This is a genomic window from Mesorhizobium sp. M1348 (genome assembly GCF_040317925.1).
Taxonomy (GTDB): domain Bacteria; phylum Pseudomonadota; class Alphaproteobacteria; order Rhizobiales; family Rhizobiaceae; genus Mesorhizobium.
The window spans coordinates 1-42,950 of record NZ_JAMYLH010000042.1; the positions used below are offsets into that span (position 1 = coordinate 1).

Annotated in this window: 39 protein-coding genes, 7 pseudogenes and 1 riboswitch; of the genes and pseudogenes, 18 read left to right on the plus strand and 28 right to left on the minus strand. The window is 61.5% G+C overall.

What is annotated here, in order from left to right:
- Positions 1–838 (plus strand): annotated as a pseudogene (locus tag NKH13_RS32875) (hypothetical protein); the annotation flags it as partial.
- A gap of 160 nt (positions 839–998) precedes the next feature.
- On the opposite strand, the gene NKH13_RS32880 reads toward NKH13_RS32875, so the two are convergent.
- Positions 999–1,982, minus strand: a complete 984-nt coding sequence (locus NKH13_RS32880; protein WP_352916984.1) for an aldo/keto reductase — start codon at positions 1,980–1,982, stop codon at positions 999–1,001.
- A gap of 10 nt (positions 1,983–1,992) precedes the next feature.
- On the minus strand, positions 1,993–2,148 hold the full coding sequence (locus NKH13_RS32885) for a YjiS-like domain-containing protein (RefSeq protein WP_352467081.1): 156 nt from the start codon (positions 2,146–2,148) through the stop codon (positions 1,993–1,995).
- 225 nt (positions 2,149–2,373) lie between these two features.
- On the opposite strand from NKH13_RS32885, the gene NKH13_RS32890 reads away from it, so the two are divergent.
- Positions 2,374–3,243 (plus strand): LysR family transcriptional regulator, encoded by an 870-nt coding sequence (locus NKH13_RS32890; RefSeq protein ID WP_352916986.1) that lies wholly within the window; start codon positions 2,374–2,376, stop codon positions 3,241–3,243.
- A gap of 358 nt (positions 3,244–3,601) precedes the next feature.
- On the opposite strand, the gene NKH13_RS32895 is transcribed toward NKH13_RS32890, so the two are convergent.
- The 7 genes from NKH13_RS32895 to NKH13_RS32925 all read right to left on the minus strand — a co-directional run bounded on the left by NKH13_RS32895 (position 3,602) and on the right by NKH13_RS32925 (position 9,127).
- The gene (locus NKH13_RS32895; protein ID WP_352916987.1) at positions 3,602–4,417 is read right to left on the minus strand and encodes an MBL fold metallo-hydrolase; all 816 of its coding nucleotides are present in this window, start codon (positions 4,415–4,417) and stop codon (positions 3,602–3,604) included.
- 160 nt (positions 4,418–4,577) lie between these two features.
- Positions 4,578–4,817, minus strand: a complete 240-nt coding sequence (locus tag NKH13_RS32900) for a YdeI/OmpD-associated family protein (RefSeq protein ID WP_352467078.1) — start codon at positions 4,815–4,817, stop codon at positions 4,578–4,580.
- Between the two features lie 46 nt (positions 4,818–4,863).
- Positions 4,864–5,658 carry a helix-turn-helix domain-containing protein gene (locus NKH13_RS32905; RefSeq protein ID WP_352916989.1) on the minus strand — a complete coding sequence of 265 codons (795 nt, stop codon included), beginning with the start codon at positions 5,656–5,658 and terminating at the stop codon, positions 4,864–4,866.
- A 75-nt stretch (positions 5,659–5,733) separates the two neighbouring features.
- Positions 5,734–6,078 (minus strand): hypothetical protein, encoded by a 345-nt coding sequence (locus tag NKH13_RS32910; protein WP_352721406.1) that lies wholly within the window; start codon positions 6,076–6,078, stop codon positions 5,734–5,736.
- A gap of 144 nt (positions 6,079–6,222) precedes the next feature.
- Positions 6,223–6,993 carry a type 1 glutamine amidotransferase domain-containing protein gene (locus NKH13_RS32915; protein WP_352916991.1) on the minus strand — a complete coding sequence of 257 codons (771 nt, stop codon included), beginning with the start codon at positions 6,991–6,993 and terminating at the stop codon, positions 6,223–6,225.
- Positions 6,990–8,489 carry an aldehyde dehydrogenase family protein gene (locus NKH13_RS32920; protein ID WP_352916993.1) on the minus strand — a complete coding sequence of 500 codons (1,500 nt, stop codon included), beginning with the start codon at positions 8,487–8,489 and terminating at the stop codon, positions 6,990–6,992. The genes NKH13_RS32915 and NKH13_RS32920 overlap by 4 nt, the downstream gene beginning before the upstream one ends.
- Positions 8,486–9,127, minus strand: coding sequence for an NADPH-dependent F420 reductase (locus tag NKH13_RS32925; protein ID WP_352916995.1), 642 nt, complete (start codon positions 9,125–9,127; stop codon positions 8,486–8,488). The genes NKH13_RS32920 and NKH13_RS32925 overlap by 4 nt, the downstream gene beginning before the upstream one ends.
- Positions 9,128–9,502: 375 nt before the next feature.
- A riboswitch (guanidine-I (ykkC/yxkD leader) is annotated at positions 9,503–9,618 on the plus strand.
- 102 nt (positions 9,619–9,720) lie between these two features.
- On the opposite strand from NKH13_RS32925, the gene NKH13_RS32930 reads away from it, so the two are divergent.
- The 7 genes and pseudogenes from NKH13_RS32930 to NKH13_RS35820 form a co-directional block, all read left to right on the plus strand.
- On the plus strand, positions 9,721–10,785 hold the full coding sequence (locus NKH13_RS32930; protein WP_352916996.1) for a putative urea ABC transporter substrate-binding protein: 1,065 nt from the start codon (positions 9,721–9,723) through the stop codon (positions 10,783–10,785).
- A gap of 38 nt (positions 10,786–10,823) precedes the next feature.
- A complete protein-coding gene (locus tag NKH13_RS32935) occupies positions 10,824–11,702 on the plus strand; it encodes an ABC transporter permease (protein WP_352917043.1) in 879 nt (292 codons plus the stop codon).
- Entirely contained in the window at positions 11,699–12,508 is an 810-nt protein-coding gene (locus NKH13_RS32940; protein ID WP_352916998.1) for an ATP-binding cassette domain-containing protein, read from the plus strand. The genes NKH13_RS32935 and NKH13_RS32940 overlap by 4 nt, the downstream gene beginning before the upstream one ends.
- A gap of 11 nt (positions 12,509–12,519) precedes the next feature.
- The gene (locus NKH13_RS32945; RefSeq protein ID WP_352916999.1) at positions 12,520–13,728 is read left to right on the plus strand and encodes an agmatinase family protein; all 1,209 of its coding nucleotides are present in this window, start codon (positions 12,520–12,522) and stop codon (positions 13,726–13,728) included.
- A 2-nt stretch (positions 13,729–13,730) separates the two neighbouring features.
- Positions 13,731–14,270: a hypothetical protein gene (locus NKH13_RS32950; protein WP_352917001.1), complete on the plus strand. Its 540-nt coding sequence runs from the start codon at positions 13,731–13,733 to the stop codon at positions 14,268–14,270.
- Between the two features lie 47 nt (positions 14,271–14,317).
- Entirely contained in the window at positions 14,318–14,911 is a 594-nt protein-coding gene (locus NKH13_RS32955) for a HupE/UreJ family protein (RefSeq protein WP_352917003.1), read from the plus strand.
- Between the two features lie 274 nt (positions 14,912–15,185).
- A pseudogene (locus NKH13_RS35820) lies at positions 15,186–15,431 on the plus strand (IS91 family transposase); the annotation flags it as partial.
- A gap of 132 nt (positions 15,432–15,563) precedes the next feature.
- On the opposite strand, the gene NKH13_RS32960 reads toward NKH13_RS35820, so the two are convergent.
- Genes NKH13_RS32960 through NKH13_RS32975 form a run of 4 tightly spaced genes read right to left on the minus strand, consistent with a single transcriptional unit; the run spans position 15,564 to position 19,293 of the window.
- A complete protein-coding gene (locus tag NKH13_RS32960) occupies positions 15,564–16,337 on the minus strand; it encodes an ABC transporter permease (RefSeq protein WP_352917045.1) in 774 nt (257 codons plus the stop codon).
- Complete coding sequence (locus tag NKH13_RS32965; protein ID WP_352917005.1) at positions 16,321–17,151, minus strand: ABC transporter ATP-binding protein; 831 nt, start codon at positions 17,149–17,151, stop codon at positions 16,321–16,323. The genes NKH13_RS32960 and NKH13_RS32965 overlap by 17 nt, the downstream gene beginning before the upstream one ends.
- A 12-nt stretch (positions 17,152–17,163) precedes the next feature.
- The gene (locus NKH13_RS32970) at positions 17,164–18,165 is read right to left on the minus strand and encodes an ABC transporter substrate-binding protein (protein ID WP_352917006.1); all 1,002 of its coding nucleotides are present in this window, start codon (positions 18,163–18,165) and stop codon (positions 17,164–17,166) included.
- A gap of 45 nt (positions 18,166–18,210) precedes the next feature.
- The gene (locus NKH13_RS32975) at positions 18,211–19,293 is read right to left on the minus strand and encodes a 4-oxalomesaconate tautomerase (RefSeq protein WP_352917008.1); all 1,083 of its coding nucleotides are present in this window, start codon (positions 19,291–19,293) and stop codon (positions 18,211–18,213) included.
- Positions 19,294–19,408: 115 nt separating this feature from the next.
- Between NKH13_RS32975 and NKH13_RS32980 the strand changes: the two genes are divergently transcribed.
- A complete protein-coding gene (locus NKH13_RS32980) occupies positions 19,409–20,308 on the plus strand; it encodes a LysR family transcriptional regulator (RefSeq protein ID WP_292661417.1) in 900 nt (299 codons plus the stop codon).
- A 260-nt stretch (positions 20,309–20,568) separates the two neighbouring features.
- A complete protein-coding gene (locus NKH13_RS32985) occupies positions 20,569–21,201 on the plus strand; it encodes a plasmid partitioning protein RepB C-terminal domain-containing protein (RefSeq protein WP_352917010.1) in 633 nt (210 codons plus the stop codon).
- On the opposite strand, the gene NKH13_RS32990 is transcribed toward NKH13_RS32985, so the two are convergent.
- The 4 genes and pseudogenes from NKH13_RS32990 to NKH13_RS33005 form a co-directional block, all read right to left on the minus strand.
- Positions 21,131–21,424: a phage integrase N-terminal SAM-like domain-containing protein gene (locus NKH13_RS32990; protein ID WP_352917047.1), complete on the minus strand. Its 294-nt coding sequence runs from the start codon at positions 21,422–21,424 to the stop codon at positions 21,131–21,133. The two genes, NKH13_RS32985 and NKH13_RS32990, sit on opposite strands and share 71 nt — an antisense overlap.
- A gap of 449 nt (positions 21,425–21,873) precedes the next feature.
- Positions 21,874–22,176 (minus strand): annotated as a pseudogene (locus tag NKH13_RS32995) (YybH family protein); the annotation flags it as partial.
- A gap of 301 nt (positions 22,177–22,477) precedes the next feature.
- Positions 22,478–23,545 (minus strand): cyclic nucleotide-gated potassium channel, encoded by a 1,068-nt coding sequence (locus NKH13_RS33000; protein WP_352917012.1) that lies wholly within the window; start codon positions 23,543–23,545, stop codon positions 22,478–22,480.
- Between the two features lie 562 nt (positions 23,546–24,107).
- Positions 24,108–24,989, minus strand: coding sequence for a metal-dependent phosphohydrolase (locus NKH13_RS33005; protein ID WP_352917014.1), 882 nt, complete (start codon positions 24,987–24,989; stop codon positions 24,108–24,110).
- Positions 24,990–25,136: 147 nt separating this feature from the next.
- Between NKH13_RS33005 and NKH13_RS33010 the strand changes: the two genes are divergently transcribed.
- Positions 25,137–25,376, plus strand: coding sequence for a tyrosine-type recombinase/integrase (locus tag NKH13_RS33010; protein ID WP_352917016.1), 240 nt, complete (start codon positions 25,137–25,139; stop codon positions 25,374–25,376).
- Positions 25,377–25,702: 326 nt separating this feature from the next.
- On the opposite strand, the gene NKH13_RS33015 is transcribed toward NKH13_RS33010, so the two are convergent.
- Positions 25,703–26,878: a Fic family protein gene (locus tag NKH13_RS33015; RefSeq protein ID WP_352917018.1), complete on the minus strand. Its 1,176-nt coding sequence runs from the start codon at positions 26,876–26,878 to the stop codon at positions 25,703–25,705.
- A gap of 841 nt (positions 26,879–27,719) precedes the next feature.
- A complete protein-coding gene (locus NKH13_RS33020) occupies positions 27,720–29,789 on the minus strand; it encodes an oxidoreductase (RefSeq protein ID WP_352917022.1) in 2,070 nt (689 codons plus the stop codon).
- 279 nt (positions 29,790–30,068) lie between these two features.
- Here NKH13_RS33020 and argE point away from each other — a divergent pair, with 279 nt between their 5' ends.
- The gene (argE, locus tag NKH13_RS33025; RefSeq protein WP_352917024.1) at positions 30,069–31,235 is read left to right on the plus strand and encodes an acetylornithine deacetylase; all 1,167 of its coding nucleotides are present in this window, start codon (positions 30,069–30,071) and stop codon (positions 31,233–31,235) included.
- 12 nt (positions 31,236–31,247) lie between these two features.
- On the opposite strand, the gene NKH13_RS33030 is transcribed toward argE, so the two are convergent.
- Both NKH13_RS33030 and NKH13_RS33035 read right to left on the minus strand, forming a co-directional pair.
- On the minus strand, positions 31,248–32,183 hold the full coding sequence (locus NKH13_RS33030) for a LysR family transcriptional regulator (protein WP_352917025.1): 936 nt from the start codon (positions 32,181–32,183) through the stop codon (positions 31,248–31,250).
- A gap of 50 nt (positions 32,184–32,233) precedes the next feature.
- Positions 32,234–32,566: pseudogene (locus NKH13_RS33035) on the minus strand (aldehyde dehydrogenase family protein); the annotation flags it as partial.
- Positions 32,567–32,639: 73 nt separating this feature from the next.
- On the opposite strand from NKH13_RS33035, the gene NKH13_RS33040 reads away from it, so the two are divergent.
- Positions 32,640–34,238: an FAD-binding oxidoreductase gene (locus tag NKH13_RS33040; RefSeq protein ID WP_352917027.1), complete on the plus strand. Its 1,599-nt coding sequence runs from the start codon at positions 32,640–32,642 to the stop codon at positions 34,236–34,238.
- Between the two features lie 158 nt (positions 34,239–34,396).
- Here NKH13_RS33040 and NKH13_RS33045 read toward each other — a convergent pair whose 3' ends face one another.
- From NKH13_RS33045 to NKH13_RS33060, 4 genes and pseudogenes are all read right to left on the minus strand, one after another.
- Entirely contained in the window at positions 34,397–34,807 is a 411-nt protein-coding gene (locus NKH13_RS33045; RefSeq protein WP_352917029.1) for a CocE/NonD family hydrolase C-terminal non-catalytic domain-containing protein, read from the minus strand.
- A 233-nt stretch (positions 34,808–35,040) separates the two neighbouring features.
- Positions 35,041–35,262: a hypothetical protein gene (locus NKH13_RS33050; RefSeq protein ID WP_352917031.1), complete on the minus strand. Its 222-nt coding sequence runs from the start codon at positions 35,260–35,262 to the stop codon at positions 35,041–35,043.
- A 55-nt stretch (positions 35,263–35,317) separates the two neighbouring features.
- Positions 35,318–36,514 (minus strand): extracellular catalytic domain type 1 short-chain-length polyhydroxyalkanoate depolymerase, encoded by a 1,197-nt coding sequence (locus NKH13_RS33055; RefSeq protein WP_502914164.1) that lies wholly within the window; start codon positions 36,512–36,514, stop codon positions 35,318–35,320.
- 124 nt (positions 36,515–36,638) lie between these two features.
- Positions 36,639–37,393: pseudogene (locus NKH13_RS33060) on the minus strand (IS5 family transposase).
- A gap of 145 nt (positions 37,394–37,538) precedes the next feature.
- Between NKH13_RS33060 and NKH13_RS33065 the strand changes: the two are divergent.
- From NKH13_RS33065 to NKH13_RS33080, 4 genes are all read left to right on the plus strand, one after another.
- A complete protein-coding gene (locus tag NKH13_RS33065; protein WP_352917033.1) occupies positions 37,539–38,198 on the plus strand; it encodes a methyltransferase family protein in 660 nt (219 codons plus the stop codon).
- 342 nt (positions 38,199–38,540) lie between these two features.
- Positions 38,541–39,254 carry an FAD-binding oxidoreductase gene (locus NKH13_RS33070; protein ID WP_352917035.1) on the plus strand — a complete coding sequence of 238 codons (714 nt, stop codon included), beginning with the start codon at positions 38,541–38,543 and terminating at the stop codon, positions 39,252–39,254.
- The gene (locus NKH13_RS33075) at positions 39,208–39,501 is read left to right on the plus strand and encodes a BBE domain-containing protein (protein ID WP_352917037.1); all 294 of its coding nucleotides are present in this window, start codon (positions 39,208–39,210) and stop codon (positions 39,499–39,501) included. Before NKH13_RS33070 ends, NKH13_RS33075 begins: the two co-directional genes overlap by 47 nt.
- 22 nt (positions 39,502–39,523) lie before the next feature.
- Positions 39,524–40,699: an MFS transporter gene (locus NKH13_RS33080; RefSeq protein WP_352917039.1), complete on the plus strand. Its 1,176-nt coding sequence runs from the start codon at positions 39,524–39,526 to the stop codon at positions 40,697–40,699.
- Between the two features lie 81 nt (positions 40,700–40,780).
- Here the strand turns inward: NKH13_RS33080 and NKH13_RS33085 are convergent.
- The 3 genes and pseudogenes from NKH13_RS33085 to NKH13_RS33095 all read right to left on the minus strand — a co-directional run.
- Positions 40,781–41,002 (minus strand): annotated as a pseudogene (locus tag NKH13_RS33085) (transcriptional regulator); the annotation flags it as partial.
- Positions 41,003–41,240: 238 nt separating this feature from the next.
- Positions 41,241–42,191 carry a sulfotransferase gene (locus NKH13_RS33090; RefSeq protein ID WP_352917041.1) on the minus strand — a complete coding sequence of 317 codons (951 nt, stop codon included), beginning with the start codon at positions 42,189–42,191 and terminating at the stop codon, positions 41,241–41,243.
- A gap of 274 nt (positions 42,192–42,465) precedes the next feature.
- Positions 42,466–42,774 (minus strand): annotated as a pseudogene (locus tag NKH13_RS33095) (VOC family protein); the annotation flags it as partial.
- Between the last annotated feature and the right edge of the window lie 176 nt (positions 42,775–42,950).

A 42,950-nucleotide genomic window follows, 5' to 3' on the forward strand; every position in this document is an offset into this window, starting at 1 on the left:
TTCCGACACCGCCACCAGCGATAGCACTTCGACTGTGACTGCCCCTTCCCACGCCACCAGCGACGCTAGTGCTACCGCGACACCCCCTTCCGACACCGCCACCAGCGAAAGCAGTTCGACTGTGACTGCCCCTTCCCATGACGCCACCGGCGACAGCACTTCGACTCCGACCGCTGCTTCCGGCGCTACGACCAGCGATGGCAGTGATAGCAAGACCGCGCTTTCGCACCTCCTCGCTGGCAATAGCAGTTCGACGGACACCGCCGCCTCCGGCGCCACCACCAGCGATGGCAGTGATAGCAAGACCGCGCTTTCGCACCTCCTCGCCGGCGACGGCAGTACGACGGACACCAACCACGATAATGCCGGCGACAAGGTAAGCGAGGACGGCGGCGTTGGCCGCCTGTTGGCTGCGTTGAGCCATTCTCTTTCGGCGGGCTCGGAGCTTCTCCCGACCAACGACCCATCCGACAAGACGGCTACCAGCCTGATCCGCCACGGGTTCGCGCAAACCGTCCAGCCCGATGAAAATGTCGGCGCCCAGGCAAAGAACGGCGCCGCCGCCGAGATCATGTCCGGTCACGGAGGCAACGATGCCTTCGACTTCAGCAAGCTCCAGGACAAGCTCCACCTCGATCAAGCCGCTCTTACCGAGCTTAAGTCGGGTGGGCTTTCTTTGCATGCTTCCCCTGCTGATACGGCCACCGATGATGGTTCCCACCACATCATCTTTGACAGCTCAACCGGGTCGCTCTCTCTCGACAGCGACGCGGTCGACGGCGCAGCTCAAGCGCAGCTCGCCACCCATCTTCCGTGGCAGCACCACTCTTTGATCTAAAAACCGGAGCGGCGGACCTTCGACTCGAGTCGTGTCCGCCGCTCCGTCTTTGTTCAATTGCGCCACGGAAGCTTGACCAAGGAAGATGCGATACCGGCGGACATCCGACAGATCGAAGTTGGCCGCTTATCGCCAATGCGAATTTCGGATTCGCCACACTCTAAGCAGTCTCGGCAATTTTCAGCACGGTGTCGATCTCGGCCATCACCGCTGCCGGCAGCGGCCCTTTTTCCAGCGCGCCGAGATTGTCCTCGACCTGCTCGGGCCGCGTGAAGCCGGGAACCGGCAGGGCGATTGCCGACTTGGCGAGTATCCAGCCGAGCGCGCCCTGCGCAAGCGTGCGACCGCCCGAGGTGAGCAGGTCGCGGATTGCCGAGAGCCTTGACAGATAGTGCGGGTTGGCGGCGCCATCCCTGAAAAACACCATCCATTCGGCATTCCCGCCGCGCACATCGTTGGTGGGCAGCCGCATGGCCGGCGTGTATTTGCCGGTGAGCAGCCCCATTGCCAGCGGCAGCCGGCTGAACGAGACGAGGTTCTCGCGCGCCGCAACGGCCATCAGCTCGTTCGCCGGGGTAAACACATTGAAGTCGTTCTCTACGGCGACGAACCCCTCGCGCGGCGCGTAGGCGGCAAGCCTTTCGCGGTGATCGGTGCTCCAGCCGAAGCCGCCGATCTTGCCCTCCTGGCGCAACAGGCCGAGCGTATCGAACACCTCGCCGGCGCGCTCGATCGTATACTCGTTGATATGTAGCAGCACGACGTCGATACAATCGCGCTGCAGGCGCTGCCGCGAATTGTCGATCGATGTCCGGATCGCCGCGGCAGAGGCATCCTCGGGTGCGATCTTGCGCGTTTCGGGATCGCCGAAATAGCCGACCTTGGTGACGATGACGGCTTCGTCCTTACCCTTCAACGCCCGCCCGAGGATCAGTTCGGCATTGCCGGCGCCATAGGCGGCAGCCGTGTCGAACACCCGCGCCCCGATCTCATAGGCCATCGCCAGCGCGGCTTGCGACCTGACATCGTCGACCTCGCCATAGACTGTCGCCGTGTCACGCCAGCGCGCGGGGCCACCCGCCGCCCAGGTGCCGATGCCGATGCGCGGTACCGAGCGGCCATCCCAAAGCATCATCATCTGCATGCCCGGTTCCTCAACGACGCAAGCTGGCGCGGCGGGCACGCTCGCGGATCTCTTCGCGAGAAATGCCGGCATCCGCCAGTGTGCTGTCCCGGGCCTGCCTCAAGCTCGCAAGCGTCTGGCGATAGGCAATCCAGCGGGCGAAACGGTATCGAAGTTCATCCAACATGATCGTCTCCTTTGGCCCGCAGAATGCCCGCGCGCCTGGGTTGATCGAAAGCGCAAAGCATCTGCGCCAATCGCATGCGCGATCGAAAGGGTTGAGTTCGCTTCTTGGCCAGCCGAGGCGCTTGTCACGCCCCGCCAGGCAGGATTGTCCAACGCCTCCATACTTGCGCGTGGTGCTCGCTTCGCGCTACAGCCACGGTCGCAAGGAGTTTTTCATTTCTGCAAAATGGATATCGGCTGGGACGATCTCAGGTTGTTTCTCGACGTTGCGCGGCTGGGTGGCTTGAGCGCAGCGACGGGAACCACGCGCCTCAGCGCAGCCACCCTTGGACGACGCGTCACCGCGCTCGAAAAGCAGATCGGCGAACCTCTGTTCGTGCGCCAGCAGACCGGCTATCGGCTGACCCCGGTCGGGGAAGAACTGCTGCGGCGCGCCGAAGACGTCGAGGCGGCAATGCAGTCGCTGACCCGCTGGCGCGAGGGAAATCTGCCCGACCGCATTGTCCGCATCTCGGCCGGGCCATGGACCTCGGCCTTCGTTTCCGCCCATATCGGCGAGATCTGGACGGTCGATGACGGCATAAGGGTGGAGCTTGTCACCACCACCGACCGGGTCGACATCGGCCGGCGTGCCGCCGACATCGGTATCCGCAGCAAGCGCCCGACCGAGCAGTGGCTGGCCGGCCGTCAGAGCGGCAAGGTCGCCCACGCCATTTATTCCGGACGCCACCTGATCAACGGCATCGCCGCCGGATTGTTCGTCGGCGTCACCGGCGAAGGCGCAAACATTGCCTCGGCACGCTGGCTGCAAGCCCATCACGGCGACCGCATCGCCGTACGCGGCAACAACACCCATTCGGTGCGTGAACTGGTGGCCGCCGGCGCCGGCCTTTCGGTCTTTCCGTGCTTCGTCGGTGACGGCGATCCGCGGCTGGTTCGCGTCGCTCAGCCTATCCCCGAACTCGAAACCGACCAATGGATCGTCACCCATCACGAGGAACGTCACTCCCCGCCGGTACGGAAAGTCGCCGACCGGATCGCCGCCTTGATGCGGGCGCACCAGCCGCTGTTTCGCGGCGAGACGCCGATCCGGTAAGCCTCAGGCGTCGATCGGCCGCCAGTGGATCAAGAATACTTTGGTGGGCCGGACGATGTGCCGCTGCCGTTGATTTAATTGATTTTTTTCGTGTGCCAAAATCAGAAACCTTTCCGTATAGTTCCGCGACAATCAACCAGTCGAACATATGGCGCACTTGAGGACGACAAACCCGTGAAGGTGACGTAAGAGCTTTCGGCTGCGGTGCATCGGGGGCTGGTCACATATGCTGAAGTCCTGCGCTGGAGCCAGGCAAAGACGTCTCCGGTCCCATAAGGCCCATTCCTCCGTGATAGAGCACTTCATGGCCAGGGATCGAGGTTTAGCCAAGGCATGGCGCGACAGGAAAGATGCGGTATCACTCTGAACGCGGCGGCATCGCTCGAGCCGGCTCATAGCCGTATGCTTCGCCCTGACGCACCACGCGACCGATGCCCGGCCAGCCAAGGTGCGCGCCGGCGATCCACGTCCCCGCCTCGGCCGCGTCACTGAAAACCTTTAGGCGGGTTGTGCGCGCGGTCAGCTGATCGTCGTCATAGCCCCAACTGAACGCGGGATTGCCGAACTGCAAGGCCGGCACATGAACGATGTCCCCGAAGCATAGGAAACGGTCCTCGTCCGTGTCGAACGCGTAGCCGGTATGACCGGCAGCATGACCGGGCAGGGCGACCGCCCTCAATCGCTCACCCACCTGGTCGCCATTCTGGACGGGCTTCAGCAGGGGCCGGAACTGCGCAAGTTGCGCGTAAGCGAAAAAGCCCTCCACAGCCGCCTCGGGAATTACGATCGCCTTCAAGTTTGGAAAGAGCACTCGGCCGTCGGGGGTCAAAAGTCCGTGCACATGATCCTGATGGGCGTGGGTGAGCGCCAAGACCGTGATCGAAGCCGGGTCGATCTTGGCTTCCGCCATGGCCTGCTCAAGACACCCCACTGTCGGGCCCCAACCCCCTCCTCCGCTGTCGATCAGAACGCCGTCAACGCCTGGACCTGCGAGCGCGAAGCAATTGACAGACAGGCGAAGCGCCCCTGCCTGCGCAGCTTGCGGCACCGGATTGTCCTGCGGGTCCCGCAGAAGGTCTGCCGGCATCTCGATGTAACCGTCCGAGAGCGACCAGACGCGCCACCTTCCCGACGTGCTACCGAGCACGTTGTTGGTCTGCGATGTCACGATCATAAGGCCACCTGCCGCAAACGAAAATGGAGGATAGGTTCGATTATCACTATTGGCTCTCTGCATCCTCTGCGCAAAAGCGCGGGGAAACCGATGAAGATTAATCCGGAAAGCACCCGATCTCGATAAGCCACGGATTGGAAAATGATCGTTGACCGATCTGCTAGCTTCGCGGCGATGCCAGCTCTTGTTGCATGCCCATGTAGATTCCTCCCTTCGTAAGCTCGTCAATCATCTGATTTATGCGCTTTCGGCGTGTTTCCGGGTGACGGGCGCGCTCGATCCAATGCAAGTAATCATTACGCTGATAGGGAGGCCGTTGCTTGAAAGCAGGCATCAGATTTGCGGCCTCGAGCTCTGCACGCAAACTGTCGGGCATTTTAGCCAACGGACGTTTCAGCAAATCACGTCTCCGCCATTCGAATCCTGATGCTGAAATAGATCACAAGTCAGCCCTCGCGCCTGCGAGACCGCAGCCGGCCTGGCGACAGCCCTTTCAATCGGGTCACGACGCGATTCATATGGGCCTGGTGAGTGAAACCCGCGTGCTGAGCAATCTCGGCCAGCGGCAGATCGCTATTTTCCAAAAGCTCGACCGCGCGATCAACGCGGCGGCGTAAAATGAATTGATGTACCGGCAATTGCGTCGCCTCGCGAAAGGCGGCGGTGAAGGCGCGTCGTGGCATTCCCGCGATTCCGGCAAGATGGTCGATCGACACCCCCTTTTCCAGATCGCCGTCAATCGCAGCGAGAACCCGGTCGAACCGCTGCGAGGTTAGGACCGGAGACTTCTGCTGCCGCTGACGTGCATGCCCGAGACGGAGCAGGTTCGCGAAAACCAGGCCCAGCGTCCATTCGCGGACGATGGAGTTGGCTGGCGGGTCGCCTTCGAGGCGTCGGCACAACTCGGCCACCAGCGAATCGCGTATCGGTCGATCGGTCAGGATTACCAGGTCCTCGGGGGTCCCGCCTGCGGATACCAGGAGCCTTGACGCCAGAGCGGAGTCAACGGTGATCATCGTCAGCTCGCGCGGCTCCTCGATCTTGAACCGCGTGGCACGCTCAGGAAGGCTGAGCAGCAGGTCGCCGGGGCGGGTGAAGACGCGCCGCAGCCCGCGGCCAAGATCGATCTCTGCATAGGATGAACCGCTGCGAATCACACGCAGCTGAACGACTCCGGCCGGCGCATGGCGATAGTCGCCGGCAGGAAAGAACAACCTCTTTGCACTTGCCGCGGTCACCATCGTTGTACCGGGCGTCCGGACGCAAGTTCCTGCAGGACTTCGATGATCGATCGCCGCATCCTCGATCCTTGACGTCTACACTTTGGCCCGTTTGAATGGTCCACCAGGCGCATCGTTTGCCAGCGCAGTCAGTTCACCAATCCGGGGCACAAAGATGTTGTGCAGTGTCTGGATCATAATGGTCATTTCACGCTGAATTTGCAGTTCCTGTGCGGCGGGAAACAATGTGTCCTGCAAGAAGAGTTCCAGGCCTGCCTTGTCGTCCCATATCTCGATGATGCGATAGCCATCGTCGGTGGCATGCGCGATGTGCTGGTAGATGCCGCCAGCCGGCCGTTTCTCCACGCCGATCCGATCGAGGATGCGGCTATAATCTTCGGCCGTCAGGCCGGCAATATCAAGTGTCGTCACTACGGCCATGGTTCATCCTCGCTGCTGATAGTGGTTGTTTGACGTGGAGTTCTTGGACGGACCCCGGATCCTATTGGGCCGATGTCGTTTGGCATCGCCGTCCTGACGGCGAGTTTGACTCTCGAACTTCACCGAAGGAGCGGCCTTTGGTCCTCAGCCACCGAGCGCCTCGATGACAAGACGGGCGGTAGCCGCTCCGGAGAAGTTCTGCTGGCCGGTGATCAAATTGCCGTCGCGCACGGCAAAATCGCGCCACAGCCCGGCCTGAACATAATTCGCGCCGAGCGCACGCATCTCATCCTCGATCCGCCATGGCATCAGATGCGTACCGTGCGGCAGCGCGCCCATCTCCCAGACGGCATTATCGGCGAAGTCTTCCTCGACATTGGCGAAACCGGTAACAGTGCGCCCTTTGGCCAGCAGCTCGCCGGTTGAGAGGCGCGCGTAGCGCAGCAGCGCGACGCCATGACACAAGGCGGCCGCGACCTTGCCGGCCACGAAAAAGTTGACGAACAGCCGCTGCAACTCGGTTGCGCCTTCGAAGGTGAACATCGGCGCCTGGCCGCCAGCGACGACGATCGCGTCGAACGCGTCGACCGACAGCTCTGCGATGGGCCGGGTCGTCTCCACCAGCGCCGCCAGTTTCGGCGTCGACAGGAAACCGAGCGAGATCAGATCCGTATCCGAATAGCCGGACGGATCGCGCGGATCGCTCAACGCATCCGCCTCGCATTTGCCGCCCTCAGGCGAGAAGATCGCGACTTCGTATCCGCGCTCGGTGAAGGCGAGCCAGGGATGAGTTAACTCGCTCCACCAAAACCCGACCGGCCAGCCTGTGGTGGTTGAAACAGCCGGGTTTGAAAGGACCATCGCGACGCGTTTGGGATGCCGCGGGTCGAGTGGGTTGGAATCGCGCACGCTCATCGCGCCAACTCGACTGGTTCGCCAAGATTCGCCCAAATCGTCTTGTATTGGGTGTAGCTTTCCCATGCCTCGCGGCCCTGCTCGCGGCCATAGCCGCTCATCTTGAAGCCGCCGAACGGCGCATTAGGATGGTATTTGTGCCAGCAGTTCAGCCAGACCGTGCCTGCCTTGATCCGGTCGGCGAGCCGCAAGGCGCGGCCGAGATCGCCGGTCTGGATGCCCGAGGCGAGCCCGTAGCTGGTGTCGTTGGCGATCCGGATCGCGTCCTCCTCGCTGTCGAATGGAATCACCGGCAGGACGGGGCCGAAAATCTCTTCGCGCGATATCCTTAGGTCTTTGGTCGCATCGGCGAAGATGGTCGGCTCGATGAAGAGGCCCTTGCCGTTGACCTGGCGGGTGCCGCCGCCCGCGGTCAGTCGCGCGGTGTGCTTGCCCTCTTCGACATAGCTCAAGACCTTGTCATACTCGCCGCGCGACGCGATCGGCCCGATCATGGTCGCAGGGTCCAGCGGATCGCCGAGCGTCGCCGACTTCGCCATGGCGCTCAGCTTCTCGACAACCTCGTCATAGCAGGCGCGTTCGACCAGCAGGCGCGATCCGGCGACGCAGACCTCGCCCTTGTTCCAGAAGATGCCCCAGAAGGCTGCCTGTATCGCGGCATCGATATCGGCATCGGCAAAAACGATATTGGGACTCTTGCCGCCGAGCTCCATGGTCAGGTGTTTCATCGTCCCGGCACCGTTGCGCATGATGCCCTGGCCGACGGCGGTCGACCCGGTGAAGGCGATCTTGTCGACGCGGGCATCGTTGACCAGCGCGTCGCCGATGGTGCCGCCCGGCCCGGTGAGGAGATTGTAGACGCCTGGCGGCACGCCCGCGTCGAGGATGACTTGCGCCAGGGCGAGGGCCGTCAGGGGCGTGTCGGTCGCAGGCTTGTGAACGACCGTGTTACCCGCCGCGAGTGCCGGCGCGATTTTCGAACAGGACAGCGCGAGGGGAAAATTGAACGGGGTGATCGCAGCGACCACGCCGAGCGGCTCACGCCGCGTCAGGATCCTGATATTTGGTTCGTAGCTGGTACGATAGGCGCCGTCCATCGCGCTCATGGCGAGCCCGCCGTGAAAGCGGAACAGTCCCGAGCAGTGCGGCATGATGATATCGCGGAAATCGCGATAGGGCATACCCATATCCATCGCCTCGCGCACCGCGAAATCCTCGGCGCGCTCGTCCATCAGATCGGCGATGCGAAACAGGATCTTGGCACGCTCCTCATGATGCGTCCGCGCCCAGGGTCCTTGCTCGAAAGCCCGCTGCGCGGCCGCGACGGCATCGCTCGTATCGGTGACGCCCGCCTTCGCAATATTGGTGATCGCCGCCTCCGTGGTCGGATCAAAAGTCGTCGAAGTCTCGCCACTGACGGCATCGCGCCATTGGCCATCGATCAGCAGACGTCCTACTGGAATCGCCTTGCGCCGCGCGGGTAGATAATCAGTCATGAACCGGTTCCGTCCTGTCGAATGAGATTGAAGGAAATTGTCGGCCCCATCCCGCGCCGATAGGCGAGCTGGACCAATAGCAGCATCATCGGCTCGATCAGGCGCGAGGCCGTGAGATCGCCGACATCGACCGGCATTGTCGGTAGATCGGCGAGAAGCCAGCAAACCGCCGCCTTGGCATCAGCGTCATTGCCGGCGACATAGCTCATCACCGGATCGCCGTTGAGACGCGGATCATCCCTGTCAAGCAATTCGGCAAAGGTCGGAATGCACTTGACGACAAGCGCGCCCCGCGCGCGCCTCTGAACCTCCTCGCCTACAGACGTCGTAGTGCCTAGCAGCATCGTGGAAAGGTCAGGCGCGACTGCATTGGTATTGTCCCAGACGATCTTGCCCGACAAATCGCCAAGCGCGCCCATCACCAACTCGAGAGCCGGCCATGGCGTCGCCAGGGCAATTACGTCGGCCCATCTTGCTACTTCGTCAGGGGCACCGAAGCCAACATGGAGGGTTGCCGCGATTGCGCGCAACTTGCCTTCGTCACGACTGAAGCTGAGGCGAATTTCGTGCCCGGCGAGGCCAAGACGTTTCGCCAAGGCCTTCCCGAGCGAGCCTGGTCCGATGATCGCAACTTTCACAACTGCCTCCCGACACGCGATCGGGCTTGCCTAGCATCATTGCAGTCGCGCTTATTTCACGAATTGCCCTTGCACGATCGGGCGCACTCGTCACATGGGTCGGCGCCAATTGGCATCCGGATCCGCCGCGCGCTCACGCCCTCCCCGAACGTGTCCCTACTGGGCGTGTATGTGGGCCACCATAGAGGATGGTGCCATCAGCGGAGGTCCCCAGGGCACAAGGCTCACATTGGTGACGCTAGATTTTCTTTGCCTAATCTGTCGGCGTTGCGATGACTTTTGTGGCATCAGCACAACGCGATTGCCTGCAAAGCCGGGGAAAGGCCGCCTCAGGACGCCTTTCCAGACTGGCACGCCCCTTGCTTCGCTGTTCACGTGCAGAGCGTCTAGGGTTCCGGCCGTGTCGATCACGGTGCTGGTCCAAGAGACGCGACCGCTTGAGATGCATTGAGGCATCCGGCGGAACACGGCGGGCCAAAATCCCGGGAGAACCCTGCACGGGTTTGCTGGCGCGAACCTCTCCCGGATGCGCGCTCCGTGAACCCCCCAAACAGACGTTCGGACGCAATCCGGATCGCAAACAGGGGTATGCAATGCTTCGCAAACTGGCCGCAATCATTCTAGCCGCTTCACTCAGCCTTCCCTCCCTATCGGCCGCGGAAGCGGCGCCGAAGAAAGACTTCAAGATTTGCTGGTCGATCTATGTCGGCTGGATGCCGTGGGGCTATCTTTCCGACAGCGGCATCATGAAGAAATGGGCCGACAAATACGGCATCAATGTCGAGATCACCCGCATCAACGACTATGTCGAGAGCATCAACCAGTACACCGCCGGCGGCTTTGACGGCTGTTCGATGACCAACATGGATGCGCTTTCGATCCCGGCCGGCGGCGGTGTCGACACGACGGCCTTGATCGTCGGCGATTTCTCCAACGGCAACGACGCGGTCATCCTCAAGAACAAGGCCGCGCTCAAGGATATTGCCGGCCAGAAGGTGAATCTCGTCGAGCTTTCCGTCTCACATTACCTACTTGCGCGCGCGCTGGAGACGGTGGGGTTGGCCGAAAAGGACATTACGGTGGTGAACACCTCTGATGCCGACATGGTCGCTGCCTACGGCACCAGCGATGTCACTTCCGTCGTCACCTGGAATCCGCTGGTCTCGGAAATCGCCGCCATACCGGGCGCCCACAAGGTATTTGATTCGACTGAGATTCCCGGCGAGATCATAGACATGATGGTCGTCAACACCGCGATGCTGAAGGACAATCCGGCCTTGGGCAAGGCGCTTGTCGGTGCATGGTATGAAGCCATGGCGCTGATGACCTCGGGCACGCCCGAAGGCAAGGCGGCCAAAGAAGAGATGGCCAAGGCGTCGGGTACGGATCTTGCCGGTTTCGACGCTCAGCTTGCATCAACGGCGATGTTCTTCGAGCCGGCCAAGGCGGTCGCATTCACCAACGGCGCCGAACTGCCGAAGACCATGGATCTGGTGCGCAACTTCCTGTTCAGCCACGGCATTCTTGGTACCAATGCGCCAAGCGTCGACGTGATCGGCATGAGCTTCCCCGACGGCTCGACGCTGGGCGATGTCAACAACGTCAAGCTGCGCTTCGATCCGGCCTTTATGGCAGAGGCAGCGGGCGGAACGCTCTGACGCGGGAGCGCGACATGCTAGCCAGAGGAACCGGCATCATGCAGGCCGCGGTGGGTCCCGAAGTCGCGCGCCTGCAACTTAGCAGACCGAAAGCGCGGCTTCGTCTCATCAACGCGACGGTCTCGCGCGGCGGAGCGTTGCTGCTTGGGACGCTGCCGTTTGCCGCCGTGGCGATTGCCTATCTCTTCGCTTCGGCGCAAAGGCTGGCGGTCAATCCCAGCGACAAGCTGCTGCCTTCCCCTGCACAGATGTGGTCGGCCTTTTCAGACCTGGCGACGGTGCCGGACAAGCGCTCCGGCGACCTGATCCTGTGGGCCGACACCTATGCCAGCCTGATCAGGCTGTTCGCCGGAGTCGGCATGGCCACGCTGGTGGCGCTCAGCCTCGGCGTCGCCATAGGTTTCATCCCGCGCGTCAGGGCGTTTCTGCTGCCCTTGGTCACAGTTGTCTGCGTCATCCCGCCACTGGCGCTGCTGCCGATCCTGTTCATTGCGCTCGGCCTCGGCGAAACGGCCAAGATCACCTTGATCGCCGTCGGCGTCGCACCGGTCATGGTGCGCGACATTGCCAACCGGGTGATGGAATTGCCGCCGGAGCTCGTCGCCAAGGCACAGACGCTCGGCGGCAACAGCTGGACCATGGTGCTCAGGCTGGTGCTGCCACAGGTGATGCCGCGTCTCATCACGTGCGTACGGCTGGCGCTTGGGCCGGCATGGCTGTTCCTGATCGCGGCAGAAGCCATCGCCTCCACCGAGGGGCTCGGCTACCGCATCTTCCTCGTTCGTCGCTATCTGTCGATGGACGTCATCCTGCCTTACGTCGCCTGGATCTCGCTGCTTGCGGTGATGACCGACTGGCTGCTCGTGCGGCTCTCTCACATCATCTCGCCCTGGGCTCATCCGGTGCGGACCAGATGAGCCGGATCCTCGTCCATGGGCTGGAGAAGAGCTACGGCGACGCCCGCGTGCTGGAACGGGTCAACGTCTCCGCCGAAGCGGGTGAATTCCTGTCGCTGGTTGGCGCCAGCGGTTGTGGAAAATCGACGTTCCTGCGCATCCTGCTTGGCCAGGAACAGCAAAGTGGCGGCGTGGTCGTCGTCGGCGACCAGCCGATCGTGCCGGAGCCGACGCCGCAGCGCGGCATCGTCTTCCAGCGCTATTCCGTGTTTCCGCATCTGACCGCGTTGCAGAACTTGCTGCTGGTCGAGGACTTCCGTTCGGGGGGACCGTTCGGCCGCGTCTTCGGCGCCAGGCGCAAAAGCGCCAGGCAAGAGGCCGAAACCATGCTGGAACGGGTCGGGCTTGCCCATGCGCGCGACCTCTATCCGGCTTCGCTGTCGGGTGGCATGCAGCAACGGCTGGCGATCGCGCAGACCTTGCTCGGCCGGCCGCAGATCCTGCTTCTCGACGAGCCCTTCGGCGCGCTCGATCCCGGCATCCGTGCCGAGATGCATGAGCTGCTCATCGAGCTATGGACCGAACACGGCATGACCGTCGTCATGGTCACTCACGATATAGGCGAGGCATTCAAGCTCGGCACCCGCGTGCTCGTCTTCGACAAGGTGCGCCACGACCCCCAGTTCCCGTCCGCCTATGGCGCGACGATCACCTACGATCTGAAGCTCGACCGCAAGAACCGGGCTTCCGCACGAGACGTGGCCGAAGTGGCCGCGATGGTCGGGACGACCCGACTGGATAGCGCAATCGCGACGACGGCGTCGTGAAGGAGGTTTTCATGCACAGAGATAGTCCAGAACGCCGGCATCGCCGCGCCGGGCTCACCGACCGCGAGCCACGCCAACGCTTCCACCATCCGAACTTCGAGATCCGCGACATGCAGGGCTGGAAGTCGATCGAGGCGGAAGGAAAGCTGCCCGAGGATGGCTGGCGCAAGGAACAGAAATGGGCACTCGACATGGGCCTGCCCGGATCGGATTCGATCATCGACAAGTCGATCCCGACATTCGCGCGAGGCGAGTTGCCGCATTTCGCCGGCATCAACACCTTCCTCAAGGCGCCCTATGTCGAGAACGTCCGCGATGTCGGCAGGTATGACGCTGCCGTCATGGGCATTCCTTTCGACAGCGGCACCACCTACCGGCCCGGAACCCGCTTCGGGCCGCAAGGCATTCGCCGCATCTCGGCGCTCTACACGCCTTACAATTACGAGCTCGGTGTCGACCTGCGCGAGCAGATGACGCTTTGCGACGCCGGCGACGTCTTCACCATCCCCGCCAATCTCGAAAAGAGCTTCGACCAGATCACCAAGGGCGTCAGCCATGTCGCCTCGTCCGGCGCGCTGCCGATCATGCTGGGCGGCGACCATTCGATCGGGTTTCCGTGCGTGCGCGGCATTGCCGACGTGACCTCCAAGCGCATCGGCATCATCCATTTCGATCGCCACATCGACATCCAGGAAAAGGATCTCGACGAACGCATGCACACGACGCCCTGGTACTGGGCAACCAACTTGCCGAACGTCTCGGCCACCAATCTGGTGCAACTCGGCATCGGCGGCTGGCAGGTGCCCCGCTACGGCGTGGCCGAGGCGCGAAAGCGCGGCACCAACGTGCTGACGATCTCCGATATCGAACAGATGGGGCTGGAGAAGGCGGCGGAGATCGCGCTCGAGCTCGCATGGAAGGACACCGACGCCGTATACATCTCCTTCGATGTCGACAGCATCGATTGCGGTTTCGTGCCGGGCACGGGCTGGCCGGAGCCGGGCGGGTTCCTGCCGCGCGAGGCGCTAAAGCTGCTCGGGCTCGTCTCTGCGCCCGGCATCTGCGGACTGGAAGTGGTCGAGGTGTCGCCGCCCTACGACACGTCGGACATCACGGCGCTGTTTGGTGTGCGGGTGGTCGTCGAGGCGCTCGGCTCGATGGTCGCGCACGGCAATCTCGGCAAGCACAAATCCATTATCGACAAGCCGACGAGCTTTTGACCATGCACGAGGATCATCATCACCACGACCATGATCATGGCGACGGCCACCATCACGGGCCGAACGGTTATCATCACCATCCGCACCCCGTCGGCCACAACGGGCCGGCCGGCAAGCCGTTGCAATGGCAGACCCCGCATCTACCGCACCATCATGCGCCCGAACCCGCCGACGCGCGGGCGACGGATCTCGATCTCGTCGAGACCGCGTTTCTCGAAGGGTTTTCGCGGGCGCCCGACCCCTCCAGTTTCCTGCGCCTCGCCGGAATTCCCTTCGTCGGCGAAACCGCCGACGGCATGCGGCTGCATCTCCTGCGCGTCGAGACGCAGGACATGGTCGATGTCGGCGCCGTCATGCCGCTGATTGGTGGCGCCGGCGTCACCTATCACCCGCTGCCCGCGAAACTGACGTCGCGCCGGCGCCGCCTGGCCTTCGTCTACCATGATGGCAGGGGACAAAGACCCCTCGACTTCGGCGAGGCGCGGCTTCTGGCGGACAGGTCCGGCGCCGCACAATTCACCATGCCAGGGACCGGACAATGAGCACCGGCCTTGAACCGATCGCACCTCTATCAAACAGGTCCAGAACCATGAATAGAACGCTTTCATTCTTCGGCAGACTCGCCCTGGCAGCCGCCACAACCCTCATCCCCTCATTGGCGTTCGCCCATAGCGGCGGTTTTCATGCCCATGGGTTTGTACACGGCCTTCAGCACCCGCTGGCCGGTATGGACCACCTGCTTGCCATGATGGCTGTCGGCATCATTGCCGCTCGCGCCGGCGGCAGGGGGACCATCATCGTGCCGTCGTGCTTTGTCTCGGCGATGGTCGCTGGCGCCCTGCTCGGTGTCGCCGGCATCGGCCTGCCCTCACTGGAAACCGGCATAGCGCTATCGCTGGTAGTCTTCGGCGCCATGATGATGCTTGCCAAGCCGTTTCCGCTCGCTGTGGCTGCCTCGCTGACTGCCCTTTTCGCCCTCTTCCACGGCAATGCCCACGGCGTCGAAGTTCCCGAGACGTCGAGCGGCATCGCTTATGCGGTTGGCTTCGTGGTCGCCACCTCGGCTCTTCACGCAACCGGCGCGTTGGCCGCCCTGACACTTCGGCGCTGGCCGGGAGCCATCCGCACGGCAGGGGTCGGCACGTCGGTGGTCGGTATGGCGTTGGCAGCACAGATCATCTGACCCGCAACCCAGGCATCTGCGATGAACAGGAGGGGAAGGCATGACCAAGCGGCTGACCGTTTGGCAGGGAATTCGGAACATGCTGTATCAGATCCTGAAAATCCGGGCTGAGCGGCTCTGATCACATCCGCCCGAGATCAAACCCGCGACCGGCTTCGTGCCGGACGCGGTTGTTCCTATGCGCATAGAGGCTTCCCTGAACCATGAGTATTCTGCGCTCAGGCGCGAACCGGTTCGCGCCTGAGGGCAGAATTGTGCCAGCAGGGGGTCGTAGACGATGCCGACGATCGGGGCGGATCCCAAGCATCTCGGTGCGCGCACTGGCATTGCACCTATGTTCCCACTCATCGGAACGGGCGCTGCGGCACCATCCGCATGTCATGCCGGGCAGCCGCATGGCGCCGGACGGAAGCAGGTGGATGTCATCGCGCCCGACCTTCCTCCTCCAGTGCCGGTGCTCGGGGAACTGTTCCGCCGACTCGTCACCCGGCCGATCGCCGTCCATTATGCTGGTAGGCTCCGCCCAAACAACTCTGAGGGGAACGGAACTTGGAGGGCTGGAAAGTCGATACCTCCCAGTGAGTGGGCTTCTCCCTTCTTGGCCAAAGGGAGAACGCCAGTGAACAGGCTTCTCGGTCCCCGCTAATGATCGTTATGCAGGCCGTTCGGTAGCACTCGGTCGCCACTTGATGAGATGCTTCTCAGCGACGTCCAGGATGCTGTCGATAATCAGCACGAAGATCGCCAGGATCAGGATGCCTGCGAAGACGCCGACCGCATCAAAATTGCCTTCCGCCTGAGCGATCAGATAGCCTAGCCCGGCCGAAGCGCCAAGATATTCGCCGATAATCGCCCCGACGACGGCAAAGCCGACCGATGTGCGCAACGACGACAGAATCCAGCTTGCCGCCGCGGGGAAGTAGACGTGGCGAAGCAAGTCGGACCGCTTGGCTCCCAGAATGCGGGCGTTCGATAGCACCACCGGGTTCACTTCACGGACGCCCTGCATGGCGTTAAAGAAGGTGACGAAGAACACAAGCGTGACCGCGAGCGCCACCTTGGACCAGAGACCGAGGCCGAGCCAAAGTACGAAGATAGGCGCAAGCACGACACGGGGAATTGCATTCAGGCCCTTGATGAAAGGATCCAGAATGCGCGCGGCCGAACGGCTGAGACCGAGCCATACGCCTGCCGCCACGCCAAGTGCCGTTCCGACCAAATAGCCGAGCACGGTTTCCGTCAGGGTGATCGCTACATGTCTATAAAAGCTGGCGTCTATCACCCAGGATACAATCTGTTTGAAGATGTCCACCGGCGCCGGAAAAAAGAAGACGTCGATCACCCCTGCCATAACACCGAGCTGCCAGCCGCCGACAATTGCCACCAAAAGCGCGGCCTGGATAGAGCGTTCAGTCGTGGCGTTCATAGCTTTTCTCCACTTCGCCGCGCAGGGACGACCATATACTGCGATAAAGATCCATGAAGCGTGGATCGAGCTTGATTTCGGCGACGTCGCGTGGGCGTTCAAGGTCGACGGGGAAGCTGTCGATCACGTGCGAGCATGGTCCGGCGGCAAGCACCACGACCCGATCACCGAGAGCAATTGCCTCTTCCAGGTCGTGTGTGATCATCACAACGGCGCGCCGCTCCTCCTGCCAAAGCCGCAAAAGCTCATTCTGCATCAGGTGGCGGGTATGAATATCCAGCGCCGAGAAAGGCTCGTCCATCAGGATAACCTTGGGACCAGTAATCAGCACCTGTGCCATCTGCACCCGCTTGCGTTGACCGCCTGAAAGCTGATGCGGATAGCGATGCTCGAAGCCCTTGAGCCCGACTTTCGCCAGCCATCTCATCGACTGCCCACGACGATCGGCAGCGCCGACACCCTTGAACATGGGGCCGAGTTCCACGTTCTCGATCGCGGTCTTCCACGGAAGCAATGCATCCTGCTGGAAGAGATAGCCGATGTCGTTCTGGATCCCGCGCACCGGCTGACCATCGATTGATACGGTGCCACTCGCTGGTTTCAGCAGGCCGGCAACCGCATTGAGTATCGTGCTCTTGCCGCAGCCGGTTGGGCCAACGATGGCGAGGAACTCGCCATCGGAGACCTTCAGATTTACATCTTGCACCGCCACATAGGCACCGAAGGCCATGGTGACCGCGTCGAGGGAAACCATCGACTTTGCTTGATGACGGTTGTTCGCCGGGGGGGCGGTTTTTACTATGGCCAATGCCATGACCTCCTCCTGTCAGTTGGCGGGGACGTTCGGGACCTTGCCGACGAACTCGTTCGTGTAGGTTTTCGCAAGATCGATTTCAGCCGCGGCGACTTTTTCGTTGAAGCTCTTCAGGACGGCGAGCGGCGTCTTGATGTCTTCCTCGTTGATGCGCCCGTCCTTTGAGAAGATCGCTTTCGCGTTCTCGACCAACTTGACGTAGGTGTCACGATCGCCGGAAATAAACTCCTTCGGCAGCTTTTCGACGATCTCTTCAGCGGAGTGGCTATCCATCCACGCAAGCGCTTTGACAGTCGCATTGGTGACTTTCTGGATGGTTTCCGGATTGGCCTCGATAAAGCTCTGCGTGGCATATAGGACCGAGGTCGGGTAGATCCCACCGTAGATCGCTTTGGCGCCCTCGTCGCTGCGCGCGTCGATCAGGATCTTGCCGACACCCTTGGCTTCGATGAAGGTCGCCGCCGGATCGTAGTTGACGAGCAGGTCGACCTTTCCTTGTTCGATCGCCGCAACGGCGGCGGAGCCGGAGCCGACGCCGATCAGCGAAATGTCGTCCGCGGTCAGTCCGTGGCGTTGCAAATAGTAACGAACGAAAAAGTCGGAAGACGAGCCCGGCGAAGTAATACCGATTTTCGCACCTTTGATCGTTTCAGGCTTTGCCGGGTCGAACGTGCTCTTGCTGCCGCCTGCCAGCACGAGACCGGAATTGCGAGCGAGTAGCACGAAGGCCACGACGGCCTTCTTCTGCGCCTGCATCTGGATCGTATGGTCGTAGAAGCCGACGGCGATATCAGTCGAGCCGGCAACAAGCGCCTGAAGTGTCTTTGACCCGCCCGATGCGAAGTTTTCGACGGTCACCTCCAGGCCTTCCTTTTCATAAAGGCCGAGCCCCTGGGCGACCGGAAATGGAAGATTGTTGAGATTGTAAGAGCCGACGCTGATGCGGACCGGTTCCGCGAACGCGGAGCCGACAAACGCGACGGTTGCCGCGAGGGCGAGCATGAGCTTGCCCATAATATTCTCCTCCTGTTTGTGGCGCCCTCCCGGCGGCCACGGTTATTATGCCGCGCAACCCAGTTGCGTGACAGGTTTTGCGAATACATGTCCTTCGAACAGCCGGCGGGCGGTGCGAAGGATTCCGGCGACGACTTTGCCGTCCCTTTCATACAGCTTGACGTCCAGGTGGCCGCTTGGATGCTCTATGGAAAGCACGACTGGGGGCGCACGCACGCCGATCAGGAGCGACGCAACCGTGCCCTGGCTGATACAGGCAGTGGCGATCCCTACGGCGCCCGTGGTTGCCAGCGACGGATGACATTGATGAGGCATAAAATACCGTACGCTGATATCGCCTCCCGACGTTGGCCGGGAAATGAGCACCGGCTTCGGCGTTACCTGATTGCAAACGTCTCCAAGGCCCATCAGTTCGCCGGCGGCGATGCGCAGCTTTTCCAGCCGCGCTAGCAATTCCCTATCGGCATTCAGTTCAGCCGCTGACTCGAAGCCGCTTGCGCCGATCGAGTTTGCCTCGATCAATATCATCGGCATGGCGCAGTCGATGCAGGTGACAGCCACACCATCGATCAAGTCGACTGGTCTGCCTGTGGGAAACAGCTGTCCCGTACGGGCCCCCGCTGCGTCCATGAAGGTCAGTGCGATTGGCGCCGCACGGCCGGGCACGCCGTCAATCGCAGCTTCACCGAGATAGGAGACGCTGCCGTTTGGAGTGGGAACTTCGGCCTCGATCAGCTTGCTGGTGTTGACGTTGTGGATTCGGACGAGCGTCGTTTCTCCACGAACCGGGACAAGTCCAGCTTCGATGGCAAACGGACCGACCGCAGCCAGCATATTGCCGCAGTTCGGCGAAGTGTCGACAATCTGTTGATCGACCCGCACCTGGGCAAAGAGATAGTCCACGTCGGCGCCAGGAATGCTGGCAGGTCCGACGATAGCCACCTTGCTCGTGACCGGGTTGCCGCCACCGATGCCGTCTATCTGTAACGGATGGCCCGAGCCCATGACGGACAGTAGGATCTCGTCACGCTGCGCGGCAGCCGCGGGAAGATCGCTTGCCAGGAAGAACGGACCCTTCGAGGTGCCGCCTCTCATCAGGACGCAAGGGATCGCGAACAGGTCGTTCATCGCTTGTGCTTCCATCAGAATTATGTCACCGCCGTATCAATCAGCGCTCTTTGATCCAATTATCGGAAGAAGGCTTTTATTTGTGAAATGCTAAGAATCGGGGGATTGATGCAAGATGAGCATTAATTGCGAAATCCTTGATCTTCGCGCCTTCCTGAGCGTCGTAGAGTTGGAGAGCTTCCATGGCGCGGCCGACGCCTTGCATCTGTCACAGCCTGCGTTGAGTCGACGCATTCAAAAGCTGGAACAGGTTATCGGGTCGCCCCTCCTGGAGCGGACGACCAGGCGTGTATCCGCGACTGCTCTGGGTACAGAGCTCGTGCCGCTCGTCCGACGCATGCTGGAGGAGTTCGATGGCTCTCTGTTTGCTGTCCGTGACGTTGGACCCAATCGAGGCGGATTGGTGACGATCGCATGCCTCCCTACCGCGGCATTCTACTTCCTGCCCACCGTCATCCGACAGTTCAATGAGGAGTACCCGAACATCCGCTTTCGCATCCTGGACTTGCCGGCGACCGACGGTCTTCAGGCCGTGGCACGCGGGGAGGTGGAGTTCGGCATAAACATCATGGGCACGTCCGATCCGGACCTGACCTTCGAGCGGCTCGCGGAAGACCCATTCGTGCTTGCAGCGCGCAAGGATCACCTGCTTGCAGCAAAACCATGGGTGGAGTGGGCGGAGTTGGAGCCCTATCATCTGATCACGGTTCATCGATCAAGTGGCAACAGAACGCTGCTCGACGCGGCACTGGCCAAATCGAACATCAAGCTTCGCTGGTTCTACGAGGTAACGCATCTGTCCACCTCCCTCGGGCTGGTGGAGGCAGGCCTCGGGATTTCGGTGCTGCCACGAATGGCAACCCCGCAAGAAGACCATCCTTTTCTGATTACCCGCCCCATCCGCAATCCCGAGATATCACGCACTATCGGCGTGGTTCGCCGTCGCGGCGGCACCTTGTCGCCGGCGGCAGAGCGATTTCTCAAGATGCTGATCGACGTATGGGGAACTGATTGAAATGCCTTAGGAAGTTCACGGTTGCACCATAGCCGCCGGGAGCGCAGATCTCGGAAGTCGCAGGCTGCGCCGAGAGCCGCCCTTCTTGGACCAATCTGAAAGTGTGGCGATTGAGAATGAACCGACGCTATCGGGAAGCATTTGGCTGAAGCGGACGTTCTGCTGACACCCATTATCTGCAGCCGATGTGTGCTTCGTAGCTGGCGGGATGTGAGCGTCCCCTGAGGCGCGCTCCTGCATGGCGACATTCGGACGGAATTGTGTCCGCGTGCTCGACCGAATCCAACACCGGCAACGTCCGCTTCCTGACGTCCAGCCTGCGCAGTCAAGAGGCGCTTCGATGGCCGCTGGCGGATGACCGAGAGCCGGTCGGATACTTTGCTGGCCTGATTGGCAGCGCGAACGACGTTACACAAAAATACTTGGCGGAGCGGGTTAAGGTGTTGCCAACAGACGCGCACGGCACCACTTGGCCGTGGGCCAGAACACCGCCAGATTTCTGTCCTGGAAATTGCGGAATGCCGATTCGACTCTCACTGAAAGGAATCTGCCCGGAAGTGGCCGAAATGCTCAATGACCGTTTCGTGCCAACGAATAGTTTCATTGAACTACGGAAGTTGGCCCCGGTTCGTCAGATCGAGGCGGCGCAATTGATGATCGCGATGAACAAGTTCTCGATCAACTACGCAAAATCCCGGGTTGGCGCGACGCCGCAGTCGCAGCTTGCCGATACGTCGCAGCCGAAAAAGCTATCCGGTCTTAGCGACGCGCAAATCGCATTGATGGAGAACGAGTCAGCCAACGTCGATAAGGAATACCGGCTTATTGAGGAGAGCGACGGATCTGACCATCTGGATCTAGTGGTGGCCACGGCTTGCGCGGATATCGGGTGACCACCGGCGCGCGTGCCAGATCGCGCCGCTTCAGCGTCACGGTGAACAGGAACCGCAGCGCCGACACCGCGCCGTTGATCGTCGCAGGGCCCACGCCGTTCTCGTGCTGATACAGCTGGAAGCGCCGGATGTCGTCGGGCGCCGCGGTGTCGGGAGCGCGGCCAAGGAACGCGGCAAAGCGCCGGACATGACGAACGTGATCCTGCTGCGTATGCGGTCCCAGGTTGCGAGCCTGATGAGCGGAACACTCTTGGGAATGCTCTGAAGATCAATACCCTCGACACCGGCCCCCAAATAGACGACGGCGCTTAGCCCCGTCATGGCGTCAAAAAAGCCAGGACTGGCGCCCTTGTCGATCAGCACAACATCTATGTCACTTTTGTCCCCGGCGTCTGGCCAGAGCCTGAACTCCAGCTGCGGCACACGGCTTTTTAGCTCAGCAGCCCATACTTGTGCATCAATGTAGTGAGGATACTCATTGACCATCAGAACGGTAATTGGTTCGTCGGACACTTCGCCCTCCCCGGTCTCAGGGGTCACGGCATCCCTATCGGGCCGCACCCAAGTTCCAGATGTCCCGATGCAGACGCCATGTCCCATCGTCGCCTTTTTTCCAGATGACAATGTACTTGCCTGCGACGGTGGAGGGGTCGCCGCTTTGCTCGGCACACCGAGCGTAAATGCGCCAACTTCGTAGGCGAGATTCCCGCTCCCTTCCACTTCCAGCGCCTTTAGGGTGAGATTCTTCATCCCGGCCTTGATTGCGCCCTGCCAGAATTCTTCCACGCGCTTGCGGCCATCGATGCGCTTGCCGTCGGGCGGCAGCAGGGCGGCATCGTCGGTATACATCTGACCCACCGCTGCCGCGTTTCCGCTGTTGAAGGCATCCATGAATTTTGTCAACGCCGCTTCGATGTCCTCGCGAGCCGACTGGGCGGCCGCAGACAATGCAGAGCAAAGAAGCAGCAAATGCAAATGACTTAGCCAGTCTCATTTTGTCCTCCCTTTGCGTGCTCCACATGCCCACCCGATGGATAGCGGCCAATCCAAGTGCGCCGCGGGCGCGCTCAATGGCCAGACGCGGCTTACATTAGGTTTTTCTGATATGATAGCGCAAGCACAGTTGCGGCCCTCTGAATGACCGAACTTCCACGTGCCGTCCAGAACCTCCGCGCGTGGCCGATAGAGCCGCACCATGTAGTTCCAGCCAGCCACCATCGGCAGGCAATTGGCAGCCTTGCCGTCGCATCCTCCTCCTGACGAACACCTAGTACGGTCAACCCTTAGGTGCCGCGCCGCGCCGCTCGAGCGCGGTCTTACGGATGATTTCCGCGATCTCCGGGCTGCTGCTGCACAGCATCTGGAAATCCGCCGAGTGCAGCGACAGGAGTGAGACCACTGTTATGGCGCTGACGGTCGCCGAGCGCGGCTCGCCGCTGATCAGCGCCATCTCGCCGAAGAAGGCGCCAGGGCCAAGCTCCACCGGGTTCGGCGTCGCGACGCTGACGCGCCCCTCCACGACGAAGAACATCTGATCACCGGTCTCGCCATTGCGGCAGATCACAGCGCCCGCCGGCACGATGCGAGGTCGTAATGCGCGCACGATCTCGACTAGTGTGGCCGGGCCGAGCTTCTGAAACAACGGCACGGCGGCGACCAATTGCCAATTACGGACGAAATCCTCGCGACGGACTTCTTGGTAAAAGCCGGTGGCAAGAATGCCAGCCCAGAGCGCGAAGATGCCGATGCCACTCATCATGACCGCCCCGGCAAGGACGCGGCCGGCGAAGCTTTGCGGAATAGCGTCGCCATAGCCGGTAGTGGACAGCGTGACCACCGCCCACCACATTGCCTGGGGGATGCTGCCGAACTTTTCCGGTTGGACGTCGCGCTCGATGACATAGGCCGCGAGCGAAACACCGAATAGAACGATGCCGAAGACCGTGGTGACGCCGATCAGGTTGCGCGCTTCGTTGGTCAGGATCCTGCCCAGCAGCGGGAAGAAAGTCGAGTCGCGCAGCGGTTTCAGCAGCCAGACAGCACAGTAGAGGCTCCGGTCGGGCGTGCCGACGAGCAGAAATGCGGCTAGTGGAACCAAAACCGCGAGCACATCAATGGCGATTGCCGCCGTCCTGTCCCGAACGTCTCCCGCCCGGCGCTTGAGCAGCGTCTCGGCCAGTTCCAGGAGATAGACGCCCCAAATGACCGCGAGCACGGCAGCCAGAGCCAGTCTGCTTCGTCCGGACATATCCGGTGTCGTGAGCGTAGCCACCGCCACAAGCCCAGTCGCAGCCAGCAGCGCGTTGAGCGGCGCGTAAATTCTTAAGAAACGCAGTACCGACATTCTATGCCCACGAGCGGCTACTACCCTCCAGAATAGGATGCCTTCAAGGCAAGCGCAAAGGTGCTTACTGTCGCTGCGATGTGCATCACCAACGGTGAACTCAGATGTCCGGGAAAGTGAACTGACACGCCACAACCCGATTCGGACAATTGCAATAGGTTCCGCGAAGGTCAGCTTCGGAGAAAAGACGACATGGGATCGCGACGGAAAAACTGACATATCGGACGCCGCAACGCGACGCGGCAGAAGCGCCAAGCTGGCTGGTGATCATCATGTCGGTTCGTCTAGTACCAGGCGTCGGGCGCCAAGCTCGCCTTCCGGCCTGAGCTAACAGGCCAGCCGAACCTCATCGGCCAATCTCAACCGGTTCGCCATCAGGGTTTCGTCCGGATTCCGGTCCGGGCAAGCCTCAATGCCGTCGAGAACCCCAAATGCGGCATGTTGAGCATTTCGCCTTCTCGCGATCGTGGCAAGGCAGCTCGACCCGGCGTTCATCTTCGTCGACAGCCGCCGGATGCCGGCTTGGCACAGGTGGAAAAGGAAACAATCCCGGGCTCTTAAGTTACACCGAAAGGCTCGCCGAGGTCGGCTGCAACACGCCGGGGAACGGCCCGATCCTGGCTGGGCGATGCCCGGACTGGAAGAGGTTGCTGTGGAGGTTGGCGATCCACTGCTTGCCTTCGGTCGTCAGCTCCAGATAGCGGATCGCGTCGCCGATATAGGGCTCTACCTGCAGCGTGAAGAAATCGGTGAAGATGGCGCCGAGATCGGCGGCGGTCTTGCAGCCGAGCTTTTCCACCATTCCGATCTCAGAGAACTCGGCAAACAGCGCCGGCAGCTTGCGGTGGTAGAAGGGATCAGCGAGTTGGCCGATCAGGTCCGCGGCCCTGACCAGCGCCGGCTCGGTGTTGGTGACCTGGTAGGCCGGATCGTTCGGCACCGGAAAGCGCGTCATCTCGATCGCCTCGACAATGCGCTCCTCGTTGATGAACTTCGAGGAAGCAAAACGCTGGCGCGCATAGATCTTGGCGCGCTCGATATGATAGGGCGCAAGAACCGCGTCGGAGGCGCCCCGCGGTGGCGTATGGCGGTCGCCGGCGTCGTTAATGACGAAGCTGTCCTCGGTGTCGCCCTGGCATACGCCGTGCACCATGCCAATGTCGTGGACAAGCAGCGCGCAGGTATAATGCAGCCAGTCATCGGGAGTCAGGGATTCCGAAAGCAGCCGGCCGCGGATGATCTGCTGGCCAGCGAGCGTAACCATCAGTGTATGCTCGATGTTGTGATAGAGCGCGTTCGAATTGCCGATGCGCTCCAGGACAAGGCGGGCCGCCCCGCCTATGTAACTCGCATATTCCGGATTGCGATGCGAGAAATACTGGAGATAGAGTTCTGACAGATAATCGCCGAGCCGGTCGGCCATTATGGAGATTGGATTGAGCATTACAATCGTTCCTGAGCGCTTTGAAGCACGACAAGTCGCGCCGCGTGGCGGCCATCCTAGCACGGTTCCGGCGTAGATCTTATCTTAGGACCAAGGCCCCCAAGGCAGCGGCGACTACCGAATGCTGCTGCGGTCGCCATCACCGGCATGATGGCACATTGGAACAAGCAGGCCGGCATTCCGGACGGCTACACCTTGCACCGTCTGCGCCGCACCTTCGGCACGTATCTCGCCGAATGCAACATCCAGGCACGCGCCATTATGGAAGCGATGGGACATTCCTCGATGACGGTGACGGACGCGTACGTACGGAAGGCCAACAAGAAGCGGATGGCCGTCGACATCGCCCCGCCATCAACAAGCGGGAGGCGAAACGCGACGCTATAAAGCAGCGGACACCGCTATGCGTCATCAAATGAATGGTTTCAATCGGACCGGTGCAGGGCGGCTTATCGGCCGCTTTTTTTTGTTGGGCCCATAATTTGCCCAAAACATTTTGGGCCGAGGCCACTTTTTCGCAATAAAATCCAATACTTTGGTGGGCCCGGAGGACGTTTTCAAATATCTGATTTCATTGTCTTTTTCGTGGGCCAAAATAGGAACTCTTCCCGTATCGTTCCGTTTGGTTCTGCTCCCACGCAAAGGACGCTGCACAAGTTGGGACATGCTGGTCCTAGGATGTCGGCTCTGCATGATCTCGCGGTTGGTAGCGATCAGTCGCCGCTGTCCAATTCCGTTCCGGTTCGCAGGCACTTCAGATAGGCGCGATAGGCGAAGCTGCGGTCGCGCTTCTTCCCCGTGGTTTCCACGAGAATATCGGCTTCGGCCAGCGCCTCGATCGCACGCGTCGCGGTCGGCTTGCTTGCGCCGATCAACTTTATGACCGAGGCAACGCTCACGATCGGATGACGCGGCAATTGCTCGAACAGTCTCACTGCCGAGACGGAGGCGGACTGGGCTCCGAGCAGTCGCACCCGGTCCGCGGATACGAGATTGAATAGTTCCCGCGCCGAGGCGACGGCTTCATCGGAAATCGTGGCGACCCCATCGAGAAAGAAGTCGATCCAGCCCTCCCAGTCCCCTTCCAGCCGGACCAGATTGAGGCGCCGGTAGTACTCTTCCCGGTGGCGCTTGAAAAACAGGCTGAGATAGAGGAGCGGCGCCTTCAGCAAGCCCCAGTGCTCCAAGAGCAGCGCGATCAGGAGCCGCCCGATCCGCCCGTTGCCGTCGAGATAGGGATGAATGGTCTCGAACTGCACGTGGAGAAGACCCGCCCGCACCAGCTTCGGTGGCGGATCCTCGACGTGGATGTATTTCTCAAATTCGCTGAGAAGCTGGGGAAGCTTGTCGGGTGGCGGCGGAACGTAGGCCGCATTGCCTGGCCGGCTTCCCCCGATCCAGTTTTGGCTGCGGCGCACGTCTCCGGGCTGCTTGTTCGAACCGCGCACGTCCCGCATCAGCCGCTTGTGCGCCTCGTTCAGAAGCCGCATGGAAAGCGGCAGGCCACGCGCAGCGGCAAGCTGGCCGCGCGCATAGGCAAGTGCGTCGAGATAGTTCGTAACCTCTTCCACATCGGCATTGGGCGCCGGCTCCTCCGCGGCCTCGAAGGCGAGAAGGTCCACGAGCGAAGCCTGCGTGCCCTCGATCTGCGATGAGATCACAGCCTCCTTGCGCACGAAGGCGTAGATGAACCAATCGAGGGATGGCACCATCTCGCCTGCCAGATCGAGCCTGGCCAGCGCCTGCTCGGCTTCCCGCAGACGAAGTTCGAGCTTGCCTTCAATTACGAGCGCCGGACGTGCAGGCGGCAGATCGAACGGGATGAACGCATCGATCTTCTCCCCGCCTGCGGTTACGCTCTCGTATCGGCCCGTGGTTCGCTTCGGCATTTCGTGACGCCAATTGGAACGGCTTCGTTCGGATCGAGGCGAGCAAGGAACAAGAGCGTTCCTTGCTGACCTCCCTGGGAACGAAGTCTTTACTAGCGCCAAGTGTTAGTCAAGAAATCGTTCTTAGCGCTAGTGCCTTAATAAAATTGTCGCCGACGCTGCAGGCCGCGCCGTCTGGCCGGAATCCTGCCGAACGAGCCAGCCGCGCGTCTCCACGAACCGCGCCAGATCGATGAGGAACGCCTGCACGCACGCTCATGCAATTGACGGCCACGGTTTTCTTCGGGTCATACCCTTCCGATTCCGAAAGCGTCACATCGATCGGTCGTTGCGCCGCCGAGCGACGAAAGGCGCGGGCGTCTGTGTAAGAGAATCTTCAGAGCCTATTTCGTGATCACTCCTTTGACCGCCTCGAGTTGACCCGCGTCTTCCTGGTGCCTGGGAGGATTCCGCTCAGTCACCTTTCCGGTTCGCGAAGCGCGTCGAAGGGCCCGTTCGGTCATTCAGGCCTCTTGAGGCGGGTATCGATTGCAAAGCTCTTGTCACCCGCGTGTTGTGGAACTTCCAATTCTCGAAAGACCCGAAGAGGGTTCGAGTCCGAAACGCGGGACCGAAACAAAACAGAAAATACAACAAAATCAAATACTTAAAGCTTTGGTGGGCCCGGAGGACGTGGTAAGGACGTTGATTCTATTGCGTTTTTCGTGGGCCAAAATTAGAAAGTTTCCCGTATCGTTCCGTATTGTCTTGCGATTGATCCCGACATCAGATTTCGACACGCTAGCGCGAAACGCTATCGGTTTGTGGCGACGTCATAGCCCTATCATGCCATGCCATCGGCCTACCCCGCCGCCAGAGCCGTCACTTCACGGCGGAACGGCAGCGCATCGCCGATATCGGCTTCATCCAGCTCGCGGGCGAAGCGGTGGCCGGCATAGGTTGCCCAGGCGATCGGGCCCGGCGCCTCGGCATCGCCAATGACCTTGATCGAGCGGATGCCGCTGTCGGCCCATTCGTCCCGCCGCGCCTTCAACTCGTGCCAGACGCCATCGTCCTGTTGGCGCGACGTCACCAGCACCACGGCGTCCGCGGCGATGTCACGTTGGCTGCCCGTATAGGCGCAGGCCGTGACAACACCGCCCGCCACGATGCGCGTCACGGTCCGGCTCAGCACGATCTCGACGCCGAGTTCGGCCAGCCGGCGATGGATGGCGCCCTGCTCCAGCGTGTTGCGGGTCCAGTCGGACACATAGGCCGACGGCGTCACCAGCGTCACCCTCGCGCCCCGGCGCGTCATAAGCTCTGCCAGAACGCCACCCATGTAGTAGTGGTCGTCGTCGAACAACACGACTTTGCCGGTCGGAACATTTCCGCCCATCAGGTCGTCCGGGGTATAGAGCGGCATGGCTGGGTCCACCGGCATCGGCACGACATGCGCGCGCGCCACGCCATCGCGGCGCCATGTCGAGCCAGTGGCGATGGCGATGTTTTGAAAGCCGAAGGCGAGGATGTCCTCGGCCGACAATCGGCTTTCGAAATAGACGTCGACATTGGACATCTGGCTAATCTGATACTGGCGATAGTCGCGAACTCGGCCCCATGCGGAGAGACCGGGCAAGAGGCACTCGCGCGCCACGCGGCCACCAAGCCCGGTGCCGGCTTCAGCGATGGCCACCTGATAGCCGCGGAGGCCGAGGGCGCGGGCCGCCTCCAGCCCGGCAGGCCCGGCGCCGACGATCAGCACGCTGTCGCTGTCGCCCTTGGCCTGCATGCGTTCGGGATGCCAGCCCTTGCGCCATTCCTCCATGAAGGTCGGGTTCTGCGCGCAGCGCGAGATCGACATGGTCATGTCGCCGGTGATGCAGATGTTGCAGCCGATGCATTCGCGAATGTCCTCGATCCGCCCCTCCTCCACCTTCTTCGGCAGGAATGGATCGGCAATCGATGGACGTGCGCAGCCGATGAAATCGAGCGTACCGGACTTGATCATCTTCACCATCACATCCGGCGAGGTGAAGCGACCGACCCCGACGACCGGCTTCGAGGTCAGTTTTTTGATGCCGGACACCAGGCTCTCCTGTGCGCCCTCCTCCTTGAATCGCGACGGCCCGGAGCAGTCTTCCCAGGCGCCATGCGCCAGATCCCACAGGTCGGGCAGATCGGCATGCATCTCGATCACGTCGCGCACTTCGGAATTGGCAAAGCCAAGCTCGCCGATCATCTCGTCCAGTGACAGCCGCAGCGTCAGGCCGCAGGTGTCGCCGATGGCGTCGCGACCCTCTTCGATCAGCTCGCGCATCAGCCGCGAGCGGTTTTCCAGCGAGCCGCCATATTCGTCACTGCGCTGATTGGTGGCGGTGGACAGGAAGTGCTGGATGATGCCGAAGCCATGCGCGCCGTAGAGGCACACCAGATCGAAGCCCGCCAGCTTGGCACGTTTGAAGGCATTGCGGTGCCAGCGGCGCAGGTCGCGGATATCCTGTTTGTCCATTGCGCGCGCTTGAACCGGATCGTTGGTGAAGGTCCGGATCGGCAACGCCGACGGCCCGCGCGGTACTTCCTTGGTGTAGAGGTTGGGGCCGTTGATGCCTGAATAGGCGAGCTGGATGCCGGCCAGTGCGCCATGCTGGTGCATGGCCTTGGCCATCTTCGCCAGTGCCGGGATATCGGCATCGTCCCAGAGCCTGAGCTCGATGAAGGGCGTGATCTCCGAGGTGTGGTGCATCTCGGTCTGCTCGGTGAAGATGACGCCCCAGCCGCCTTCCGACTTGATGCGGCGCATCTCGGCCGCGGCCGAAGGATCGCGGTAGCCGCCGCCATTGCAATGCGGCACCTGATAGAAGCGGTTCTTGGCGGTCACCGGGCCGATCTTCACCGGCTCGAACAGAATGTCGTAGCGTGGATCGCGCATGGTGCTTCCTTCCTGCCAGCGTCGCATCGCGGCATGCGCGGTGATGGTTTCAAACCTTGGCGCAAGCTCGTCTGCCCGGTGGGTAGATGCCGTGACCCTACTCATAAGTTGCGGCGCGTGCCGGAAAACTACAGATTTCTTCTGTGCCGATTAGGACGCGCCTAATCAGCCCCGCCGTCTGGATTAGCATCCGGCAAATCCCGGCTGAGCCAAATGCGACTTCAACGCCGTTGCCACACGATGCTAGATAGCGCGCACGGCCAATGAGACACACGACGCATGGATAGCATCCAGATCCTTGAAAAGCTGATCGCATTCCCGACGGTGAGCCGCGTTTCGAACCTCGACCTCGTCGGTTACGTGACGGAGTTGCTGGCAGCACAGGGCATTGCTTGCCAGATCATCCGCAGCGCGGATGGCCATAAGGCCAACCTTTTCGCCACCATCGGGCCGGCCGACGCTCCTGGCGTGATGTTGTCCGGCCATACCGATGTCGTCCCCATCGACGGGCAGGACTGGACGCTGCCGCCTTTCGAGATGACCGCGCATGACGGCAAGCTGTACGGCCGCGGCGCGGCCGACATGAAGGGTTTCGTCGCCTGCGCGCTCGCCGCGTGTCTAAAGGCCGCGAAAATGGGTCTGCAGACGCCCTTGCATCTGGCGCTTTCCTACGACGAAGAGGTCGGCTGCATCGGCGTACACAGCCTGATCGACATGCTGCGGTCCGCGCCGCACCGGCCATTGCTGTGCATCGTCGGCGAGCCGACCAACATGCAGGTGGCGACCGGCCACAAAGGCAAGCTCGCGGCACGCGCCATCTGCAGGGGACGCGAAGGCCATTCGGCGCTGGCGCCGCTGGCGCTCAATGCCATTCATCTGGGCTGCGACTTCGTCTCCGCGTTGCGCGGCGAACAGGATCGGCTGGCGCGCGACGGCGCGCACGACGGCGACTACGACATTCCCTACACGACCGTCCACGTCGGCAAGATCAATGCCGGCGTGGCGCTCAACATCGTACCGAACCTCTGCCAACTCGACATCGAGATCCGCAATGTCGCGGCCGACAATGCCGCCGATATCCTTGAGGGCCTGCGCGCGGAGGCGCAGCGTATTGCCGCTGCCGCTTCAACGATCGCGCCGGAGGCGGCCATCGACATCGACATCTCCAACACCTATCCGGGGCTGGAGACGCCGACGAATTCGCAGGCTGTGGCCTTCGTGAAGTCGCTAACCGGCGCCAACCACACCATCAAGGTTGCCTTCGGCACCGAAGGCGGATTGTTCACCCGCGACCTCGGCACGCCGACCATCGTGTGCGGGCCGGGATCGATGGCGCAAGGCCACAGACCGGACGAATTCGTCAGCGTCGAACAGATGCGCCGCTGCGACGACATGCTGGACAATCTGCTGCGGCGGCTTGCCGATCACCGGCTTCAGGTTGCCTGATAAAGTTCGTGGCTATTCCACGACCCTACCACTGCCGAATACGCCCTGTTCGACGACGAAACGGCGGCAATGATCGATGAATGCCTGCACTGTCTGGGTGCGGTGCTCGGCGTTGGGCAACGCGACCCCCATGGTCAGAGGCCGCAAATCCCCCTCCAGGGGCACGAAGACCAGCGGCTTGCCGTCGGGCGCCAGCGTGTTGAGCGGCCGCATGTTGGCGATGCCGTAGCCGAAGCCGTTCGCGACCATCGACCGCATTACCGCGATGTCGCCGGTGCGCTCGGCAATGTTCGGCCGGATTCCTCGCGAATGAAAGGCCGAAAGGAAATATTCGCGGCTATAGGGTAGGTCGAGCAGCACCATCGGCTCGTCGGCCAGTTCTTCCGTCGTGATGGAAGCCTTGCCGGCGAAGCGGTGCCCTTGCGGCAGCATGACATAGGCCGGCACCAGCATCAGCGGTTCGAACGTCGTGTCCTGCGACAGTTCGAGATCGTAGGTGAGTGCTGCGTCGATTTCGCCTCGCTGCAACATTTCGAGCAACTGCCCCTGGTTGCGTTCGAATTGTCGGAACCGCACCTCGGGATAGGCGCGCTCGAACTTCATGCGCAGGGTCGGCATGACGATCTGCGCGAAGGTCAGCAGGCATCCGACCGCCAGCGGCCCACGCACCTTCTCGGCGATGTCGCCGGCGATGTCGTGCAGGGCATCGGCGTCGACCAGCAGCCTGGCGGCCTCCTTCAGGAAAACGCGACCGCCAGCCGTGAGCGACAGGCCATGCGAATGCTTGCGCACAAAAAGCTGGACGCCGAATTCGGCCTCGAGCTGCGCGATCGACGCCGAGATCGAAGGCGGCGAAACATTGACCTGCTCGGCCGCCTTGGTAATGGACCCGGCTTCGCCGACGGCGACGAAATATTCGAGTTGTCTCAGGGTGAAGCGTAGCGGCATGGGCTTCTATGTTGCCGGTTTGGGCGCCGCGATCAAGCGCCCCCGCGGCTTCAGTATTTGATCCATGTCGTTTTCAGCGCGGTGTACTTGTCCAGTGCATGCAGCGACAGGTCGCGGCCAAAGCCCGATTGCTTGACACCGCCGAACGGCGTCATCGGGCTCAGCGCATCGACCGTGTTGACGGAAACCGTGCCGGCGCGCAGCCGGCCGGCGACGCGGTGCACGCGCGAAAGGCTGTCGGTCCACAGCGATGCGGCCAGCCCGTACGGGCTGTCATTGGCAATACGGATAGCTTCCTCTTCATCATCGAAGGCAATGACCGAAAGCACCGGTCCGAATATCTCATCCCTGGCAATTGGGTCGTCATGGGAATGGCCGTCCCAGGCAAGTTGGGACCGGCTTAACCAGGAGGTCGAGGGCCAACTCGTAAAGGTTCGCTCACCGCTCGCCGCGTGCATGGAAGCGCCGTCGAGCCCCCGCTGCGCCGATGTCTTCAAGGAACTGAAGAATCCCTATTACCTCGGCGACGAGGTCGGGCTGACGCAGACCCTCGGCTGGGTCGATGGCTGGACGTCTCAGCCGAGCGCCTATGCGGTGGCCGCCCGAACGACCAGCGACGTCGTGGCGGCGGTCAATTTCGCCCGCGAGAACAATTTGCGGCTGGTCGTGAAGGGCGGCGGGCATAGCTATCAGGGCACCTCCAGTGCCCCCGATTCCCTGGTGATCTGGACACGCAAAATGAACGCCGTCGCCTTGCATGATGCGTTCGTCGCCACGGGATGTGCCGGGCAACAGCCGCCGCAGCCGGCCGTCACCGTCGAGGCAGGCGCGATCTGGGGTCACGTCTACGACGCCGTCACGACGAAGGCGGGCCGCTACGTCCAGGGCGGCGGCTGCCTGACGGTGGGCGTTGCGGGCCTAATCCTGAGCGGCGGCTTCGGCAGTTTCTCGAAGGCCTACGGGATGGCCGCGGCGAGCCTGCTGGAGGCAGAGATCGTTACCGCCGATGGCGAAGTGAGGATCGCCAACGCCTGTACGAACCCTGACCTATTCTGGGAAATCAAGGGCGGCGGTGGCGGCAGCCTCGGCGTGGTAACGCGGCTTACGCTGCGCACACACGAACTGCCAGAGTTCTTCGGTGCGGTGTTCGCGACGATCAAGGCGGCATCGGACGCCGCCTTCCGCCGGCTGATCGGCCAGATCCTGGAATTCTACGGCGCGGCGCTGTTCAATCCGCATTGGGGCGAGCAGATCCGCCTCCGGCCGGGCAACGTTCTCGATATCGCAATGGTGTTCCAAGGGCTCGACCAGCTGCAGGCGGAGACGGTCTGGCGGCCGTTCTTGAGCTGGCTGGAAGGCGCTCCGCAGGATTTCAGCCTCGACTCGGTGCCGATGATCATGGCGGTGCCGGCCCGAAATTTCTGGGACCCCGCGTTTCTCACGCAACTTCCCGGATTGGTGATTGCCGACGATCGCCCCGGCGCGCCAAAAGCCAACCTGTTCTGGGCAGGCAACCTGGGGGAAGCGGGACAGGTCCTGCACGGTTATCAGTCCGCCTGGCTTCCGTCCTCCCTCCTGCAACCGGGCCAGCAGGGCCATCTCGCCGATGCTCTGTTCGCGGCGACCCGGCATTGGGGCATCTCCTTGCACTTCAACAAGGGCCTGGCCGGCGCCTCTGTGGAGGCGATCGAGGCGGCCCACGACATGGCGACGAACCCGGCGGTGCTCGACGCCTTCGCGCTGGCCATCAGCGGCGCCGAAGGGCCGCCGACCTACCCCGGCATTCCCGGTCACGAGCCCGACGTGCCGACCGCCCGCCGGCATGCAGCCGCGATCGACAACGCAATGACCGAGGCGCGTAAACTGCCGGCCGTCGGCTCCTATGTGTCGGAAAGCGATTTCTTCGACGAGGCGTGGCGGGAATCTTTTTGGGGCGCGAACTACGCAAGGCTCCTCGCCGTGAAGGACAAATACGACCCGGGCGGCCTCTTCTTCGTGCATCACGGCGTAGGCAGTGAACGCTGGAGCGCCGACGGCTTCACGAGAGGGACCTGACATTTGGCGATGGAACCTCACCGGACACCTCCACCAGATCTCATCATGATTCAATGTGCGACCTTTGATGGGCGAGTTCGCCACGGTCAACAGAATGATTTGGCTTCATGGGCAAAATGACGGCCGACGGATGAGCCGGGTCGCGGAAGATGCTCTGCTCAGCCAGCATCATCGTGGTCGCCGTTCCGAGCGGCTCCCCCGTTCCCAGATTTCGCGCAAATCGCGGCGCCGCTGGAAACCTGCACTCTGACGTGATGCCCCTTCTTAAAGCGATAGGCCATGGGCCACAGATCGACTAGCACCCCCCGACACCCATCCGGATCGGCGACGGGCCGGTCGGGCAAGAGGCGAAGCAGACCGTCGCCGACGTTCAGCGACTCGCCGGATGGGCGGACGTCGCACAGGGGACGAAGAAATCGGTATGCTCCAAGTTTGAACGGACGAACAATTCGGCGGAATCTCCTGACGCTTTGTGGGGACCTGAGACGCAACAATAACAAAATTGGCTTCCAAGTTGCCGTTCCCCTGTGCCCCGATCTATAGATCGCTTCGGACTCGACTCGTGACATTGGCTGCGTTCGGCGCAAACGTCAGCAGGTGGCGCTCCATGGTAGTTCCCATCGACGAGTGGCAACATCCCACCCCGGCCGGACCTTCCCGAGCCTAATCAGGCAATCTGAAGTCTGAACACACCAACCGACCATGCGCGCCAAATGCGGAAGTTGGGGTAGGCTGCCACCCGTTTGTCGAGCGTTCTGCTCGCCAGCATCGAGGGCGGACGCGTCCGATCGGAGTTACGCTCCTACCAATCGGTCATCATGCGGGACAGCCGAAGGCGGGTGACGAGCGCGGGGAGTTCCGCCTGGCGGTGTGTGTTGGTCTTGCCGAATACCGCTCTGAGCTCGGTGCGCGCGGTTTCGCGGCCGATGCCGAGAGCAATTGCCGCCACATTGATGCCATCCCCCGACGCGAGGCGCGCGGCCCGCCTGGCCTCGGCTGCCGTCAAGCCGAATGCAGCGCTCAAGCGCACTGCATCCGGGCGCGCCAGAGACCTCAGGTCGGTCACCAGGAGCCTGGGTTCAGACATTCCGCATCAAGCCAGCCGATCGCAGGGCATCCTCTATAACCTTTCGGATCTCTGCGGCGGAGTTGGGCTCCTGAGAAGGTAGACCATTTCCCCTCGCAGCGCGTGGCGCAGGGTGTGGCATTTTGGGAGTCTCGATTTCGGGCATCGACAAAGTAGTTGAGAGACGGGCAGAGCGAGTCTCGCCGTTGGCTTTCACCGGCCTGGTTTTCGCCGCCCGGTTCCTACCTGACTTCGCTATGCCCCAGAAGCGCGCAATATGCGAGGTGGACGAGATGCCGATGTCGAGCATGAACGGTCCCTCAGCGCCCAGCGCCGCGTCACCGGCCGTATCAAGCGGCGTACCGTGGCCCATTCCGGCGATGCGATATTCCTCAATGATTTCCTGCCCTTGGGCATTGCACCAGACACGCCGTGAATAACCATCCACAATTTCTGATCGGACTGAACGTGCATCGAGCCCGTGAATGGCTCGCCATTGTCCGACGATGGCATCAGCATTGGAGGATGCTACGGTTTGATCGGTGGAGCCGTGCCAGACCGATATAGATGGCCAAGGACCTTTGTGCGGCGAGGCACCGCGCAGGGCCTTCTGCAATTGCCTTTCCGAGGGCGCGCCATGACCGCGCATGCGGTCGAAGGCTTCCGGGATAGTCTTTGCGCTCCCATACGGCAGGCCGGCGATGATCGCGCCACCGACGAAGACCTCCGGGTAGCAAGCCAGCATCACCGATGTCATGGCGCCTCCGGCGGAGAGGCCGGTGATAAAGATACGCTTACGGTCGAGGCCATCTTCAGCGACAACCGCCTCAATCATCTGGCGGATCGAAAGGGCCTCTCCGCCGTTCCGCTTTGTATCGCTGGGCACGAACCAGTTGAAGCAGAGGTTGGGATTGTTGGCGCGTTGCTGCTCGGGAAACAGCAGGGCAAAACCTTCCTGGTCGGCCAGTTGCGACCAGCCGGAACCATGGTCGTACCCGGCTGCGGTCTGCATGCAGCCATGCAGCACCACGACAAGAGGCGCCGCTTCAGGCAAAGCATCCGGAACGTAGATCCTCGCCCGCAAGGCGCCCGGATTGGAGCCGAAATCCGCCAGATCCGATAACCGATCGCGGCCTTGGCCGTGGCTTTGAAAACTCTGCCCGGCGCGGAATGCCGCAAAGCAGGTGATCGTGTCGGAGATTTTTCGCAAATTAGTATCCTTTGTTCCGGCCGCCAAAAATGGCGGCAGCGCTGCGCACAACGCACAGGCAGCAATATCGTTGCTGCACTGCACAATAACAAGCGCACTATGACTTAGGGTCAGGACTCACTGATCAGAGCCAGAAGATCACGGCCGCTGCTATGCATATGCTTGAGAAAAGGTGTGGGCGCAGCGGTCGTATCGAGTGTGAATACGACGCCAGTCTTTGAGTTTTCTGAACATGTTTTCGATTTGTGACGTTGCTTGTAGAGCACAACATCGTGCGGGATTGGGACCTTTCTGTTGGCCTTTGACGGAATGCAGGCGGTGATTCTGCGATCAGCCAGCGCCTTTCGAAACCAGTCGGCGTCGTATCCCTTGTCTGCAAGCATTGCTTTGGCCTTGTGGCAAGGCTTTGAGCATAAGAGCGGCCCCTCTGAAATCGCTCATCTGGCCTTCGCTTAGCAACATTGATCAAAGGTCGGCCCTGGCTATCGCACACCGCGTGTAGTTTCGAATTCAAACCACCTTTGGTCCGCCCGATACGTGTAGGAACATCCCCCTTTTTTAACAGGCTGGCTGCCGTCCGATGTGCTTTCAATGGGTAGCATCGATCATCAATTGTTCCGGCTTGCCGCGTCTGGCTGCGAGTTCGGCTAAGATTCGACTGAACACACCAAGCCTGCTCCATCGGATGAAGCGATTATAAATCGTCTTGTGGGGACCATATTCTTTAGGCGCGTCGCGCCAGCGCAATCCGTTCCGAATAACGAAGACAATACCACTGATGATCCGGCGGTCGTCCACTCGCGGAATACCGTGCGACAATGGAAAGTATGGCTTAATGCGGCGCGTCTGCGCCTCAGACAACAGCATCAAATCACTCATGGCAGCGCCTCCTCGCGCAACCGTTGAATCAATCCGTCGATGCCGCCGCAAGTGGCAAATGCCACCGTCCCCTGTTGGCCCAAGCCAGACATCGGGGTAAACTGGACACCGTACTTCGCGTCTCCTTTGAGGTGGCAGGTAGCGGATGCCCGTCTCGGCTTACTTCAAGGCAGGTTTGTTTGTGGTCGCCGCGGCCGCCGCATTGTTCTCAGCGGCCGGCACGATCGCTGTCCCGGGCTTTTGGGCCTATCTCGCAATCTTCGCTGTCGTCATGATCGTTTCGTTCGCGGCGCTCGATCCGGACCTCCTGCGCGAACGCATGCGGCCGGGTGGCAAGAAGCCGCCGCTCTCGCTGAGGGTCTTTTCGCTCGTTCTGTTCATGCATTGGATCGTTGCGGGGCTTGACCGTGGCCGTTTCCATTGGAGCGACAACGTGCCCGATTGGCTTCAGGGCGTTTGCCTGTTCACGGTCGCGGCCGGCTACGCCCTTGCACTATGGGCTATGCGTGTGAACCGGTTTTTCTCCTCAGTCATTCGAATCCAGGCCGACCGCGGCCAGCACGTCGTCAGCACGGGGCCTTATGCCTTCGTCCGCCACCCTGGTTACACCGCTGGATTTCTGATCATAGCGGCAAGCGGACCCGCGCTCGGATCGTGGCTTGCGGCTGCGCTCGTTGTGCTCTTTACCCTGCCGTTTCTGCTCTACCGCACCATCACGGAGGACCGAATTCTTCGCGCGGAGCTTGCGGGCTATTCGGATTACGCCGCGCGGGTCCGATGGCGGCTTCTCCCGGGTATTTGGTGAGAGCCAAACCTCCTTAGGAAGCGTGCTTCGAAGGTCGTCGCGGCCTGCCAATGCAGCTAATTTTTGCCGTGGTTTAGGCTCACGTTTTGGTTCCGATGTCTGCAATTGGCGCTTTTGAGACCTTGGTCTAATCTCATAATGGCGGGAAGTTGCCGTTCGAGGCCTATTCCGAAAGCGATGGCTCTTGGCAGTTGATGCCAGATTAATAGGTCCTGACCCTAGGCCGCATGAAGATAATCGTCGTTGATCCCGAGCGCCGCATCGCCAGGGCCGAAGCCGGCCTGACCCTCGGGCGAGTTCGACGCAGCCACACAGGCGCACGGCCTCGCGACGACCATGGGCGTGAACGGCGACACCGGTATTGCCGGCCTCACGCTGGGTGGTGGCTTCGGCAAGCTCGGGCGAAAGCACGGACTGAGCTGCGACAATTTGATCGCGGCTGAAATCGTCACCGCCGAGGGACGGCTGTTGCGGACAAGGGCCAGCGAGCATCCCGACCTGTTCTGGGCCTTGCGAGGCGGCGGCGGCAATTTCGGCATTGTGACGGCGTTCGAATACCGGCTGCACCCGCTCGGCCCGGCGCTTCTCGTGGGCACCGTGCTGCACGCCTACAGTCACGCGCGCGAGGCCATGCGGTTTTACGATGAATTCTCCCGCGACGCCCCGGACGGGGTGAGCGTCGATGCCGCGCTCGTCACGCTGCCCTCGGGCGAGCGGGCCTTCAGCATCTCGGCTTGCTATGTCGGGTCGCCCGAAGCGGGCGAACCAGCCATCGCGCCGCTGATGAAATTCGGATCCCCCACCGAAAGTCGCCTTAAAGCCATTCCTTACCTCCAGATTCAATCGGCGGGCGACAGCCTCTTTCCACGCGGGCGACGCTATTACTGGAAAGCGCAGTTCATGCGCGAGATCAGCGATGGTGCGATCGAGGCGCTGCTCGACAGTTACGCGAGGGCTCCCAATCACTTCCCTGCTGGTTTTCCAGCAGGTCGGCGGCGCGATCGCTCGCGTGCCCGCGTCGCACTCGCCCTATGCCAACCGCGATGCGGCCCTTGACTGCTTCCCGATCGCCATCTGGGACGATCCGGCCGATGACGAGGCAAATATCCGCTGGGCGCGCGACCTGTGGAATGCGGTCAGACCATTCTCAACCAGCGGAGTCTATGCCAACAATCTCGGTGATGAGGGTGACGACCGCGTGCGTGATGCCTACGGCGCCAATTATGCGCGCCTCGTCGCCATCAAGAAGCAATACGACCCGACCAATTTCTTCCGATTGAATCAAAATATCAGTCCTGGATAATTCGAAAATCCGTGGGGGAACCGTGCGCAGTCGCTGGACGATCCTTGCTGTTCTGTTTGTCGCCCGCACCGCAATGGCGTTTCAGTTTCAGAGCGTCGCCGCCGTCGCGCCTCTTATCAGCGATAGCGTCGGTGCGAGCCTGGCCGACATCGGCATTCTAATCGGCCTCTATCTTGCACCGGGAGTCGCATTGGCCCTGCCTGGCGCGACCATCGGCCAGCGCTATGGCGATAAGGCGACCGTTCTCGCTGGGCTCCTGATGATGCTGGAGGGTGAAATGCTGATGACGGCGTCGGCGTCCTGGAGCCTGCAGATCGGCGGCCGATTGATAAGCGGCACTGGCGGTGTCCTCCTGAATGTCCTGATGACCAAGATGGTCGCCGATTGGTTTGCCGGACGGGAAATCGCAACCGCCATGGCCATCTACATCAACTCGTGGCCAGCGGGCATCGCCATCGCTCTCATGCTGCTGCCGGCAATCGGAATGACATTCGGGGTGACCTCGGTGGGCATTGCCGTTTCGGTCCTGGTCATCGTCGGCATCGGCTTGATGACCTTCATCTATCGCACCCCGGAGGTATCGCCCGCCGGTGGGATCGAACGCCGCGGCATTTCTGCCGGGACCACCTTCGCCCTCATCACTGCCGGCCTGATCTGGTGTCTCTACAATGTCGGCTTCGCAATGGTCTTCAGCTTCGGCCCCTCAATGCTTGTCGAGCGCGGCTGGTCCAGCCCGGAGGCGGGATCGGCGACCAGCCTGGTGCTTTGGCTGGCCACCCTTTCGGTCCCCCTGGGTGGCTTGCTGGCCGATCGCAGCAAACGCGGCGACGCGGTCCTCACCGCGGGCTGTGTCGGTTTTGCACTCCTAATGCTCGTTCTGTCGCGAAGCGGACCAGTGCTTCCCCTCATCATTACCATGGGGGTCGTATGCGGCCTGCCTGCCGGCGCGATTATGAGCTTGCCCGCACGGGTGCTCGATCAAAGAACGCGATCGATCGGGATGGGAGTGTTCTACACGGTCTACTATGCCGGCATGTTGGCCGCCCCGGCGATCGGCGGCAAACTTGCGACTTGGGCCGGTACAGCAACCATCGCGCTCGATTTCGGCGCTGCCGCACTCCTCCTTTGCCCTTTCCTCCTTTGGTCATTCCACCGGATCAGCCGTCTCCCAAGGGCGATGGTGGTTCCATCCAGGTAAGGCGGCTAGTCGCGCCGATACCGCTGGTACCGCGACATCAGCACGGTTGTCCCGGCTCCCGGTCTGACCGATTCTATGGCACTACTCTGGCAGTCCAGCAGTACGCAGCGCATCACCAAGGCACTCCACGAGCGCTGGAGCACAATTCACGCCCGCAAACTGGCGGCTATAACTGAACCTTGGATGCAGTTCGAGCACCCGCGCGGCAGCTGCCCTCGCTTCTTCCAGCCGGCCGAGTTTGGCAAGGGCAGCGGCCAATTGCACGTAAGTGATGCTATGTGCGGGATTGGCCTGAACGGACCGTAAGCGGCGCGACTCGCATAGGCGTCCGTTCCGGTGCAATTCCGGCCACCGGTGCCGTTGCCGTCTGCTTTCAGCACTAGACGAAACTGATCTCTACAGCCGACGTGGGGCGCAAAGCCGTCGTTGAAAATTGATGGGACGGCGGTCGCCTGTAGGTCAGAAATTGACGCTACCCCAACTCGGGTTCTGACCGTCGTCGCGAGTATCGTCGTGACCTGACCCATTGCATACGGTCAGACTAGTTCTGTGCAAGGGCCGACTGAAAGTCCCTGGTGTTGTTGCGATTGGGATAGGACTGGTCCGGTACTGGGACACCGAGATGCCGACAGAGCGGCGTCCACCCATCTCCCAGATTGTGGACCAGCAGCCGACCCGGCGGCACTGTCGCAATGACCGCCCTTACATTGGCTTCGTAGACGGCTATGGCATTGGCGCGATCGTGCGGCAGGCCGCCGAAGACCTGCCTGGAGATCAAGGTAAGGCCCAGCGACTCCTGATCCTTGCTCTGGCTGATGCCTGCCAGGATCGTTTTCTCGAAGCTTTTCCACCAGCTTTCCGGCGATCGGTATGTCAAGATGACCCGGGCGTCCGGATAGAACTCAATCAGATCACGCCAATAGTGCGCCGAGGGCCAGTCGATGCAGGACGCGTAGCCCGCAAACAGCTGGTTCCAGTCTGGTGCCGCGCCCTTCGCCAGCGCACGCCAAAGCCGCTTCTGGTCTTCATTGGCCATGACTTCGAACATGTGGTGACAGGGGCCGAAGCCAAGGATCGTCAGCGCCTCGCGCATCGAATCCGTTCCTGTCCGGCCAAAGCCCGTTCCGATTACCTTCATCGCCATTGTGCCCCCCGGTTCAGACCTACACCCGTCAGACCAATCGCTTGCGAGCACCATCCGCAGGCGGTTTCCCTCAGGGTCGGAGAGGTCCAGCGCCCCCTCCGTTTGCAGCGAGGGCACGTGCGCCTCGCCGAGACGTCGCGCGACGGCCGCGATGTCTCCCCGGCTGGGAAGCACGACGGTAAAATGCTCCAGACCTGCCGCGCCGAGCGGTGGCTCCTTCAGCTCGTCGCGGGCCCAGATGTTGAATGCCACCATGTGCGGACGTTCCTCGGTGCCGCAGTCGAACAGGCCAAACGTTGCGGACTGGATATGTGGCCTGAAGCCAAGCACGCCGAGGTAGAACGCCATCAGCGTTTCGGGCGACCGCACGCGCAGTGTGACCGATGAAGGTGTCCGCCGCCAGCGGAACTTTGACACGGTCCGCCGGGTCGAGCTCCTGCAGCAATCGATCGATATCCAGAGGTTCCAGCCCGGAATGCCTTGTGCCGTCCTTGGCGACAAGCGAAACACCGCCGCCAGCCATCGCTTCCCTAGACGCGAAGCGCCCGGCCGTGTCGAAGCAGATCTCGATCCCATTGCCGGAAGGGTCGGAAACGTAAAGGGATTCCGAGATTAGGTGATCCTGGGCGCTGTGCCTCAGGCCGGAGGCCCGCAGCCGGGCGGCGACTCGGGCCAATTCCTTGCGTGTCGTGACATGGGTGGCGACATGAAAAAAATCGCGGGACTTTGACGGCAGGACGTTTGTAGCCCCGGCGTGCAGCACAATAAGGCTCTTGCCGTCGACGCCGAGTTCGGCGATCCCGCCGTCCCTGGTCAGGGTCGAGAGGCCGACCACGTCACGCCAGACCGGTAAGGCGGCTGGAATGTCGACGACGCGCAGATGAACCGGGCCGAGACGGGTGGTGTCGGCTAGAATTTCTTGGCTCTTCATCGGCCGTTGTTTCCCTGCAGCGCTGGAACATATAAATTACCAGATCGTATCCTTATGTGATATGGTCAAATCCTGGCCGAGAAAAATTAATAGAAACAAAGGAGGCCGCGATGAGAGAGTATTTTTCATTTCAGCTATTCATGAGAATGTCGACTGCGTTATTTATTGGTGCCGCT

Coding starts and splice junctions, on each gene's coding strand:
- NKH13_RS32880 (WP_352916984.1), bottom strand. CDS start 1,982: ATGCAGATGATGATGCTTTGGGATGGCCGCTCGGTACCGCGCATCGGC.
- NKH13_RS32885 (WP_352467081.1), bottom strand. CDS start 2,148: ATGTTGGATGAACTTCGATACCGTTTCGCCCGCTGGATTGCCTATCGC.
- NKH13_RS32890 (WP_352916986.1), top strand. CDS start 2,374: ATGGATATCGGCTGGGACGATCTCAGGTTGTTTCTCGACGTTGCGCGG.
- NKH13_RS32895 (WP_352916987.1), bottom strand. CDS start 4,417: ATGATCGTGACATCGCAGACCAACAACGTGCTCGGTAGCACGTCGGGA.
- NKH13_RS32905 (WP_352916989.1), bottom strand. CDS start 5,658: ATGGTGACCGCGGCAAGTGCAAAGAGGTTGTTCTTTCCTGCCGGCGAC.
- NKH13_RS32910 (WP_352721406.1), bottom strand. CDS start 6,078: ATGGCCGTAGTGACGACACTTGATATTGCCGGCCTGACGGCCGAAGAT.
- NKH13_RS32915 (WP_352916991.1), bottom strand. CDS start 6,993: ATGAGCGTGCGCGATTCCAACCCACTCGACCCGCGGCATCCCAAACGC.
- NKH13_RS32920 (WP_352916993.1), bottom strand. CDS start 8,489: ATGACTGATTATCTACCCGCGCGGCGCAAGGCGATTCCAGTAGGACGT.
- NKH13_RS32930 (WP_352916996.1), top strand. CDS start 9,721: ATGCTTCGCAAACTGGCCGCAATCATTCTAGCCGCTTCACTCAGCCTT.
- NKH13_RS32935 (WP_352917043.1), top strand. CDS start 10,824: ATGCAGGCCGCGGTGGGTCCCGAAGTCGCGCGCCTGCAACTTAGCAGA.
- NKH13_RS32940 (WP_352916998.1), top strand. CDS start 11,699: ATGAGCCGGATCCTCGTCCATGGGCTGGAGAAGAGCTACGGCGACGCC.
- NKH13_RS32945 (WP_352916999.1), top strand. CDS start 12,520: ATGCACAGAGATAGTCCAGAACGCCGGCATCGCCGCGCCGGGCTCACC.
- NKH13_RS32950 (WP_352917001.1), top strand. CDS start 13,731: ATGCACGAGGATCATCATCACCACGACCATGATCATGGCGACGGCCAC.
- NKH13_RS32955 (WP_352917003.1), top strand. CDS start 14,318: ATGAATAGAACGCTTTCATTCTTCGGCAGACTCGCCCTGGCAGCCGCC.
- NKH13_RS32960 (WP_352917045.1), bottom strand. CDS start 16,337: ATGAACGCCACGACTGAACGCTCTATCCAGGCCGCGCTTTTGGTGGCA.
- NKH13_RS32965 (WP_352917005.1), bottom strand. CDS start 17,151: ATGGCATTGGCCATAGTAAAAACCGCCCCCCCGGCGAACAACCGTCAT.
- NKH13_RS32970 (WP_352917006.1), bottom strand. CDS start 18,165: ATGGGCAAGCTCATGCTCGCCCTCGCGGCAACCGTCGCGTTTGTCGGC.
- NKH13_RS32975 (WP_352917008.1), bottom strand. CDS start 19,293: ATGAACGACCTGTTCGCGATCCCTTGCGTCCTGATGAGAGGCGGCACC.
- NKH13_RS32980 (WP_292661417.1), top strand. CDS start 19,409: ATGAGCATTAATTGCGAAATCCTTGATCTTCGCGCCTTCCTGAGCGTC.
- NKH13_RS33000 (WP_352917012.1), bottom strand. CDS start 23,545: ATGTCGGTACTGCGTTTCTTAAGAATTTACGCGCCGCTCAACGCGCTG.
- NKH13_RS33005 (WP_352917014.1), bottom strand. CDS start 24,989: ATGCTCAATCCAATCTCCATAATGGCCGACCGGCTCGGCGATTATCTG.
- NKH13_RS33010 (WP_352917016.1), top strand. CDS start 25,137: ATGATGGCACATTGGAACAAGCAGGCCGGCATTCCGGACGGCTACACC.
- NKH13_RS33015 (WP_352917018.1), bottom strand. CDS start 26,878: ATGCCGAAGCGAACCACGGGCCGATACGAGAGCGTAACCGCAGGCGGG.
- NKH13_RS33020 (WP_352917022.1), bottom strand. CDS start 29,789: ATGCGCGATCCACGCTACGACATTCTGTTCGAGCCGGTGAAGATCGGC.
- argE (WP_352917024.1), top strand. CDS start 30,069: ATGGATAGCATCCAGATCCTTGAAAAGCTGATCGCATTCCCGACGGTG.
- NKH13_RS33030 (WP_352917025.1), bottom strand. CDS start 32,183: ATGCCGCTACGCTTCACCCTGAGACAACTCGAATATTTCGTCGCCGTC.
- NKH13_RS33040 (WP_352917027.1), top strand. CDS start 32,640: ATGGAAGCGCCGTCGAGCCCCCGCTGCGCCGATGTCTTCAAGGAACTG.
- NKH13_RS33045 (WP_352917029.1), bottom strand. CDS start 34,807: ATGTCACGAGTCGAGTCCGAAGCGATCTATAGATCGGGGCACAGGGGA.
- NKH13_RS33065 (WP_352917033.1), top strand. CDS start 37,539: ATGCCCGTCTCGGCTTACTTCAAGGCAGGTTTGTTTGTGGTCGCCGCG.
- NKH13_RS33090 (WP_352917041.1), bottom strand. CDS start 42,191: ATGGCGTTCTACCTCGGCGTGCTTGGCTTCAGGCCACATATCCAGTCC.